54 protein-coding genes and 4 tRNA genes (1 of these 58 running past the window's edge) are annotated in these 57512 nt (G+C 43.5%); 23 read left to right on the top strand and 35 right to left on the bottom strand.

What is annotated here, in order from left to right; translation table 11 throughout:
* Positions 1-645, bottom strand: partial view of a 16S rRNA (cytidine(1402)-2'-O)-methyltransferase gene (gene rsmI, locus MUY27_RS12140; protein ID WP_245130296.1) — the 5' portion only. The gene continues 39 nt to the left of window position 1, outside the view; the window shows 645 of its 684 coding nt (coding positions 1-645); the start codon lies at positions 643-645; its stop codon lies beyond the left edge, outside the window.
* A 111-nt stretch (positions 646-756) separates the two neighbouring features.
* Between rsmI and serS the strand changes: the two genes are divergently transcribed.
* Complete coding sequence (gene serS, locus MUY27_RS12135) at positions 757-2028, top strand: serine--tRNA ligase (RefSeq protein WP_245130295.1); 1272 nt, start codon at positions 757-759, stop codon at positions 2026-2028.
* Between the two features lies 1 nt (position 2029).
* On the opposite strand, the gene MUY27_RS12130 is transcribed toward serS, so the two are convergent.
* Together MUY27_RS12130 and MUY27_RS12125 are read right to left on the bottom strand one after the other, a co-directional pair.
* A complete protein-coding gene (locus MUY27_RS12130; RefSeq protein WP_245130294.1) occupies positions 2030-2434 on the bottom strand; it encodes a hypothetical protein in 405 nt (134 codons plus the stop codon).
* A 116-nt stretch (positions 2435-2550) separates the two neighbouring features.
* Positions 2551-2835, bottom strand: a complete 285-nt coding sequence (locus MUY27_RS12125) for a hypothetical protein (protein WP_245130293.1) — start codon at positions 2833-2835, stop codon at positions 2551-2553.
* A gap of 135 nt (positions 2836-2970) precedes the next feature.
* Here MUY27_RS12125 and MUY27_RS12120 point away from each other — a divergent pair, with 135 nt between their 5' ends.
* The gene (locus MUY27_RS12120) at positions 2971-4686 is read left to right on the top strand and encodes an ArnT family glycosyltransferase (protein ID WP_245130292.1); all 1716 of its coding nucleotides are present in this window, start codon (positions 2971-2973) and stop codon (positions 4684-4686) included.
* A 3-nt stretch (positions 4687-4689) separates the two neighbouring features.
* Here the strand turns inward: MUY27_RS12120 and MUY27_RS12115 are convergent, their stop codons facing one another.
* Entirely contained in the window at positions 4690-5385 is a 696-nt protein-coding gene (locus MUY27_RS12115; protein ID WP_245130291.1) for an SIMPL domain-containing protein, read from the bottom strand.
* 103 nt (positions 5386-5488) lie between these two features.
* Complete coding sequence (gene lnt, locus MUY27_RS12110) at positions 5489-7111, bottom strand: apolipoprotein N-acyltransferase (RefSeq protein ID WP_338042671.1); 1623 nt, start codon at positions 7109-7111, stop codon at positions 5489-5491.
* Between the two features lie 324 nt (positions 7112-7435).
* Here lnt and MUY27_RS12105 point away from each other — a divergent pair, with 324 nt between their 5' ends.
* Both MUY27_RS12105 and MUY27_RS12100 read left to right on the top strand, forming a co-directional pair.
* Positions 7436-8545 carry an alginate lyase family protein gene (locus MUY27_RS12105; RefSeq protein ID WP_245130290.1) on the top strand — a complete coding sequence of 370 codons (1110 nt, stop codon included), beginning with the start codon at positions 7436-7438 and terminating at the stop codon, positions 8543-8545.
* A gap of 36 nt (positions 8546-8581) precedes the next feature.
* Positions 8582-9739 carry an alginate lyase family protein gene (locus MUY27_RS12100; RefSeq protein WP_245130289.1) on the top strand — a complete coding sequence of 386 codons (1158 nt, stop codon included), beginning with the start codon at positions 8582-8584 and terminating at the stop codon, positions 9737-9739.
* Here the strand turns inward: MUY27_RS12100 and MUY27_RS12095 are convergent.
* The 9 genes from MUY27_RS12095 to MUY27_RS12060 form a co-directional block, all read right to left on the bottom strand.
* On the bottom strand, positions 9736-11688 hold the full coding sequence (locus tag MUY27_RS12095; protein ID WP_245130288.1) for a 7TM diverse intracellular signaling domain-containing protein: 1953 nt from the start codon (positions 11686-11688) through the stop codon (positions 9736-9738). The two genes, MUY27_RS12100 and MUY27_RS12095, sit on opposite strands and share 4 nt — an antisense overlap.
* Before the next feature lie 308 nt (positions 11689-11996).
* Complete coding sequence (locus MUY27_RS20570) at positions 11997-12128, bottom strand: hypothetical protein (protein WP_262918322.1); 132 nt, start codon at positions 12126-12128, stop codon at positions 11997-11999.
* A 24-nt stretch (positions 12129-12152) separates the two neighbouring features.
* Entirely contained in the window at positions 12153-12707 is a 555-nt protein-coding gene (locus MUY27_RS12090; RefSeq protein ID WP_245130287.1) for a hypothetical protein, read from the bottom strand.
* Positions 12708-12779: 72 nt separating this feature from the next.
* Positions 12780-13226 carry an SseB family protein gene (locus MUY27_RS12085; RefSeq protein WP_245130286.1) on the bottom strand — a complete coding sequence of 149 codons (447 nt, stop codon included), beginning with the start codon at positions 13224-13226 and terminating at the stop codon, positions 12780-12782.
* Between the two features lie 304 nt (positions 13227-13530).
* Positions 13531-14181 carry a response regulator transcription factor gene (locus MUY27_RS12080; RefSeq protein ID WP_245130285.1) on the bottom strand — a complete coding sequence of 217 codons (651 nt, stop codon included), beginning with the start codon at positions 14179-14181 and terminating at the stop codon, positions 13531-13533.
* Positions 14182-14183: 2 nt separating this feature from the next.
* Positions 14184-14969 carry a sensor histidine kinase gene (locus tag MUY27_RS12075; RefSeq protein WP_245130284.1) on the bottom strand — a complete coding sequence of 262 codons (786 nt, stop codon included), beginning with the start codon at positions 14967-14969 and terminating at the stop codon, positions 14184-14186.
* Positions 14942-15619, bottom strand: a complete 678-nt coding sequence (locus MUY27_RS12070) for a hypothetical protein (RefSeq protein WP_245130283.1) — start codon at positions 15617-15619, stop codon at positions 14942-14944. The genes MUY27_RS12075 and MUY27_RS12070 overlap by 28 nt, the downstream gene beginning before the upstream one ends.
* Positions 15620-15706: 87 nt before the next feature.
* The gene (locus tag MUY27_RS12065) at positions 15707-16579 is read right to left on the bottom strand and encodes a hypothetical protein (RefSeq protein ID WP_245130282.1); all 873 of its coding nucleotides are present in this window, start codon (positions 16577-16579) and stop codon (positions 15707-15709) included.
* 213 nt (positions 16580-16792) lie between these two features.
* Complete coding sequence (locus MUY27_RS12060; RefSeq protein WP_245130281.1) at positions 16793-17227, bottom strand: VOC family protein; 435 nt, start codon at positions 17225-17227, stop codon at positions 16793-16795.
* 321 nt (positions 17228-17548) lie between these two features.
* On the opposite strand from MUY27_RS12060, the gene MUY27_RS12055 reads away from it, so the two are divergent.
* Entirely contained in the window at positions 17549-18091 is a 543-nt protein-coding gene (locus tag MUY27_RS12055) for a hypothetical protein (protein ID WP_245130280.1), read from the top strand.
* Positions 18092-18168: 77 nt separating this feature from the next.
* Here MUY27_RS12055 and MUY27_RS12050 read toward each other — a convergent pair.
* The 8 genes from MUY27_RS12050 to MUY27_RS12015 all read right to left on the bottom strand — a co-directional run bounded on the left by MUY27_RS12050 (position 18169) and on the right by MUY27_RS12015 (position 24835).
* Positions 18169-18240, bottom strand: a tRNA-Glu gene (locus MUY27_RS12050).
* A gap of 70 nt (positions 18241-18310) precedes the next feature.
* Positions 18311-18382 (bottom strand) — tRNA-Glu (locus tag MUY27_RS12045).
* 122 nt (positions 18383-18504) lie between these two features.
* Positions 18505-19491: an L-histidine N(alpha)-methyltransferase gene (gene egtD, locus MUY27_RS12040; RefSeq protein ID WP_245130279.1), complete on the bottom strand. Its 987-nt coding sequence runs from the start codon at positions 19489-19491 to the stop codon at positions 18505-18507.
* Between the two features lie 10 nt (positions 19492-19501).
* Positions 19502-20653 carry an ergothioneine biosynthesis protein EgtB gene (egtB, locus tag MUY27_RS12035; protein WP_245130278.1) on the bottom strand — a complete coding sequence of 384 codons (1152 nt, stop codon included), beginning with the start codon at positions 20651-20653 and terminating at the stop codon, positions 19502-19504.
* Between the two features lie 2 nt (positions 20654-20655).
* The gene (locus MUY27_RS12030) at positions 20656-22224 is read right to left on the bottom strand and encodes an ABC transporter permease/substrate-binding protein (RefSeq protein ID WP_245130277.1); all 1569 of its coding nucleotides are present in this window, start codon (positions 22222-22224) and stop codon (positions 20656-20658) included.
* On the bottom strand, positions 22221-23171 hold the full coding sequence (locus MUY27_RS12025) for an ABC transporter ATP-binding protein (protein ID WP_245130276.1): 951 nt from the start codon (positions 23169-23171) through the stop codon (positions 22221-22223). The genes MUY27_RS12030 and MUY27_RS12025 overlap by 4 nt, the downstream gene beginning before the upstream one ends.
* Position 23172: 1 nt before the next feature.
* Positions 23173-24552 (bottom strand): mercuric reductase, encoded by a 1380-nt coding sequence (locus MUY27_RS12020; protein WP_245130275.1) that lies wholly within the window; start codon positions 24550-24552, stop codon positions 23173-23175.
* A 1-nt stretch (position 24553) separates the two neighbouring features.
* Complete coding sequence (locus MUY27_RS12015; RefSeq protein ID WP_245130274.1) at positions 24554-24835, bottom strand: DUF427 domain-containing protein; 282 nt, start codon at positions 24833-24835, stop codon at positions 24554-24556.
* 251 nt (positions 24836-25086) lie between these two features.
* On the opposite strand from MUY27_RS12015, the gene MUY27_RS12010 reads away from it, so the two are divergent.
* Both MUY27_RS12010 and MUY27_RS12005 read left to right on the top strand, forming a co-directional pair.
* Positions 25087-26832 (top strand): M14 family zinc carboxypeptidase, encoded by a 1746-nt coding sequence (locus MUY27_RS12010; protein ID WP_245130273.1) that lies wholly within the window; start codon positions 25087-25089, stop codon positions 26830-26832.
* Positions 26833-27450 carry a rhomboid family intramembrane serine protease gene (locus MUY27_RS12005; RefSeq protein WP_245130272.1) on the top strand — a complete coding sequence of 206 codons (618 nt, stop codon included), beginning with the start codon at positions 26833-26835 and terminating at the stop codon, positions 27448-27450.
* Positions 27451-27890: 440 nt separating this feature from the next.
* On the opposite strand, the gene thiL is transcribed toward MUY27_RS12005, so the two are convergent.
* Positions 27891-28931, bottom strand: a complete 1041-nt coding sequence (gene thiL, locus MUY27_RS12000; RefSeq protein WP_245130498.1) for a thiamine-phosphate kinase — start codon at positions 28929-28931, stop codon at positions 27891-27893.
* Between the two features lie 215 nt (positions 28932-29146).
* On the opposite strand from thiL, the gene MUY27_RS11995 reads away from it, so the two are divergent.
* Complete coding sequence (locus MUY27_RS11995; protein WP_245130271.1) at positions 29147-30571, top strand: DNA/RNA non-specific endonuclease; 1425 nt, start codon at positions 29147-29149, stop codon at positions 30569-30571.
* 87 nt (positions 30572-30658) lie between these two features.
* Positions 30659-31186: a hypothetical protein gene (locus MUY27_RS11990; RefSeq protein WP_245130270.1), complete on the top strand. Its 528-nt coding sequence runs from the start codon at positions 30659-30661 to the stop codon at positions 31184-31186.
* Positions 31187-31250: 64 nt separating this feature from the next.
* Here MUY27_RS11990 and nadA read toward each other — a convergent pair whose 3' ends face one another.
* On the bottom strand, positions 31251-32243 hold the full coding sequence (nadA, locus tag MUY27_RS11985; protein WP_245130269.1) for a quinolinate synthase NadA: 993 nt from the start codon (positions 32241-32243) through the stop codon (positions 31251-31253).
* 410 nt (positions 32244-32653) lie between these two features.
* Between nadA and nadB the strand changes: the two genes are divergently transcribed.
* Positions 32654-34246, top strand: a complete 1593-nt coding sequence (nadB, locus tag MUY27_RS11980) for an L-aspartate oxidase (RefSeq protein ID WP_245130268.1) — start codon at positions 32654-32656, stop codon at positions 34244-34246.
* Between the two features lie 151 nt (positions 34247-34397).
* Here nadB and MUY27_RS11975 read toward each other — a convergent pair.
* Positions 34398-34470: transfer RNA gene (locus MUY27_RS11975), tRNA-Gly, on the bottom strand.
* A 110-nt stretch (positions 34471-34580) separates the two neighbouring features.
* Between MUY27_RS11975 and MUY27_RS11970 the strand changes: the two genes are divergently transcribed.
* The gene (locus MUY27_RS11970) at positions 34581-35093 is read left to right on the top strand and encodes a gamma carbonic anhydrase family protein (RefSeq protein ID WP_245130267.1); all 513 of its coding nucleotides are present in this window, start codon (positions 34581-34583) and stop codon (positions 35091-35093) included.
* On the opposite strand, the gene MUY27_RS11965 is transcribed toward MUY27_RS11970, so the two are convergent.
* From MUY27_RS11965 to MUY27_RS11950, 5 genes are all read right to left on the bottom strand, one after another.
* Entirely contained in the window at positions 35083-36630 is a 1548-nt protein-coding gene (locus MUY27_RS11965; protein WP_262918325.1) for an Ig-like domain-containing domain, read from the bottom strand. The genes MUY27_RS11970 and MUY27_RS11965 overlap by 11 nt on opposite strands.
* A gap of 209 nt (positions 36631-36839) precedes the next feature.
* Positions 36840-38702, bottom strand: coding sequence for a tRNA uridine-5-carboxymethylaminomethyl(34) synthesis enzyme MnmG (gene mnmG / locus MUY27_RS11960; RefSeq protein ID WP_245130265.1), 1863 nt, complete (start codon positions 38700-38702; stop codon positions 36840-36842).
* A 33-nt stretch (positions 38703-38735) separates the two neighbouring features.
* Positions 38736-38990: a CBU_0592 family membrane protein gene (locus MUY27_RS20715; protein ID WP_420846906.1), complete on the bottom strand. Its 255-nt coding sequence runs from the start codon at positions 38988-38990 to the stop codon at positions 38736-38738.
* A 3-nt stretch (positions 38991-38993) separates the two neighbouring features.
* On the bottom strand, positions 38994-40859 hold the full coding sequence (locus MUY27_RS11955) for an ABC-F family ATP-binding cassette domain-containing protein (protein ID WP_245130264.1): 1866 nt from the start codon (positions 40857-40859) through the stop codon (positions 38994-38996).
* Positions 40856-41509: an NAD-dependent epimerase/dehydratase family protein gene (locus tag MUY27_RS11950; RefSeq protein WP_245130263.1), complete on the bottom strand. Its 654-nt coding sequence runs from the start codon at positions 41507-41509 to the stop codon at positions 40856-40858. Before MUY27_RS11950 ends, MUY27_RS11955 begins: the two co-directional genes overlap by 4 nt.
* A 230-nt stretch (positions 41510-41739) precedes the next feature.
* Between MUY27_RS11950 and MUY27_RS11945 the strand changes: the two genes are divergently transcribed.
* From MUY27_RS11945 to MUY27_RS11935, 3 genes are read left to right on the top strand one after another with little or no spacing between them, the layout of a single operon-like run.
* Positions 41740-42516 carry an MlaE family ABC transporter permease gene (locus MUY27_RS11945; RefSeq protein WP_245130262.1) on the top strand — a complete coding sequence of 259 codons (777 nt, stop codon included), beginning with the start codon at positions 41740-41742 and terminating at the stop codon, positions 42514-42516.
* 1 nt (position 42517) lies between these two features.
* Entirely contained in the window at positions 42518-43303 is a 786-nt protein-coding gene (locus MUY27_RS11940) for an ABC transporter ATP-binding protein (RefSeq protein ID WP_245130261.1), read from the top strand.
* Positions 43300-44121, top strand: coding sequence for an MlaD family protein (locus MUY27_RS11935; RefSeq protein WP_245130260.1), 822 nt, complete (start codon positions 43300-43302; stop codon positions 44119-44121). The genes MUY27_RS11940 and MUY27_RS11935 overlap by 4 nt, the downstream gene beginning before the upstream one ends.
* A 35-nt stretch (positions 44122-44156) precedes the next feature.
* Here MUY27_RS11935 and MUY27_RS11930 read toward each other — a convergent pair whose 3' ends face one another.
* The 4 genes from MUY27_RS11930 to MUY27_RS11915 are packed head-to-tail and all read right to left on the bottom strand — an operon-like array spanning position 44157 to position 48882.
* The gene (locus MUY27_RS11930) at positions 44157-44669 is read right to left on the bottom strand and encodes a glutathione peroxidase (protein ID WP_245130259.1); all 513 of its coding nucleotides are present in this window, start codon (positions 44667-44669) and stop codon (positions 44157-44159) included.
* Between the two features lie 40 nt (positions 44670-44709).
* Positions 44710-45135, bottom strand: coding sequence for an rRNA maturation RNase YbeY (gene ybeY, locus MUY27_RS11925; RefSeq protein WP_245130258.1), 426 nt, complete (start codon positions 45133-45135; stop codon positions 44710-44712).
* On the bottom strand, positions 45135-45569 hold the full coding sequence (locus MUY27_RS11920; RefSeq protein WP_245130257.1) for an ATP-binding protein: 435 nt from the start codon (positions 45567-45569) through the stop codon (positions 45135-45137). Before MUY27_RS11920 ends, ybeY begins: the two co-directional genes overlap by 1 nt.
* Entirely contained in the window at positions 45559-48882 is a 3324-nt protein-coding gene (locus tag MUY27_RS11915; protein WP_245130256.1) for a DUF4175 family protein, read from the bottom strand. The genes MUY27_RS11920 and MUY27_RS11915 overlap by 11 nt, the downstream gene beginning before the upstream one ends.
* Positions 48883-49002: 120 nt before the next feature.
* Here MUY27_RS11915 and MUY27_RS11910 point away from each other — a divergent pair, with 120 nt between their 5' ends.
* The 7 genes from MUY27_RS11910 (at position 49003) to MUY27_RS11880 (ending at position 54496) form a co-directional block, all read left to right on the top strand.
* The gene (locus MUY27_RS11910) at positions 49003-49425 is read left to right on the top strand and encodes a hypothetical protein (protein ID WP_245130255.1); all 423 of its coding nucleotides are present in this window, start codon (positions 49003-49005) and stop codon (positions 49423-49425) included.
* Between the two features lie 181 nt (positions 49426-49606).
* Positions 49607-50491 (top strand): glycosyltransferase family 8 protein, encoded by an 885-nt coding sequence (locus MUY27_RS11905; RefSeq protein ID WP_245130254.1) that lies wholly within the window; start codon positions 49607-49609, stop codon positions 50489-50491.
* A gap of 11 nt (positions 50492-50502) precedes the next feature.
* On the top strand, positions 50503-51306 hold the full coding sequence (locus MUY27_RS11900; RefSeq protein WP_245130253.1) for a glycosyltransferase: 804 nt from the start codon (positions 50503-50505) through the stop codon (positions 51304-51306).
* A gap of 15 nt (positions 51307-51321) precedes the next feature.
* Positions 51322-52683, top strand: a complete 1362-nt coding sequence (locus tag MUY27_RS11895; protein ID WP_245130252.1) for a lipopolysaccharide biosynthesis protein — start codon at positions 51322-51324, stop codon at positions 52681-52683.
* Positions 52684-52755: 72 nt separating this feature from the next.
* Positions 52756-52829, top strand: a tRNA-Pro gene (locus tag MUY27_RS11890).
* Between the two features lie 204 nt (positions 52830-53033).
* Entirely contained in the window at positions 53034-53711 is a 678-nt protein-coding gene (locus tag MUY27_RS11885) for a hypothetical protein (RefSeq protein ID WP_245130251.1), read from the top strand.
* Between the two features lie 5 nt (positions 53712-53716).
* Positions 53717-54496 carry a hypothetical protein gene (locus tag MUY27_RS11880; RefSeq protein WP_245130250.1) on the top strand — a complete coding sequence of 260 codons (780 nt, stop codon included), beginning with the start codon at positions 53717-53719 and terminating at the stop codon, positions 54494-54496.
* 1 nt (position 54497) lies between these two features.
* Here the strand turns inward: MUY27_RS11880 and MUY27_RS11875 are convergent, their stop codons facing one another.
* Positions 54498-55214, bottom strand: a complete 717-nt coding sequence (locus MUY27_RS11875; protein WP_245130249.1) for a WG repeat-containing protein — start codon at positions 55212-55214, stop codon at positions 54498-54500.
* A gap of 725 nt (positions 55215-55939) precedes the next feature.
* On the opposite strand from MUY27_RS11875, the gene MUY27_RS11870 reads away from it, so the two are divergent.
* Positions 55940-56461, top strand: coding sequence for a hypothetical protein (locus MUY27_RS11870; RefSeq protein WP_245130248.1), 522 nt, complete (start codon positions 55940-55942; stop codon positions 56459-56461).
* 2 nt (positions 56462-56463) lie between these two features.
* Positions 56464-56904: a hypothetical protein gene (locus tag MUY27_RS11865; RefSeq protein ID WP_245130247.1), complete on the top strand. Its 441-nt coding sequence runs from the start codon at positions 56464-56466 to the stop codon at positions 56902-56904.
* Positions 56905-57512 lie beyond the last annotated feature (608 nt).

Below are 57512 nucleotides of genomic sequence, written 5' to 3'. Positions count from 1 at the left end.
AACAGGGTGAGTTTCAAAATAAGCCTTCACCTCGGCAACAGTACCTCTAACGGTTTCCTCGAACATTTTGGTGAGCTCGCGCGAAACAGAGATCATCCTGTCTTCACCAAAATAAGTTACCATTTCTTCCAGCGTTTTCAGCAACCTGTGCGGCGACTCATACAAGATCAGCGTACGCTCTTCTTCTGCAAGTTGTTTATAACGCGTCTGCCGTCCTTTCTTCAACGGTAAAAAACCTTCAAAACAAAAACGGTCGGTCGGGAACCCTGAATTTACCAGCGCGGGAACAAATGCTGTTGCGCCAGGAAGGCACTCCACCGGCAGTTCGTGCTTCAAGGCCTCGCGCACCAGATAAAACCCCGGGTCAGAAATGGCCGGTGTACCTGCATCAGAGATCAGCGCTACCTGCTTACCTTCTTTTAAAAAACGGATAATTTCACTGCTGGACTGGTGCTCGTTATGCTGGTGATGGGCGTAGGCTTTCTTGTCTATCCCAAAATGCTTGAGCATCGGGGCCGAAGTGCGGGTATCTTCTGCCAGGATAATATCGGCTTCCTTTAAAATTCGTATAGCCCGGTGCGTCATGTCCTCCAGGTTGCCAATGGGAGTAGGCACAAGGTATAGTTTACCTGTTTGGTTATCCATAGTTCATAGATAATAGTTCGCGGCGGTACACCGCCTATCGCTAAAAGGCGATGAACGATGAACCATAAACCATGAACTAATTATATCTTTGCTGTTCAAAAATTTAATTCAATGCTGCAAGTTAGTTATATCCGCGATAACCGTGAACAGGTTTTAGAGCGTTTGGCTGTAAAAAATTTCAAACAGACTGAATTGGTAGACAAGGTAATCAGCCTGGACGATCAGCGCCGGCAAACCCAAAACCGTTTAGACAATATTTCGGCCGAAGCCAACTCCGCAGCAAAACAGATTGGCGAGCTGATGCGCAACGGCAAAAAAGAAGAAGCTGAAGGCATCAAAGCAAAAACCGGTGCATGGAAAGAAGAGATTAAACAGTTGGGCGAGCAATTAAGCCAATTAGAGCAGGAGCTTCAACAAAAACTGGTACTATTACCTAACCTGCCCCATAGCTCTGTACCAAAAGGCCTTACGCCCGAAGATAACGAAGTAGTGCTGGAGCACGGCGAAACACCTGCGCTACCTGCTAATGCTTTGCCGCACTGGGAGCTGGCTGCCAAATACAACCTGATTGATTTTGAATTAGGCGTTAAAATAACCGGAGCGGGTTTCCCTGTCTATAAAGGTAAAGGCGCTAAACTGCAACGTGCGCTCATTAACTTCTTTTTAGCTGAAGCAGAAAAGGCAGGCTATGACGAACGGGCATTACCATTGTTGGTAAACGAGGCTTCAGGGTTCGGAACAGGCCAGTTACCGGATAAAGAAGGGCAGATGTATTACGTTGGCCTGGATAACCTTTACCTGATCCCGACTGCAGAAGTGCCGATTACCAACCTTTACCGCGATGTGATCCTGAAAGGGGAGGAACTGCCCGTGATGAACTGCGGCTATACGCCGTGTTTCCGCCGCGAGGCCGGTTCATACGGTGCGCACGTGCGCGGCCTGAACCGTTTGCACCAGTTTGATAAGGTGGAAATTGTACAGGTAGTTCATCCAGATAAATCATATGAAACGTTGGAAGAAATGAGCAAGCACGTACAGGGCCTGTTGCAGAAATTAGGCTTGCCTTACCGTGTGCTTCGTCTTTGCGGTGGTGATATGGGTTTTGCTTCAGCCCTAACCTATGATATGGAAACCTGGAGCGCCGCACAGCAGCGCTGGTTAGAGGTATCTTCTGTATCTAACTTCGAAACCTTCCAGAGCAACCGCCTGAAACTGCGTTTCCGTAATGCAGAGGGTAAAACACAACTGGCACACACGTTAAATGGCAGCGCGCTGGCCCTGCCGCGTATTGTTGCTACGTTGTTAGAGAATAACCAGACAGAGAATGGTATTAAAATACCTGAGGTATTAGTGCCTTATACCGGCTTTGATATGATCAGTTAAGTTACTGAACGGCAACGTTCAATACCGCAGAATTAAAAAGCGTACTTACACTTTTAGGAAGTGCAAAGGCGCTTTTCTTCTTTTCTGCTTGTTCGTACAGAAAGTAGTTGACACCGATTGCCGCCAGCAAGCCATCCTCTTTCACCCCTTCCTTCTGTTTATGACAGCAGATCTTAATTTTGTTGTAGAAGTTATTACTGCGAATGCGGCGAACAATACGTTCCAGGTCTGCGCCTAAAAAATCATGATCGAGAATAATCAGATCAGGCAGCAGCTCAAAAATCGCCGGAAACACTTCGGACGTCCGAGTAACGTGTCTTACTTTTTCGGAGGCATCCAACACCTGCATATCCGGAACGCCTGGTGCCACCAAAAGAATATTTTTGGCTTTGATACGGGGCATCATACTATTAATTAAGGGTAGTATAAAGATAGGCATAATCAACAGCTTGTCAAGTGCTTATCTTTAAATTAACCCTTAATTATACATTAATTAACAAAGCAGGGCGGCAAGAGTTCAAATTACCTTGGCCTATGGTTCCGGTTCTGATTGATGGTATCGTTTTCTAACCTGCCGGTCGGGTTAGCATTACCATTACTTGTAGAGTCTTTACCCCTGTTTTTATTGCCATTATTGGAGGTATCGCCACTTTCAGCGGCATTTACGCCCCCAGCATTTGATCCGGCAGTAACGTTTGAAGTATCCCGCGTACCGCCCAGGGTGGCACTATCGCGGTTATTGTTGGTACAGGCTGCAATGCTGAAACTAAGCACGGCGCCTAAAGCTGTATACTTTATCGCTTTCATAATCCTTCTCACTTTTCATTGATATAACAGGCCCTTTAATGGTAATGTTTGCGGCTGCCGACCGGGCTTCGCAATTAAATACTTAATTTTGCGATAAACGCGCGGCCAAAACCGCTGTTAACCACGTAATTTCTCATGACGCAGAACAAGATTAGCGGTACCACTTACTTCTGGCTTTTTGTATCGCTCCTTATCGCTTATATCCTTGGCTTGCTGGTTCCTTTAATGGACGAAGATGCTTCGCACCATGCCAACATTGCCTTACACATGGTGCAGCACCACGATTACGTGAACCTGGTAGATGATCTGGGGAAAGACTACCTTGATAAACCCCACCTGCACTTCTGGCTGGCCGCCCTATCTTTTAATATTTTCGGCGTTAATGACATTGCCTATAAGATACCTTCGTTCCTGATGACATTGGTAGCCATTTACGCTACCTACCGTTTAGCAAAGCTATTGTATAACCAGCAGACTGGCTTATTGGCTGCCTTGGTAGTAGCAAGCGCACAAGCAGAATTCCTGGCGAATAACGACGTTCGGATGGATGCCCTGCTGATGTCTGGAATTATCATTGCCACCTGGCAATTGGTTGAAGCCGCTTACTTTCAGAAATGGTATAACTATGTATTCGCAGCTTTAGGCTTGGCGATTGGCTTTACTACTAAGGGCATGATCGGTTTTGTAATGCCCTGTGTCTCGCTGTTCTTCCTGCTGCTGTACCAGCGCAACTGGAAACGCATGTTCGACTGGCGATGGATCATCGTACTCATCCTATGGGCTGTATTTATCTCGCCTTGTGTGTATTGCTATTACCTGCAATACGACTTACATCCCGAAAAAGTAGTTCGGGGTATGCGTAATGTATCCGGGGTGAAATTTATCCTTTGGAACCAGAATTTCGAAAGGCTGGAGGGCAAGCACTGGGGTAAAGGCCATAAAGACTATTTCTTCTTTTTCCACACCGCGTTGTGGGCCTTCCTGCCATGGTGTCTATTAACCTATTATGCCTTTTTTGATCGCATTGCGTTTCTGTTCCGCACGCGCTTTGCCTATGTTAAAAAAGCCGAGATGTTAACCGTTGGTACCATCATTATCATTTTCGCCATCATCTCGTCATCCGGTTATCAACTGCCGCACTACTTGAACGTGCTGTTCCCCATTTTTGCGGTATTAACCGCAGGGCATATCATCAACAAAGCCGAAGAACATGATGAAAAGGCGTTAAAGATCAGCTTATACATACAGTACTTTGTGGCGGGCGTTATCCTGTTTCTGCTGGTGTTGCTTAATCTGTGGTGCTTCCCGGTAAAATCAGTTGTGATGGCTATCCTGGCGCTCGTTGTGCTGGGCGTACTCATTTATGCTATTTTGACTAAAAATGCGGTACTACAAAAAATCGTGGTGGTATCTGCACTAACGGCATCACTCACCAACGTACTGCTGAACGGCAATGTGTATATGCAGTTATTAAATAACTATCAGGCCGGCATTACCATGGCAAAAACAGTTAAGGATAAACACATCCCTGTTGATGCCATTTATAACTATGGTTTCCATAGCTCATCTTTTAACTTCCATGCCCGGCATTTAGCAACAGAAATCAGTGCAGACAGCATTCAGAGCAGAATCGCCTCAAAAAAAACGGTATGGCTGTTCATGAGCGACGATACCAAGAAAGTTTTTGATAAGGGCACAATAAAGGCGGATACTGCTTATAGCGCTATTAACTATGGCATTACCCGCCTTACACCTAAATTTTTGAACCCTGCCACCCGCGAACAAACGCTGGAAAAGCAGTGGCTGGTTAAAGTTTCACCAGAAGCAGCTACGGCTTCGGCGGCGAAATAGTTCTTACTTAATTTCGAATACGGCCCTGATCTGGTAGCTCAGTTTGATCTTCTTCACATCAATATCAGACGGTGCCGGTGCAGCTTCAGCATCAGCGCTTTTCATCATCATTACATTAGCCCGGTACATGGGTTGCGGAAACTGTTCGTTATCTATTTCCTGGATGTCGAGCGCGTTACCTACCTGGTTACCCAGGGCGCTTAATAAATAGGTTGCCTTGTCTTTAGCAGCCAAAAGCGCTTTGATCTTCAGGTCGCGTTTCAGCTCTGCGATCTTAGAATAATCGTAGCTCTCTACATTGGTATATTGGATGCCTTTCGGATCCAGTTGGTCCAGTATCTGGTTATAGCGGTTCAGATCGCGAAACTTGATGCGGTATTGCTTACTGGCCAGAAAATCCGGATTTTTCTTTTTCTGTTCGGTGTAGTTATAAGCCGATACATTGTTGATGGTAAAATCTTCTTTAGCGATACCGGCGTCGGTAACTGCTTTTTGCAAACGGCGCTCCAACTGGTCTATCGTTACTTTGTTCTTGCCATCCATGTACTCGCGCAGCGAGATAGATACATAAACAATATCCGGGGTTACTTCCTGCTCTGCGGTGCCGGTAACTTCAATCTTACGGCGTAGGTCTGGGGCCTGGGCAAACGTAAATAAGGTTGCCAGGGCAAGGGTAGCGGTTAAAAATAGTCGTTTCATAAAGTTTTATTTTCAAGTTTATACGGATAACAGCAGCAATATGCAACTTGTGTTCCTAAATATTCTTTACAAAATCAGACAAACGTTACCGCGAAAGGATTAATCAGGCAGCCTGTTCCTTCGCCTTGCGCCACTTTACACCAATAAACAAAATACCTAATACGGAGAGAAAACTTGCCGTTTTTGGAATGTAATCGCCGTAGCGGGTATAAAAAGTCAAATCAGAATTCAGGTTGATATCCTGCTTAATTGCCGTCCGCACCCACCAATCGGTGTGCTTTACAATATCACCACGTTCATTAATAAACGCCGAAATACCGGTGTTGGCAGACCGGCATACCCAGCGCCGGGTTTCAATAGCCCTAAGTTTGGCATAATCCAGGTGCTGGTCTTTCCCTGATGTATTTTCCCACCAGCCATCGTTGGTAATAATGGCGATAAATTGAGCGCCTTTTAGAACCGCTTTGCCTACATATTCGCCCCAGATAGATTCATAACAGATCACCGGATCTGAACCGATGCCGCTTTGTGTATAAAAAACCGATGGCTCTGGCTGGCTGCCATAACTGCCTGTCGCGCCGCCCAGGTGTTCAAAGGCTGGTTTAAGGAATGAAAGCGAGCTGAAAGGGATCATCTCCGCACCGGGAACAAGTTTAGATTTATGGTAGAACTGCACACGGTCCGAGTTTTCGATCAGCAACGCCGCGTTAAAGGCATCCCAGTATTGATTAGTGCCCGGGATAGCCCTTGCACTCTCTGTTGCCGGACGGTTGTAGACCTGGTAGGTTTCTGCACCGGTGATCACGTTCCCGTTACTGTACTTGCCCAGGAAATCGCGCACCTGGCGGTAGTAAGCGGTAGATTGTGTTTTGTTCTCGTCGAATTGTTCCGCGATAGCGGTTTCCGGCCAAATAAAAAATTCAGTATTCTTTTGCGCAACAGAGTCTGAAAGGTGTGTGAGTATGGCGATCTGTTGCTGCACCGGGATGGAACCTTCCTTTTCGTAAGGATCGATATTCGGCTGAGCGACTACCACGTCAGATGGGTCTTGCTGCTCGCGGAAGGAATAATAGCGGATGAGCGAAAAGGCCAGCGGGACAACCAGCGCAATGGTAAATGCCGTGACCACCTTTACACGGTAAGCTTTGGTTTGAGCCTCCTTTAAACTTTGATAATAAAGAAAGATGAGGATATTGATCAGCCAGATCCAAACCGTGCCACCGTAAACGCCGGTATATTCATACCATTGCACCCATTGGTGGCTTACCGCAAAGCCGTTGCCCAGCGTCATCCACGGGAAGGCCAGCGGCCATGTTTGGTGAACATACTCATAAGCCATCCAGAAGCACACCAGGCCAAACAGACCGGTACTTCTATTCGTAGCCAGGCGCAGGCGATAGTATAACCAGCAGGCTAAAGCCATCAGCAACGGGCCGAGCGAGTAGGGGATCAGGCTAAGCGGAATGGCGATAATTGCTCCAATGGTTTTAAGCGAATTGTAAACCCAGTAGATACTCAGCGTATTCCAGATAAAGAAACCCGCGAAAGCCGTTAAGAAAATATGATACCCCTTTCTTTTAACCGGGCTTTGAATAATGTTCTCCAAAGCCAGCAACATCGGCACCAAGCCTACAAACAGCAGGAAGGTGATATAAGAGGTGGGCGGCCATCCCAGCCAAAGCAGAATGCCGGAAAACAGAGCCAACAGCAGGTTTTTTTTCATCATTGCAATTGAAGCTAAATTAGGCTTTTACAAATTATCGGGGCAATAATTTTAGTGCGGTTTCTGGCGTCTGCCAATGGCCCGCTCAAATTAATTCAACTGCTTTTTAATCGTATTGAGGGTTATGCAGCAATTTTAATTATAGCACTGATTTACTGTAAGTTACAACTGCTCATGAAGTGTATTAACATAATTAACCCACCAAAAACTAAAACTTTTTTTCGTTGAAAATAAGCGTAAAAGCACTTATGTTTACCTTAAAAGCAACCATTTCTTAAGCGATAGCAGCCTTTCCAAAGGGCCAAAACCTATAAAAATTAATCGGCAATGATGAAGTTAACCTATTTAAGAAATCTGATAGCGGCATGCCTGGCGCTAATCACAATAGCAGCAAAAGCACAATACGTAAGTTTATCTGCCGCCGAAATCAGTACGCTAAAAAAGGCGATCGCAACCGACCCGAAAGTGCAAAAGCAATTTGCACCAATCAAGTCTGCCGCCGAAAGAGCGCTGAACGAAACGCCTAACCCCATACAAAAAGTTACTTCGCAAGGATTGCTCGAAGGCAACCCGGCTAAAACTGCCAGCCTGAAAGCGGTACAGGACGGACCTAAAATTTATGCGCTGGCATTAAACTACCGGCTCTATGGCGATAAGGCCTATTTGGCTAAGGCAGAAGATTTCCTGTTAGCCTGGGCAAAGCTGAACATGGCTACGGGAGACCCTATAGATGAAACCAAGCTGGAAGATTTTTTTACCGGTTACGATCTGATTCGTGATCGCGTTAATAAAAGCTCGAAAACAGCCATAGATGCCTGGATGAAAACCATCGCCGATGCCGAGGTAAACAGTGTTTCGGCGAAGCCCGGCCGATCAACTGCGAAGAACAACTGGAACTCGCACCGGATAAAGGTAATTACCCTTGCTGCCTACGCTATACATGATGGGCAATACCGCGATACCATTCAAAAAGAGCTGGAAAAGCAGATCGCCCAAAACTTGTATCCTGATGGCTCAGGGTTTGACTTTGCCGAGCGCGACGCCCTTCACTACCATGTTTATACACTGGAACCGCTGTTAAAAGCCATGACGGTGATTATGCGAGCGGAAGGCAAAAATTACTACGATTATACCTCGCCAACCGGTGCCTCGGTTCATAAGTCGGTTGATTTCCTGGTGCCTTTTGTGACGGGAGAGAGAACGCATGGCGAATTTGTAAACAGTAAGGTGAAATTCGACCGCGACCGTGCCGCGAATGGCGAAAAAGGCTATGTTGCCGGGTCGCTTTTCGAACCGCGTAACGGTATCGTCGCGTTAGCAGCCGCTGCTTATTTTGATCCGTCAGTAATGAAAGCCATTTACCGTGCCGGAGGTAACGACTATTACGACTGGCAGCTGGTAATTAACCAGGTGCGTAAACCTATAGCAAAACAATAACATGTGAAGATGCGCGGTGCTGTTAAACTCTCACGAATGATCCTGATCGCTTTGGTGATCAGCCTAACGACGTCTTCGTTCGTCGATGAACCTGATGTAAAATCGGTAGTGATCCACACGCTCAGAGCGAATATTCTGAAAGAAGCGGCATGGGCACTGCAACAAAAGCCCGTAACCGTCACAGCAGAATTTTGCCCGCGCAGTGCTGGCGGCAAACACGATTTTTATTCGGAAGGCGACTATTGGTGGCCCGATCCCAACCATCGGGATGGCCCTTATATTCAAAAAGACGGGCTCACTAACCCCGATAACTTCACTGCCCACCGTAAGGCGATGATTCGTTTTAGCCGGATTATTGGCGCATTAGCTTCTGCTTATCAGCTTACTCACGATGCTAAATATGTGAAGCAAGCAATGGCACACCTGGATGCCTGGTTCGTCAACCAGGAAACTTTAATGAATCCCAACCTGCAATATGCACAGGCGATTGAAGGTGTCGCTACCGGCCGGGGTATCGGCATTATCGATACCATCCAGTTAATGGAAGTGGTACAAGGCATAGAGGTGATGAAAGATGCTGCGGCAATGAACAAAACAGACCTGGAAACTATCCGCTTATGGTTCGCAACTTATGTGAAATGGCTGACCACTCATAAATATGGCTTGGATGAAATGAACGCCAAGAATAACCATGGTACCTGCTGGGTAATGCAGGTGGCTTGCTTTGCCAAATTCACCCGGGATAAGGCGACGATGGACTTCTGCCGCCAGCGTTATAAAGAAGTTTTACTGCACTCACAAATGGCCGCTGACGGCAGCTTTCCGTTAGAACTGAAAAGGACCAAACCCTATAGTTATTCTATTTTTAACCTGGATGCCATGACCACCATCTGCCAGATCCTTTCAACACCAGAAGATAATCTGTTCAACTACACCACCGCGGACGGCCGATCTATCAAAAAAGGGATTGAGTTTTTATACCCGTATCTGAAAGACAAAAATATATGGCCATACGCTAAAGACGTGATGCACTGGGAAAGCTGGCCTGCTGCCCAACCGGCTTTGGTGTTTGGAGCGACTGCTTTCGGGAACCGCGAATGGCTAAAAACATGGCAAAACCTGAACCATAACCCAACGGATGATGAAGTGATCCGAAACCTGCCCGTGCGGCACCCGCTGATCTGGTTGAATTAAATATCCTGCATTTCTGCGCTTAATACCAATGCGCTCCATCCCTGTGGGGCGCCTTTTTTACGTGCCCGCTTTTGCTCCTGCATTACTTTTTTAATGCGGATGGCGTATGTCCAGCAGGTACTTTGCCGGATGCCCAGTTTTTCCGACAATTGGTGTGATGAGATGGTTCCTTTACTGGTATACATCAGGTATACCAGGTAAAACGCTTTATTGATAGATATGCGGTTGTTCTGGAAAATGGTATTGTGCATTGGCGATTCTTCATAACTGCACTTGGTACACCTGCGGCTGTAAGCTACCCGCCCGGTACAATAGGTAGTATGTTCGCAGCGGGTACATTTATAACCGTTCTTCCACTTCAGATCGGACAGGAATTTGTAACAAGCTTCCTGATCGGGATACTTCGCGCTGAACTCTTCGAAGTTCATTTCAGTAGATTCTACCCGTGCATCAATCACCTTGCTGATATTGGTTTTTAACTGGTGGTTGTCTTTTTCCAGCAGCACGTTCATCCGGGTAATCTCGGCCGCCTGTTGTTCCAGCAAACGGTTGATCTCCATCAGCTGTTCATTCTGTTCTTCTATGGTATGCGCCTGGGCCAAAATTTCCTCCGATTTTTCAACTACCTCGCGGGTGCGAACTTCTACCTGGCGCTCCAGTTCCTGGTTGATAGAATCTTTCAGCTCGCTGTTGATCTGCATCTGCCGGATCGTTTCGTCTCGGGCTTCATCCTTTTCTTTGCGCAATAACCTTACCTGGTCGCCAATGGCAAAGGATAACAGCACCATTTCAATCACAAAGCAAAAACTTAAGCTGTAGTAATTAATCGGGGCAGGTAAGAACCATAGCATCCCCAATGCAGAAAGCGCTTTTATGCTAAACCCTAAGAACAAAAAAGTGTAGGCCAGTACAAAGAACCGGGCCGGTTTAAAACCGTTACGATAGATACGGATACCGGTTAAAAATGCCAGCGAAAGCGGTATGAATTCTACAAACTTATAGATGAACAAGCCCTTGTTAAAAAACAGGCAGACCAGGAAGTAAACAGTACGCAGCACCAGGATATAATCGATCAGTTTGGCCAGGCGGCGTACCCGTTGTTTTACCTGCAGCAGCTCTTTGGTGAATACCAGCGCAAACATACTGAGCAGATATAGGGCCGTGCCATACCCGTAAGCATTAAGCCAGGGCTTATTGGGCCATAAGTACTGAAAGGCGATACCATCCACACACATTTCATAAAAGCCTACGCTGAGGATGTAGAACACATAATATAGGTACTGCCGCCTTTTAACTGCCAAAAACATCAGCAGGTTATGCAGGCAGAAGATCAGGATCATGCCATAGAACAGCCCGAACGTCAGATACTCATTCAGCGCGTAGTAAATAAAATAACTTAAGGTGCGGTAAACGATGATGACGTTAACAGGATTGGCAGATCGCAGCCTGAAATAATAAGTGTACTCGCCCGGGGAATTATTTTTAATAAGAAAATGGAAATTCTTATGCTGAAACAAACGGTTATAAAAGTTTACACCAGCGCCTGAAGTACTCGCCTGATATTTGCCCTGTGCATCCGGGATATAGGCCGTAACATGGTCGGTCGTTTGGTCAAAGAATTCGAAAAGAGAGATCTGGTTAGCGTCCAATGAATCAAACCGAAGCTTCACGCGATACCAGTAGGTCGCTTTAACGTGATGATTGGTGGGATAATGTAAATTATTCTCCCTGAATTTTTGTTGATAGTTATTACTAATAATGTCAGTAAAGCTCAGCTTACCAGTAGCATCTTCGAGCGTAGCAATTTCGCCGGCAATAAATTTGTGCTGCTCCAGCTGATTATTAACATCCAGCACCTGCTGCGCGTGTGCTGCCAGGCCCAAAAAGAGCACTACGTTTACCAGGATAGCTTTTTGAAACCAGAAATATCGACGTAGAAGTATCCTCATACACAAATCATGTTAATAACTGATGATCTCAACTGCTAACTAAAGAGTTGAAAATTGAAGTGTTCTAAAATTTCAAGTAGCTGCGCTTATATTGGTGCTTAAATATACCAAGCATGCGTGAAGATTTGCAATAACAGGCAAAAAATTATCGTACTCAGCATCAGTCATAAATCCAGAAGGACACAGTTCGAATAAATTTAACTATCTGGAAAGTTGGTGATTATTTAAGGAATTGGCTGAGTAGTTTAGCCCAAAAAGAACAGGTAATGTGTAAAAAAAGATGTCCCGGATTTTGTAAAGGCGAATTTTTAAGTAAACAAACTGATAATGATGATAGCGCCTACAATACCCACCACCATAATCACATACAGCAGTATTTCGTTAGCTGCAAACCGTTTGTATTTTGTCCAGAAAGAATAATCCTGTTTCTGTTTGCCCATTCGCAAATTTAGGCAAATAAATGCTTAAGGCAATGTTTCTATACCTTTAAGCACGTGGTAAAATGCATGGTAGATCTTGCGGAGCCTGTCGGCATCGGTTATTCCCTCATCAATATTTAACTCGAGAACCGGTCCGTCGGCATCTTCATCCCCGGCGTGAATACCGAAATCGAAATTTTCAAGCTCGGTGAAAACTGCGCGAACATCGGCATCGGCAAATATGGTTCGGACGGTGTCTTCATGATTGGTTTTAATCACGATGTGATGATCCAGGTCGGCAAAGCCCGTCTCCAAATCCTGCATACCGAAGAATTTTCCTATTTCGTCCACAAAACCTTCATCATGAATGGCAAAACGAAAAGCGCTGTCCACCTTAACTTTGGCACTCAGCTGGGTTAGCTCATAACCACCTTCAAAACCGCCTCCCGGATCGATATCGATATATAAATTGATACCTCTGCCGTCCTGAAGCAGCACTGCTTCATAACTTAAGATATCTTCGTCGGCGCGCAAATCAGCCTCAACTGTCTGCCATATTTCCTGTTCTGTTGTTCCGCTTATTGTTTTGATGTCTTCCATAGCGCTTTACAATAGTTGTAACAAGATAATACAACAGATGTTTACAAACAACTGCCAAGCCGGAAAAACTGATTAGCGACTGCGCTCTATTAGAAACATGTTTTCTTCGCCGCTGTTGATCACCACCCGGTCTATTTCATTTACCTGGCAAAATTCAAGCAGTTCGCGGGTAGGCATAGCGGTATAATCGGTGGGGTTCTTCGCCCATTTTACCATCGCTGGTTCATCGCTGAAAGCCCCGAGTACCTTCCGGCCGTTTATCTCAAAAACAGAGGTCAGCTTTAGCGTAGTTTCTTCGGCCGTGGTTTGCCAATTAGTACTTGTTTTTTCTTCGTTAATTGATGGCAGCAACAAAAAACCATTCCCTTTCAAAATCTCATCCAGCACGTCTTTATACGCCTGCTCCGATTGTTGCACACTCCAGATGTTCAGCAACCGGCATAAATGAGAATTGTCCGGTTCTGTAGAAGGTGGCGCTTGCATTGATGAAGCATTCGTCAGCTTTTTCAATAAGTTCATGTAGTTCCTTACGTAATAGGTGGATGGTTTGTTGCAATTTGACTAACGTCAGTTGATGAAAGTTAAAAATAAGTAAAAAAATACGAGTTACCAATCTGCTTTTTTAATTAGAAATCAACAAGTTAACATTTACAACACCCATCTAAAGGAACAGAAAAAGGATAATATCAGATTATTTTACCAATGTCGGCCGTATTATACACTTATGTTTATTTAAACAGCGGTTAAATTATTTATTGAAAAGAAAAAATATTTAAGCGATTCGCCAGCATCTGGTCAATGATGACTTCAATATCAACCAGACCTACATTTTGCCGATCTTGAAGATATTATTCTGGATAGCGTATAACACCAGCCCCGTACGCGATTTAATATTTAACTTCTGGAAAAGAGCATCACGGTAGTTATCAACAGTACGCGGACTAACAAACATCTTATCGGCAATTTCCTTATAAGTCAATTCCGAACAGCATAATTTAAGAAAATCTATTTCGCGTTCGGTAAGTGCTGGCGCAAAACCTTCCTGGTGAACAGAGCGTAGTAATTTGCCAGAAACCATCTCATTCAGGTAAATGCCCTTTTGATGTACCGTACGGATAGCCTCCTGCAGTTCACGCGGTTTAGATTCCTTTAGTAAATAACCCTTCGCCCCGTTTCTGATCATTTGTATCACGGCTTCATCATCCTCGAACATACTTAAGGCCAGAACTTTAATCTGCGGGTGGTTTTCAGCTACCCACCGTGCAGATTCATACCCGTTTTTCACCGGCATGTTAATATCCATCAGGATCACCTGTGGTAACAGACCGTTGGCGATCTGCTGCTGCATCTGAAGGCCATTGCCAGCTTCAAAAATTACCTTAATATCATCCAACTCATTTAGTAAGGCTGCCACACCATTACGGAAAAGGGTATGGTCGTCAACAACGGCTACTTGTATAGGCTCGGTTTCCATAGCTATTGGTAAGGTACAAAAATATTTACGTAAGAACCGCTTCCGGGTACAGAGCGGATTTCTGCACGGCCACCAGCCATCATCGCCCTTTTATAGATATTATGCAAACCCATTCCCTTGTTATTAGCGGTAATGCTGTTTACATCAAAGCCCACCCCGTTATCACTTATTTTTACTGCTACCATATCTGTCAGGAATGTAAGTTCAATAACTATTTCGCTGGCATCTGCATGTTTAACGATGTTGTTAACTGTTTCCTGAACTATCCGGAAGATGATTAGATCTTTAGCGGTATTCTTTTCCTCAGCCTCGCCATGCACATGATATTCTACTTTAAACCTGTCTGCCTTGCTTATCCATAATACCAACTGTTCTATGGATGCAGCCAATCCGTTTATAACCAGTTGGTCGCCGTGCAATAATTTTCCAAGCAGTCTTAATTCCTTGATAGATTCTAAGGTTAGACTTGCAGAAGCCTCTATTTTCTTCTGGGCTTTAGCGATGTCTTCTGTCAACTCGATGGAATTCAGGTTCAGGGAAATCAAGCTTAACAACTGCCCGATGTTATCATGCAGGTCTGCGCCGATGGTTTGCAAGGTCTGCTCCTGTACTTCTGCCTGAGCCTTGATCAATTCCGTCTCAAAGGCCTGCTTCATTTGGGCTTTTTCCTCGATATGCTTCTTCTTACGCGAGTTATAAAACAACACGTAAGCCAGCAAAAACACCGGCGCAATAAGAAATATCGCGGTAGCAATTAATACTAAGCTTCTGATATCTGCAACGCCCATTTTTTACAAATAAATGAATAGCACCAGCAACCGTACAATAAAATATTTAACCCCCTGAATATCGTTTTAGAAAGATACCTGACATCTGGTGAATGGTATGGGTACAAATAGTCGAAAAAAACATTTGTTGCTGTTGAACCGAAATAAAAGAACAAAATACCGGCGACCCACCAAAATTCAGGTGAGCGGTTCAGGTTGATATAGTTCTCGTCTTTCAGGAGTAAATAATAATAGTATAAACTGTAAAGCACAAAGGTGATTAACATCAGTGTGTTCGTGATTTCGTTATAAATAAAAATGCCATGATTATATAATTCGTATCCGTAGGAAGTTGCTAAAATCAGTAGCCCAATGATCATCACAGGCCTGATTCTGACATACCTGTTAATAAAACGCTCAAATACGTAAGTAATAAACAATGCCTGGAATATTAACAGGCCATTGTACAACCATATATTGGGGCGGGCATGCGCGCGGTCTGCCAGATACAGTAATTTAAAATGCACGCCTAACATTTCTGTGATACAGGTTAATAACAAAAACAAACTCATACCATGCCACGGCCAGCTTCTGTCTTTATTTAGGCAGACAACGGAAACAACAAAGCAAACTAATTCTACAAATACGTTAAGGGTGATCAGGCGCAGCATTAAAAAACTTATAAAATAAATCGTGTCACTAAGTTAAGATTCTAAGCTGATGACACGGTTTATTTTATAGGTACCTGAATTTAAAAATTACCATGTAGAACCCTCGCAATTGTTGGGGCATTGTTCGCCATTGTCGAAATCCTGGTCGTGAGGTAACAACCTCGCGCAAGTAGGTAACGTTACACACATTCGCTTATCCTTATGAGAACCCGATGTGCCGGCTACCGTCGTTGTAATTACAAATCTGTGTTTGCTGCTTGGTGCATCATTTTTATAACTAAAATATACTCTTATTCCATCGCCATGGTTGTTTTTTAGCGTTTGACAGAGATCACTAATCAGACAACTTTCGAACCATTCGCTATTGGTATCTATTGTATCTGTTTTAAAATCCAGCTTCATATAGTTTTGCACCCACTTAAACGAATTATTACAATCTAGATAATGTCGATGCGGTGTACCGCAAACCAGTCCGTTTGGACAATGGAAAGTTGGGTCCAATAGCGTTGCACCCAATGTATACGGCCCGGTTAATTTCTCCATTACCGCATTGCCTGCATTTATCCCGGGGTCAGTATTTAAAAAGAAATCGTCATGTTTTGGACGCTGTAAAGATGTTGTTCCATTGCCCTTGGTTGGCACCAAAACCAGTTTAAATTGATTAGCTGCTGTCTTTCCATAGTAAACCCGTACACCATCCGCATTATTATCAGTTAAAATCTTATCGATGGCTTCCAAGTCTGTAAGGCCAAAAAAAACACTGGCCGGAGCAACTGCTTTTCTATCTGACCGAAAGGCCTGCACAATAGTTGTTGCTTCTGTTTTTGTTAAACCATTTAATGTGTAGACGTCGGGTACAGCAGCCATTACAGACTTGTTAGCTGTCTGACGTGTTTTAGGATGCTGGTTACACGCCATAACGGCACATATCAGGCAAATTAGGGGCAATAGTTTTTTCATGATTTTTTAGGTTGGGGTGAAGTGAATAAAATAAACAATTATTACACCTAAAATCCTCATTTAAAGACAGATTACCAACCAGATAATACGTTTTTAAAAAACGTAAAATAACCCTTCTATAACAAAAGATTTTTGCTAAAATGGAAATGTTCAGCCTAAAAAAGAAAACCCGCAGTATTACTGCAGGTCATGATAAACATTGTATGATTATTCTTAACCCTGATGATTCTGATCAAATTCGACGATCCACTCGATGCCATATTTATCCCTGAACATGCCGGCATAGGTACCCCAGGGGGTATCGCCGATTTGGCCTTCTACCTCACCGCCGACTGATAAACCTGCGAATATTTTTTCTGCTTCTTCACGGCTTTCCGTGCTTACAAGTATTTTAGACCGGTTTTCGTTTTCATTAACAGTACCCATAAACTTGGGGACGTCATTTGCGATGAGTACATTTTGCTTACCAATTGGCAAGGCGATGTACATGATCTGATTGGCATCCTCTTCCTTCACAGGAAAGTCGTCGCTTGATAGATCACCAAACCTGATGATTTTGGTAAACTCGCCGCCAAAAACCGACTGGTAAAATTTGAATGCTTCCTCGGCGTTGCCGTTAAAATTGATCCACGGGTTAATTGCTTTCATAAACTACTGTTGTAAGGTGTTTAGCTTTGTTTATTTCACTATAAACGGTTAGTTGTTAACAACAACCATTAAGCTAAAGTTCGGGATAATGTTCAAGAATGTGGATAAGACGTTGCTGATATTTTTGCGAAATGAAAGGCTATGATAAAAATGATTATAGATTGAGGAGCAAATTTCTTCTAAGGGATTATCTAATAACAGTTTGGAACGGTTAAGATCAAACTAAACCGTAAGGTTGATTCTGAAGGTGTTCGATCTAATAGCAAATACGTAAAAATCTTATGCTTACCTTTAGGTTGCTGAGGTTAAACTATGCTAAACATGACTATCGGAAAAAAATTCAATGAATTAAACGCTAAGGAATATATTTTTTACATCAATAATCATAAAAAGTATAAGGATTTCAATACACTTGGTTTATATCGGTCACTCACAGAAAACGACAATCTATCTTTAGGGGAAAGAATAACTATTAGAGAGTATGCCCATAGCTTCTTCAAAAAGAGCTTTTACTTTCTTCAGCTAAAAGACCCGCACATCTTTGTCAAGATTTCCACATTGGGTATGGAACTTACTAAAGCTGATGAGAGAAGAATTTGGGATGATGTGATAAAAAATCAACAAATCATATTAAAAGACAAACGTATTAAACATCGAAATTTCGGTACCTATTCAAAACATAGTTGTCCCTATGAAAATTGTATTTATCGGGGCTTAATGGTCAACCCAAATTCTCATTTTGCATGGGGTAGCGTACACTTTGATAGCGATAAAAGTAAGTTTAGTCAAAAGATTAAATCAGAAAGGCGTAGATCAGAAAGAAAACAGGAACAATTGATCATCAATAAGTTAATCAATGATTAATACAAAAGCCTTTGAACTTTTATCCAAAGGCTTTTGTAAGAATTTCAAGAAATTATTTCCCAAATTGAGAATTTCAGTAGTCCATAGGGGAATCGAACCCCTGTTTCAAGAATGAAAATCTTGCGTCCTAACCCCTAGACGAATGGACCATTATTTGTAGCAAGTAGCAAGATCAAAGTATCAAGTAACTTAATCACTCAATAACCTCAACCCAACTCGTAGTCCATAGGGGAATCGAACCCCTGTTTCAAGAATGAAAATCTTGCGTCCTAACCCCTAGACGAATGGACCATTAAATGGTTATGTTTAAAGAACTTCCCTTATTTTGGGACTGCAAAGATATAAGTTTACCGTTTAAATCAATAGCCAGATTAAATTTTTTTTAAAAAGCTGATTATTTAATGATTTAACGCTTACAAAGCTTCCCAAATCGTATCTAAAAACCAGCCTTTCGTGTCGTAAAACTCGCTGGTCACTTTAAAGCCTGCCTGCTTTGCCATCGCCCTTGTTTCTGCTGCGGAATATTTTTGCGAAACTTCCATAAAAATATACTCGTCTTTTTTAAAGTTGATCGTTTCGCCGCATACATGCACCTGCTGGTCTGCAAGGCTGATCAGGTAACTTTTACAGGCACCGGTTTCGGGGTCGTAAGTAGGGTAGTGTTCAAACTGGTCGAGGTTGAAATTCCCGTCAATCTCGCGGTTTATCCGCTCCAATAAATTCAGGTTGAACTGGCGGGTAACGCCTGCGGCATCGTTATAGGCGGCTAAAACAATTTTCGGGTGTTTCTTCAGGTCAAACCCCATCAGCACCATATCTCCCGGCGACAGATGTTCGCGCAACTGCCTGCAAAAAGCCTCTGCGGCAGGCACGGGCATGTTGCCGATGTTCGAACCCAGGAATAAAACCACTTTGCGCTGGTCCGAGTATTTTTCGGCTTTTTCCAGTGCGTCGAAATAATCTCCCTCCAATCCTTCCACCTTCAGACCGGGCAATTGCAGCGGCAGTGTTTGGTGGAGAAGATCAATCACATGGCCGGATATATCTATTGGCAGGTAGGTAAACTCTGCTTTGTCTTCTAAAAGCTTACGCAGCAGGTGGATAGATTTGGTCGCATCACCGGCACCAAGCTCTATCAGGTTAAACGGACTACCGTCCCGGATCACCTTGCTTAAGCCACCCGTCTGTTCGCGAAAAATTTCCATTTCGCAGTCAGTAGGATAATACTCCGGCGATGCCATGATCTGCTGGAAAAGCTCGTCGCCTTTGGCGTCATAGAAATACTTCGACTCGAGATACTTCGGCTCGAATTTAAGTCCTTTTAACACGTCGTCGCAAAACTGCGTGCGGTGTAACTCGGGGTTTTCTATGGTTTGAGAAAGTGGTCTGGCAGAATGCATATGAATGTTTTTATCTGGCTAAGCGTATCCCGCTAAATAACCAGCGTAGGTTCGGATGAAAAAAGTTTCTGTATGTTGCACGGCTATGGCCGGGCGGGGTTACTTCAGAACCGCCCCGAAGCACCTTTTGGTTCACCATAAATTTGCCGTTGTACTCGCCGATAGCACCGGGTGCTTTGGCAAAACCAGGGTAAGGTAAGTACGCGCTTTCTGTCCACTCCCAGCGCAGGCCCCAGTTAAATTTATTAGATGCTGCTTCCCATTCAAATTCTGTGGGCAAGCGCAGGCCTTTCCATGAGGCATAAGCGTACGCTTCGTAATAGCTGATGTGGCATAATGGTTCATCTAACTTTACTGGTTCCAGGCCCCGGTAGGTGTAATGTTGCCATTGCTCGTCTACCCTGTGCCAATAAAGCGGGCATTCTATGTGATTATTTTTAACCCAATCTAACCCTTCTGAATGCCAGTAACGAAAATCGTGGTAACCACCATCTTCAATAAACTTTAGGTATTCGCCGTTAGTCACCAGGTTAGGGCTGATCTCATACGCGTTCAGATACACCTTATGGCGATTCAGTTCGTTATCGAAGCAGAAACCTTGGCCCGAAAAGCCAATCTCGTAAACGCCTTCAGGTATAGGGATGAAATTTGCTGTAGGCGATTTTTCGTGTGCTGGCGAATGGTAGGCATGGTCGTAAGCCGGGAAAAGCGGATTGTGGCCAAGAATATACTTGATGTCGTAATATAATAGTTCCTGGTGCTGTTCCTCGTGGTTAAACCCAAGGATCAGTAGTTCCTTAATTTCTGGCGAGGTTTCGTGGCACAAGAAGTTCATCATTGCTTCGTCTACATAAGCACGATAGCGGTAAACTTCCAGCACAGTAGGGCGGCTCAGGTTACCACGGTCTGTCCGGATCACTCTTGCGCCGACAGTCTCGTAATAACTGTTGAACACATAGTTGTATTCGGGATTATACTCCTGGTAGCCAGTTACGTATGGTTTAAGAATAAAGGTTTCGAAAAACCAGGTGGTGTGACCCAGGTGCCACTTCGGCGGACTAACATCCACTATCGGCTGCACCACATAATCTTCTGTTTGCAATTTGCTGCAAATAGTTTCACTACGTTGGCGGATCTGGTGATAAGTTTCGGAAAGCGTCATTGTTACTTATTATCCAAAAAGCGTTTTAAGTCTGAAATTGTTTTAATGTGTAGCGCTGCAGCCTGCTGCTGCCGCATCATTAACGCGTACGAGTTATTAAACCCTATCGGTTTTAACCAATGCAGGCGGTATTTCTCGTAAAACTCGCTCTTCACATAGTTGTAGGTTTTATCACGATTACTGCCCAAGCTGTTCAGGGTTTGTTGATCAGGCTGAAGCATCACCAACAGGCCTGTACCTGTATATTCGGGGTAGAAATCTATCTGGTTATTAGTTAAGGCATCGAAGCAGATTTTTGTACCGCCGAGCCCGGTTTTGGTGGAAACTGCATAATTGGTATTCCCTTCTATCAGCATGCGGTACATTTCTGCCAGGATGTACTGCTCCCCGAAAATCTTTGAGCCGATGCGTACGGTGCCATCGTTACCCTGCCTGGACGGCCTAAATAAGCCTTCTTTTACCAGGAAGTCCCTGGCTACTTTTTCCGGGGTTTCGTGCAGATAATCAGTCCGGTAGTTCAACTCAGTCATCACGCTATCGTTAATATGCCCCGACAACAGATTCAAGGTTTGCTCCAGCAAGGGAAATTTCTTCAGCGCATTATCACTGACTAAGGGTGCTGCATAATAGGGCGGAAAAATAGCGCGGTCGTCCTGTAGTGTAACCAGGTTAAAAGCCTTCAACCGTCCATCGGTAGAATAGCCGCTGATTACGTCCAGCCGTTTTTGATAAGCCGCTTTATACATCACGGCGTCGCTGATCACCAGCGTACGTATCTTTAAGCCATATTTTTCTTTCAAACCCAAGTCTCCATCCTGGCGGCCCATAAACTCAGGCGTGAACCCGGCAAGCAATTTACTGCCGTAAGCGGCCGGGGCCAGATAGAAGCCTGCTAAAAGAATAAAAATCACCACCAGCGCTTTTGATGCAGCGGCCAACTTTTTAACATTTAGTTTTTGTACCCTTGCCAAAGAAACATCGAACAAAATGGCCAGTAAGGCCGCGGGTATTGCGCCCGCCAAAATCATGTTACTGTTATTCAAAGAAATACCGCCGAAGATAAATTCGCCCAAACCACCTGCGGCAATAAATGAGGCAAGGGTAGCTACCCCTACGTTAATTACCGCAGCTGTGCGGATACCTGCCAGTATCACCGGCATTGCCAAGGGCAATTCTACCTTGCGCAGGATATCACTTTTGCTCATGCCCATTGCCTGGGCGGCTTCTTTTATGGATGGGTCCACACCGGTAATACCTGTATAGGTGTTCCTGATGACGGGCAGCAAGGCATAAATAAGCAGTGCTGCGATAGCTGGTTTTGCTCCGATGCCTAACATGGGGATCATAAAACCCAGCAAGGCAATACTTGGAATGGTTTGCAAAACACCCGCAACCCCTAAAATGCTCCCGGCAAAACTTCTACGGCGCGAAATAAATATGCCTAATGGCACGCCAACAGCAATGGCGAGCAGGAGCGAGATAAACGTAAGCCCGATATGCTCCAGCGTTTGCGTCAGCAATTTATCAGATTGCTGCTGCATAAACTGCCATAAGGTTTGCTGCTGGTTCATGCTGTTTGCTGTTCCTGGTATTGTTGAAAAGCGAGCATCAACGCGCTAAAATCAATTTTCTTTCGCTCGTTTGCTCTGCTGAAGGTAACACTGGTACGGCCGTTCGTAAATAATCGGAAGGCCTCCCAAATGGTTATATCTGCTGTTTCGCTTTCAGCATCCTCTCCGGGTTGATCTGAAAAGTTATCCCACAGGTCAGTTACTTTAACAGACGCCAATTCTAACTGCAGGCGCTGCCCTTCTAAAAACTGCTTTACAAAATCAATTGCCGGGTGGAACAATAGCTGCTGTGGCGTACCGATCTGGACAATCTTACCTTTATGCATCAGGCAGATCCTGTCTGCGAGGGTGAAGGCTTCCTGCACATCATGCGTTACCATGATAATGGTTTTGCGCTTCAGCTCGTCCAGTTGCTTAAACTCTTCCTGGATTTTAGTCCGCGTAATGTTATCCAGCGCGCCGAATGGCTCGTCCATTAATAGCACCGGCGCATCAGCCACCAGCGCACGCGCCAGACCGACGCGCTGCTGCTGCCCACCGCTCAATTGAGAAGGGTATTGCTTAAGCACATCTTGCGGCAAATGCAATTTCTCCAGTAACTCTAATGTTCTTTGCCTGGTTTTCTGTTTATCCCATTTCAACAATGAGGGCACCACGCCAATGTTTTCTTCGATGGTATAGTGAGGGAAAAGACCTGTGTTCTGCAATACGTAACCTATAGAGCGCCGTAGCAATTCTGCAGGCTGATCTTTAACGTTTTTACCGTCGATGAATAGCTCGCCTGCGGTTGGCTCAATCAACCGGTTAATCATCTTAAGGGTAGTAGTCTTACCGCATCCGCTGGTACCCAGCAGTGCCACGGTTTCCCCTTCGGCAACTTCAAAAGATACGCCGTCTACTGCCTTTACCGGGCCGTAATGCTTGCTGATATTTTGTACAGAGATCAAATTAATCCAACTGCATGAACAGGTTATTGAGCGATTCTGAATACGTCGGGTGCGCAAACACACAATACCTGATCTCGTCATACGTAATCCCGCCCATCATGGCCATTTGCAATACCGAAACTACTTCGCCGCCTTCTTCACCCAATATTGCCGCACCCAGTATTTTACGGGTATCCAAATCTACAATTGCTTTCATCATGCCGCGGGTATCACCCAACTCCACCGCGCGAGCCACATGTTTCATGCTCAGCTTTACCGCTTTGTAGTTATAGCCCTGCTCACGTGCCTGTTTTTCTGTAATGCCGATCCGGCCTAGCTGCGGGTCCGTAAACATACAGTAGGGAACAGGCCGGCCGGTGGTAGTTAAGTTGGCCCCTTCAAATAAGTTGCGGTAAACGATGGTGTAATCGTTGTACGAGATATGCGTAAAAGCCGGACCACCGTTTACATCGCCCAAAGCATATATTCCCGGCACTACTGTTTCCAGCTTATTATTCACGGGGATGAAGCACTTTTCTGTAAGGGTAACACCGGTTTTATCCATCCCGAGTTTTTCCGTCTGCGGCTTGCGGCCGGTAGCTACCAGTACATGCGTAGCATTGAGTGTTCCGTGCTGATCTTGGGTTTTAAAATCTATCGTAATCCCTTCACTATCCTTTGAGAAACGGGTTGCGTGTGTGTCTGTCAGGATCGAGATCTCCTCTTCGCGTAGTATCCGCGCTATTTCGTCGGCAATATCATCGTCTTCATGCGACATGATCCGTGGCCCTCTTTCCAGTATGGTTACCTTACTGCCAAAGCGCCTGAACATCTGCGCAAATTCCAGCGCGATATAACTTCCGCCGAGGATAGCCAGATGCCCGGGGATTTCTTCAAGCTCCAGGATACCGGTAGAGGTAAGATAATCTATGTCCTTAAGCCCTTCTATATCAGGAATAGCCGGTGCAGCGCCTACATTAATGAATATCAGGTCTGCGGACAGCTCCTCTTCTCCACCGTTATTCAATTTTAGTTTCAACGTCTTATGCCCTGTAAAGGAAGCTTCGGCAAAGTATATATCCAGGTTAGGCGTTTGCTCCATCGACTTCAAACTGCCGTTACGCGATTTCAGGACGATTTCCTCTTTGCGGTGTTTGATCTTTTTCAGATCGACATGGTACCCATCCACATGCACACCCACATGCTTTGCATGCTGGGCATTATAAGCAGCCTTGGCCGACCCAAGCCATGTTTTTGTAGGCGTACAACCATCATTGACACAAGTGCCGCCGATGTAACGCCGCTCTATCAGCGCGGTTTTCTTGCCCTGTTTTGCCAGCTTCTTGCAAAGCGGAGAACCCGCCTGCCCCGAGCCAATCACAATTGCGTCGTAGTGTTTCATATTATTCCGTCACCTGTACGCCTTTCCAAAAGGCAATCCTGCCTTTTATTTGTTCTGCTGCAGGTTTTGGTTCGGGGTAATACCAGGCTGCATCCAGGTTTTCCTTACCATTCACTTCAACGGTGTAATAAGAAGCACGGCCCTTCCACACACAACTCGTATGGCTGTCTGTTGGCTTAAAGTACTCCTGTTTAATGCTATCGGCAGGGAAATAGTGGTTATTTTCTACTACAATGGTATCGTTGCTTTCGGCGATGATTTCGTTATTCCAGATCGCTTTCATAAGGTATTAGAATCGGGTTTTTATTCAATTGTTGTAATAAAGATACAACTCCTTTATAAAGTTGCAAGAGTCTTGCCCCTGCGTTTAACCCATAGTGGCACTATAAGTTTTCCGGAACAACCAGCCGATGTAAACTACAGCACAAGGCTATTCTAATAACAGGAATCTAAAACATTTGAAAGGCAGCACGATGCAGAATATTTTTGATTTACTTTTGAATACAACAAGCCTTCAGTTATAATTAAACGCTAATGAAAAAAACTTTCCTGTATATATCCTGCCTGCTGCTCTTTTCGACCCGGCTTTTTGCCCAGCTTACACCATTCGAACTAAGTAAAGACAAAAACTACACCGCCAACTATCACGAGATCATTACCTACTACCAGCAACTGGCGAAGAAGTATAACCAATTGAAATTATTAAATATCGGTTCGACCGATGTGGGCAAGCCACTTACGTTGATCGTACTATCTAAAAACCGCGTATTTGATCCGGCGCTGATCCATAAACAGAACAAGCGCATCATCCTGATCAATAATGGCATCCACCCCGGCGAGCCGGAAGGGATCGATGCGACCATGATGCTCACCCGTGATCTGCTAAAAAACAATAAGCTGCCTAACGATGTCGTGTTGTGCTTTATCGCTGTGTACAATATCGATGGTTGCTTAAACCGTGGGGTATCCAGGATCAGCCAGAATGGGCCCAGGGCTTACGGGTTTAGGGGCAACGCCAGGAACCTCGACCTGAACCGCGACTTTATTAAGGCTGACAGCCGGAATGCTTTAGCCTTTATGCAAATCCTGAACACCTGGCAACCGGAAGTTTTTGTGGATAACCACACCAGCGACGGTGCAGACTATCAATACGTGATGACGCTGATTGAAACACAGAAGGATAAGCAAAACCCAATCCTGGCCAAATACACTGCTGAAACCCTCTCGCCGGAGTTATATAAACGGATGAAGCGGACCGGATACGAAATGATCCCCTATGTGGAGAGCGAAAAAACGACGCCCGATTCCGGCATCGTCGCCTTCCTGGAAACGCCACGATTTTCTACCGGCTACACCGTACTGCGCAACATCATCAGCTACGTAACAGAAACACACATGCTGAAACCTTTCGACAAACGGGTTTATGCCACCTATGATTTTATGCAGCACCTGATAGACATTTGCCAGCGTGACCATGAGCTGATCGGTAAGCTGAAACAGCAGGCCGATACGCAGGTAAAGCAGCAAAAAACTTTTGCACTGAACTGGGAACTGGATGAACAGCACCATGATACCATCACTTTTAAAGGTTATGAAGCCGGGTGGAAGCCGAGCGAGATCAGCGGTCTGAACCGGTTGTATTATGATAGAAACAAGCCCTACACCAAAACCATTAATTATTATAATACCTACAAACCAACGATAAGTGTTGATAAACCGGTTGCTTATGTGATACCCCAAGCCTGGGGCAAGGTGATCGAGTTGTTTAAACTGAACGAGGTAGAAATGCACCAATTAGCACATGACACTACGCTCGACCTGCAAATGTATTACATTGCCGATTATAAAACCTCGACACGGCCATACGAAGGCCATTACCTGCACAGCAACGTAAAACTAAATGCAATGACCACTAAAGTAAAATTCTTGCAGGGAGATTATGTGGTATATACCAACCAGGCGATTAACCGATACATTGTGGAAACCTTAGAGCCGCAAGGTGTAGATTCTTTCTTTGCCTGGAACTTTTTTGATTCCATACTGGGCCAAAAAGAACATTATTCAGATTATGTGTTTGAAGATATAGCGGCAGACTTGTTAAAACGCGACCCTGAACTTCGCAAGAAACTGGATAATGAAAAGGCAAATAATCTTAAATTGGCAGCGAGTGCTTCGCAGCAGCTGGAATTTGTTTACCGTAATTCGCCCTGGTTTGAAAAAACTTATTTGCGATACCCTATCGGACGGTTACTTTCTGATACTAAATTAGATTTAAAATAAATGATCGAATACCTAACATACGCCCCGGTGGCCTCCGCTATTTTCGCGCTGACCATCCTTACCTCACTAATTGCTTTTTATAATGAAGAAATTTACAGCAGGTTTATGCTGCAACCTTACGATGTATCACGGGGATCGAGGATTTACACGCTGATTACCAGCGGCCTGATCCACCGCGATTGGGGGCACCTGTTTTTCAACATGCTGTCGTATTTCTTTTTCGCTTTCACTTTAGAAGCCAATTATTTAGGGCACTGGCAGTTTGCTTTGCTTTATGTAGCCAGCCTTGTGCTAAGCGATATGCCTTCTGTAGTGAAACATAAGAATGATATTTGGTACAGAAGCCTTGGTGCTTCCGGCGCTATCAGTGCAGTGGTGTTTAGTTATATCCTGTACAATCCGCTTACCCGCATGATGGTATTTCCGTTGCCGATTCCCATCCCGGCAATTTTATATGGTGTGCTTTACCTCATTTATTGTGCCTATGCGTCGCGCAGGTCTAATGACTCTATTAATCACGATGCGCACTTTTTTGGCGCGCTTGCCGGTGTAATGATCACCATTATCCTGAACCATGAAGTCATCGGTAATTTTTTACGGCAATTAGGTGTAGGGTAAAAGGTATTGACTTCGAATTGTTTTAAGTCATCCTGAACTTGCATATCAAATAAAACTATCCTATATCGTCATTGCGATTCGCCGAAAGGCGAGAAGCAATCCCAAAAGGATTTATCGCTTCTGAGATTGCTTCGTTCCTCGCAATGATGCGATCAGAAGTGTAGCTAATTAGACAGGATTCAAGGCCGCCTATCAAACGAAGATACGAGGTTTCGTGTATCTACAAGCGACTATTTCAACGTCGGGTTCTAAGGGAAATTTTTGAAAGATAGATGTAGATACACAATACCTTGTGTCTCCATAAAACACCATCTAAGACACGATGTATCGTGTCTCTACAATGCTGAGAGATGAATGAATAATCTCCGATATCGCACGCGTTGCAAACGCGCGCGATGAAGATAAGTCTTGCTTCTTGTATCTTGCTTCTTGTATCTCTTCTATCCTTTAAAGGCGTTCCAGCCCTGGGCGGTAATGGTATGCACCTGTCCGCTTTTAGAAACTAAGTTGTAACCCGCAGCAGGCTCGGTAATATAGCCAATGATGCTCACGTCCACATCATGCTTGATCTTGTCGTAATCGGCTTGTTTAATAGTAAACAGCAACTCATAATCTTCACCACCGCTTAGTGCACAAACCGTTGGATCAATCCCAAATTCCCGTGCAGTTTCGTAAGTCATCGGGTCGATCGGGATTTTCTCCTCGTACAGATTACATCCTTTATCGCTTTGCTTGCAGATATGTAAAACTTCGGAAGCCAGGCCGTCTGACACATCGATCATGGAGGTTGGTTTAATATCGCGCGATTTTAACAGGTCGATCACATCGCGGCGTGCTTCGGGTTTTAGCTGCCGTTCTACAATATAATCTTTCCCTTCCAGGTCTGGCTGGATCTGCGGGTTCTCAAGGAAAACAATTTTCTCGCGTTCCAGCAATTGCAGGCCCATATAGGCTCCGCCCAGGTCGCCGCTAACGCAGATCAGGTCGCCTTCTTCTGCCGTATTGCGATAGGTAACGTCTTTTTCATCCGCGTAACCTAAAACCGTCACGCTGATCACCAGTCCTTGTTTTGACGAAGTGGTGTCGCCGCCTACCAGGTCGACGTTATATTTTTCACATGCAACGTAAATGCCTTCGTAAAGCTCCTCAATCGCCTCCAGAGGGAACTTGCTGGAAAGACCGATAGAAACGGTCACCTGTTCCGGTATTCCGTTCATGGCGTAAATATCGCTTAGGTTCACCTGGATGGCTTTATAGCCCAAATGCTTCAATGGGGTATAAGCCAGATCGAAATGGATACCTTCCAGCAGCATATCGGTTGATACCAAAATCTTCTTACCACCGGCATCCAACACTGCCGCATCATCACCAATACCCTTATTAGTACTTTCCCGCTTTAGTGGAAAATTTTTTGTAAGGTGACTAATCAGGCCAAATTCGCCTAATTCCTGCAGGTTTGTTTTCTCGGTATTCTCGAACAGATCCATTTTGCAAATATAGGTACTTCCAGTCAGATGGTGTGTTATCTGAAATAAGGGCTCGATTTAAAAGATTTTGTTAAGCAAACATCCTTATAATCACCTTTAAAATTACTTAAATGATTTATCTACAGTAAAATAAGTTATATCCCGTCTATTTTTTATTAACATTAAGTTAATATTATTATTGGAACTTAGCAGACTCAAAATGTTCTCATATGAAAATTAAATCTCTACTCGTAATTACAAGCCTCTCCTTTGCGTTTATCAGCTGTAAAAAAGATCACAACGATAATATAACGCCGATAGATCCACCTGTGCCCGTAAAAACTTACGCGATCACTGAAAATTTCGATAACGGCTCTAAAACGTCATACGCAAAAGCAGATGTAAACCTAAGTACGGGTTCCTGGAATTTTGATAATGCGCTTATCGGTAGCCTTGCTGCTGATCTTAAAAACGGAACCCAGTCTGTCCGGTTGAAACAAGGTGCTATCACCATGAATTTCGATATCAGCAATTTAGCAACCGTTTATATTAAACACGGTAAATACGGAACAGATGCTACTTCTACCTGGCAGTTGTTTAAATCTGTAGATGGTGGCGCCACCTATACCCAAATTGGTACAGATATTACCGAAACCAATACCACATTGGTTACCGACTCCTTTAAGGTAAATGCAACCGGTAAGGTACGTCTGATGATTAAAGACATTACTACCAGCACCACGCCACGCATTAACATTGATGATATCATGTTTAAGGGCACAGGCGACCCTGGCATAACCGTAGGCACGCCGGATACCAACCCAACAGATACCACCGGGACAAGCAAACCAGCGTCAGCACGCGATGTTAAAGTTGGGACCGATGCGCCACCTGCAACAGGCGACAACAGCAACCTGCTGATGGGTAACCCATCCGGCGCTTTGGCAACATCGGCCAGCGGCAATAACTATCTGCTGGATCTGGGTTATTATACAGAATCATACAACAGCAGTACCAGTACGCCAAACTGGGTGAGCTGGCACCTCGACGCAACGAATACCACTAACGCGACAGGAAGATTAGATAACTTTGCTGCTTATTCAGGCTTACCGGTAGGCTTTTTCGCGGTACAAAGCAACAGTTATTCGGGTTCCGGGTTCGACCGCGGACATAACTGCCCGTCAGCAGACCGTACCAGTTCTTCAGATGCCAACTCTGCTACCTTCCTGATGGTGAACATGATTCCACAAGCACCTAACAACAACCAGAAAACCTGGGCAAACCTGGAAAATTACCTGCGCACACAGGTAGTTGAAGGTAACGAAGTATACATTATCATGGGAAGTTACGGAAGCGGTGGCACAGGTAGTAACGGCGCAGCAACTACTTTAGCTGGCGGCAAAATTACCGTACCAAGTAATGTGTGGAAAGTCGCGGTAATTATCCCTGCCGGTAACAGTGATATTCTCCGGGTATCAAGCTCTACCCGCGTTATTGCGGTAAATACACCAAATGTTAACAGCATAGACAGCGACTGGACTAAATACATTACCACCGTGCGTTCTATTGAACAGGTAACCGGTTACAACCTACTTTCGGCATTACCTCAATCTGTACAAGATGCTGTCGAAGTAAAGAAAGATAGCGGGATATAACTTATCTGTAGATTATAAAACTAATTTTGATCACCATCGGGCAGTTAACCCGATGGTGATTTTATATCAGACTAAACCTTACAAATCATGAAAATAAAACACCTTACCTGTTACATCCTGCTACAATTAGTGGTATCTTTTGCCTTTGCTCAGCGCGACTATGATCTGATCAATGGCTCAAATATTTACCTTAACACAGGCACCAAAATGGTCCCCGTTTACAGCCTTAAAAAAGCCAATATCAATAAGCTTTTAGGCAAACCGCTGAAAATAAAAAAGGTAGATAACGAAATTTCCGAGTCTATAGTTAAAGAATATGTTTATCCTTCGGCAAGTATCTTATTTGAGGATGCAAACTTCAATTCAGTGGATATGCGTAAGACCGGATGGTTATTTGTGTTCAAAACGGCTAAAGGTTTTGGAAAGCCGATAGGAATAGGTAGCCCAATCACGCTTCTTAAAGACTATTTCCCCAATTCATGGAGAACCAGGCATAAAGATGGTATGAGTGTTTTCCTCGCAGCACCCGAAGGTGAACCAGTAGACGTATTCATTAGTTTCTCGTTTAAAAACGGTAAAATTAGTTGGATCCTGCTCACCCCCAACGAGTCTTAAGCATACACATAAAAAGCCACCTGACGGTGGCTTTTTGCTATACCGGCGAAGCCGGAAAATTTTTTTAAAGTCCGAGTTGTGCAGAAATCTCCAGCATACGCTCTATCGGTTTTACAGCCTTTTCAATAATATCTGCTGGCAAGGTAATTTCCGGCATTTCATTTTTTAAACACAGATAAAGTTTTTCCAGGGTGTTCCGTTTCATGTGCGGGCAGTCGTTACAGGCACAGGTGTTATTCGGCGGAGCCGGAAAAAATTTTTTATCCGGATTGTCCTTTTCCATCTGGTGCAGTATTCCCGCTTCTGTAGCCACAATAAATTCCTTTGCAGGGCTATTTGTCGCATATTTCAGGATACCGGTGGTAGAACCGATATAATCCGCCAGTTCAAGGATGTGTTCTTCACATTCGGGGTGGGCTAAGATCTTCGCTTCAGGATGGCGTTCTTTCAGCTTGGTAATCTTCTCGCGCGAAAAGATCTCGTGCACCATACAAGCACCGTTCCACAACACCAGGTCGCGGCCGGTTTTCTCTGCCACATAACGTCCAAGGTTACGGTCTGGTCCAAAGATGATCTTCTGGTCTTCAGGTAAGCTTTCCACAATCTGCACCGCATTACTGGAGGTACATACAATATCGCTTAACGCTTTTAGTTCGGCCGTACAGTTTACATAGGTAATTACCAGGTGATCCGGGTAGTTTTCCTTAAACTTTTTAAAAAGGTGCGGCGGGCAGCTGTCGGCAAGGGAACATCCGGCTTTCAGATCTGGCAGCAGTACCTTTTTTGTTGGTGAAAGTATCTTAGCTGTTTCAGCCATAAAATGCACACCGGCAAAAACAATAATATCGGCATCGGTTTTTGCAGCCTGTTGTGACAGGCCCAGGCTATCGCCAATATAATCGGCAATATCCTGTATATCTCCTTCCTGGTAATAATGTGCCAGTATAACTGCATTTTTTTCACGCTTCAGTTTTTCTATTTCGTCGAAAAGATCAAGCGTCGGATCGATGTATTCCTCGGCATATCCCTTCACATTTATTTCTTCGAAGATATCCATTTGTTGACAGTACAATAAATACAAAAAATATTATTAATAGAATTCTTATTGTTTATTAGGGTGTTGGTAATGTTGGAAACTGGACTTTAAATTTTTTTGAAAAATCAGTTTTTAGCATGTTATCAACATTTAACCTTACTTTTTAGTTCTTTAATGTGCTCATTTTAAAACCTTTTTATTACGCAACAATTTTTATCAAAACCTATTTTGTTAATTGTTTATAAAGGTTAAAAATGTTGAATTACTGACAAAAGTACCTGAAAAATTCCTGATAAATTACCTCTTTTGGAAGCTCGAACGCGAGTTATTAACGCTCAAAGAATTTATTAGAATTTTACTTACGCAAAAGTAACACGTTTTAAAGGGCTTATTAACACAAGTACTATTTTTACACATCTATTTATTGATTTATGACAAAAAATGTGGATTTCCTGGTGGTGGGTTCTGGTATCGCCGGATTAAGTTTCGCGCTGAAAGCGGCAAAACATGGTAAGGTTCTGATAGTTACGAAAGCCAGCGCCGATGAATCTAACACAAAATATGCCCAGGGAGGTGTTGCTGTAGTTGTGGATAAAAAAGAGGATTCTTTTGAAAAACACATAGAAGACACCCTGATTGCCGGCGATGGCCTTTGTGACCGCACTGTTGTGGAGAACGTGGTGAAAGAAGGACCGGCAAGGATTCGTGAGATTATTGATTACGGAACCAATTTCGATAAGACCAATGATGGGCTGTTCGACCTGGCTAAAGAGGGTGGACATTCAGAGTTCAGGGTACTCCATTATAAGGATATTACCGGTTTTGAGATCGAGCGGGCGTTGTTGGAACAGATTCAGAACCATCCAAATATTGAAATGCTGACGCATTATTTTGCGGTAGACCTGATTACTCAACACCATTTAGGTGAATTTGTGGATAAGTCTACCACTGACATTACTTGCTACGGTATTTATGCTTTAAACAGTGAGACCGGTATTGTGGATAAGATTTTATCTAAGGTTACGGTAATGGCCTCAGGGGGTGCAGGGCATATTTATTCTATTACTACTAACCCAACCATTGCTACCGGCGATGGCGTGGCCATGGTTTACCGTGCGAAAGGCAAGGTGCGGAATATGGAGTTCATCCAGTTCCACCCGACAGCTTTATATAATCCGGGTGAATATCCTTCTTTCCTGATCTCTGAAGCGGTACGTGGTTTCGGCGGAATTTTAAAACGGCACGATGGAACGGAATTTATGCAGGATTATGATCCAAGGAAGTCTTTGGCACCGCGTGATATTGTTGCCCGGGCTATCGACTCGGAAATGAAGAAGTCTGGTGAAGATTTTGTTTATCTCGACGTTCGTCACAGGAAGAAGGCTGATATTTTAAGTCATTTCCCTAACATTTATGCCAAGTGCCTGGATATCGGTTTAGACATGACGAAAGACATGATCCCGGTTTCACCGGCTTGTCATTACATGTGCGGTGGTATTATGGTAGATCATGTTGGCCGTTCCAGTATTATGCGGTTATATGCCTGCGGCGAATGTGCATCAACAGGCTTACATGGTGCTAACCGTTTGGCTTCTAACTCTTTATTGGAAGCTTTGGTTTATGCACATCGTATTTACAAAGATGCCGTGAAAGACTTTGAACAAAATACAATCCCCGAAGGTATCCCCGACTGGGATGAAAAAGGTGTGCAGCTTTCTAACGAAGATATCCTGGTGACGCACAATATCCGCGAGATGCAAAAGATCATGAGTGATTACGTTGGTATCGTCCGTTCTGATTTTCGTTTAGACAGGGCCATGCGCCGTTTAGGTTTGCTATATGAAGAAACGGAATCTTTCTATAAACAAACCAAGTTATCAGTGAAACTTTGTGAACTGCGCAACCTGATCCAGGTATCTTATATTGTAGTAAAATCTGCTATGCTGCGTAAAGAAAGCCGGGGACTACATTATACCACGGATTACCCGGAACATGCTAAAGTATTGGAGGATACGGTTTTTTAAATTAACGTTATCCCTTAACAGTGTCACCCTGAGCTTGTCGAAGGGTTATTCAGGATATTTGGTTTTAAATTGTCCTTTAAGGTGCCGAAAAAATCCTTCGACAAGCTCAGGATGACATTCTTCGAAATGACTTAAATTTATATATGGAATGAGCGGAAAACGGGATTCGAACCCGCGGCCTTCAGTTTGGGAAACTGATGCTCTACCGACTGAGCTATTTCCGCTTAGATTTAGTTTCGGGTGGCCAGTTACCGGTTCCCCTGTTTTTTATAAAAGTAAAAACTATTTTTGGTAATTGCGAAACTCGCAACTCAAAACACGTAACTTAAAATATATGCCTGTCATCCTGCCCGTAAAAGATAAAAGCCCTGTTTGGGGTAAAGATTGCTTTATCGCCGAAAACTGTACCATTGTAGGTGATGTAGAGATGGGTGATAATTGTTCGGTTTGGTTTAATGCCATAGTCCGCGGAGATGTAGATTACATTAAAGTTGGCAACAATACCAACATCCAGGATGGCGCTGTTATTCATGCTACTTATCAGCGCGCACCAACCAATATAGGTAACTATGTTTCTATCGGGCATAATGCCATTGTACATGGCTGCACCCTTCAGGATCATACGTTAATAGGTATGGGTGCTATCGTGATGGACCATGCAGTAGTAGAAGAATACGTAATTATTGGTGCAGGATCGGTTGTGTTGGAAAATACACGGTGCGAATCCGGTTACCTATATGCCGGTACGCCGGCAAAAAAAATAAAGCCCCTTACTGATGAGCAAAGGGCTTTGTTAGATAAATTGCCGGATAATTATATCATGTACTCCAGCTGGTTTAAGGTGTAACCGGTTCTCTCGGGATATCTACCGTTTCTTCTGTATCCCAGTTTGCTCGCAGGCTGATATCTTTATTATATAACCAGATATTTTCTGGCTGTAAGGCTTTTTTAACGTTACCGCTATCCCATATCCCGTTCCGGTTAGCATCATAAATAATACGTATCCGGTACTTTCCGGTCGGGAAGTCTTTCATGATAAGCGTGGAGTTTTTACTAAATAGTTGCGTTTTAACAATGCTCTTAGATTGGTTGATCACCTCTGCAATATAAGCCTTACTGGTATCAGGTACATTCAACTTAATACTCAACGTACCGTAGTTTTCCGGTTTGTTTAGCTGAAATTTCTTGATCGTTTTCTTGCTCTTATCGCCGTAAATATCGGTGAAGGCGTTATCATTGATTGTCAATGTGTAAATGGCATCCTGTTTCCAGCGCGACTTTAGCTTGAATAGTTTCGGATTATTCGGATCTTTCTGAATAATGAAAGTAGCCTGGGTGGAATCTTCTGCCAATACTATTAAGGACTGCTCAAAAGTTTCAATCGGCAGGTTAGAAGTTAGCTGTAAATCGTTGCCGGGTTTTAACCTGTTGTCCTGGTCTAAATTGTACCGGAAAGCAATGGCCCTGGTAAAGGTTTCTTTTCGTCCTTTTCTTAAATAAGTAGTATCTAAAGGTTTTTGCTGTTCGGCGAAAGCCACACGGATAGAATCAAAATCCATGTTGCGCATGTAGACCAAAGCAGTATCTTTATTTTTTGAGAAGTCTACAATTTTTTGATCATCCAGGTTAGGGGGGTAGGTGATCTTAACGGATGGATCTTTCAGTGGCCGGTTGAAAACAAATAACAGCTTACCATCCTGGTCGAAACGCTTCTCAGCAATCCGGAATTTATCAGGTACCTGTTTAAATAATCTTAAACTTATACCAGACGTATCTTTTGTTAAGTGTATCGGATCCTTTGAAAAAGCGATCAGTTCTTTATCACTGTTATAGATTCGGTCCGGAGAAGGCTCTTTCAAAGCATAGATGCGATAGTCGCCATCGTGAAGGTTTCCTAAGCTAAAATTACCAGATGAATCTGTCGTGGTAAAGATCATCGGTTTCTTTTTCCCAAAGAAGGCTGTATCCTGTTTTAGGGGGAACAGCATAACGGTTGCATCTTTTTCCTTTTCCTGGGTTTCTGTGTTGGTGACGGAACCGCTTACAGAAAGTGAATCGATATGCGGGCCGGTGGAAAATACGTAAGTAAAATTTTTGAGAATGTTACTCTCGTTTACGTCCTGTATTGATTTACCGAAGTTGATCACATATGTAGTGTTCTTCTGCAGGCTGTCTTTAAAATCGATGATCAGTTTTTTACTGCTGATCTTAAATTCAGGTAAACGTTCCTGGGTCGGGCTGATGCTGATCTCCTGGTATTGGTTATTCAGTTTAAAATATTCGTCAAACTGCATCTCCACTTTTTTCGCATTAAAGTTCCGAGTCATGTTTGGCGGGGTCGCCGACAATAACTTTGGTGGCGTGTGATCGCGCGGACCTCCCATCGGTCTTCTGATACTTGCACAGCCAAAAACGATCAACATCGTAAAAAATGCGATGAACGAAATGGCAAAAAAGCGTGATTTTTTATTTGAGGGCATTTTTAGGCTGTATAAGCTATTTTACTCTTTTTATGATTCAGGATATTAAATTTTTAAAATAATGTCTTAAATCGGATATTTTATAAGTTATTAATTTTCAGCTATTTAGATTATTATCTCGATAAATGGACCATTAGAACAGAAATATCAGAAGGGGACACCCCCGAAATACGTGATGCTTGCCCTAACGTACGGGGTTTTACCTTCATCAATTTTTCTCGCGCTTCTTTTGATAGTGATACCAGGTTGTGATAATTGAAGTCGGGATTAATTTCGTTGTTTTCCATCTTCTTCATTTTCTCTACAATCTCAAGCTCCTTTTCAAAATAGCTTTCGTATTTAATTTTTATCTCTGCCTGCTCAATAGTTTCTTTATCGTATTCAGAAAGTAAGCTGCCTAAGTTGCTATCTGCTTTAATCAAATCATTAATGCTCACTTGCGGGCGTGAGATCAGGCTAAACAATTTCACATTTTGATTTAAGGCACTTGTACCAAGCTCTTCTAATAAGCCATTCACTGCAGCAGGCTCTATAGATTTGCTTTTGGTGAATGCCACAATCTTATCAGAATTCTCTATCTTATCTTTTACCTTTTGCAAACGCTCTTCGCTGATCAAACCTAACTCGTGACCAAGCGGACTTAGCCTTACATCGGCATTATCCTGGCGTAATAACAAGCGGTGTTCTGCCCGTGAAGTAAACATCCGGTAAGGTTCTTCGGTACCTTTTGTTACCAGGTCGTCTATCAAAACTCCAATGTAAGACTCAGATCTTTTCAGTATTACTTCGTGCTGATCATGTACTTTTTGGTGCGCGTTGATACCTGCGATTAGCCCTTGTGATGCGGCTTCCTCGTAACCTGTAGTTCCATTGATCTGTCCGGCGAAGAATAAGTTTTTGATCAACTTCGTTTCCAGGGTAGAATCTAACTGCATAGGGGGGAAGTAATCATACTCTATGGCATACCCGGGCCTGAACATTTTAGCCTTTTCGAAACCTGGTATTTTAGTTAGCGCCCGGTACTGAACATCCTCTGGTAAAGAAGTGGAGAAGCCATTTACGTAGATTTCTACTGTATCAAAACCTTCGGGTTCCACGAATATCTGATGGCGTTCACGTTCGGCAAAACGGTTGATTTTGTCTTCTATAGACGGGCAATAACGCGGACCTAAACCTTTAATCCTGCCGGTAAACATTGGCGATTTTTCAAAACCTTCTTTCAAGGTTTCATGTACTTCAGCGTTGGTATAGGTGATCCAGCAGCAGCGTTGGCGCGTAGGGCGCTCTATATCTGTATAAGAAAAACGGCCAGGGTTTTCATCTCCCCATTGTTCTTCCATTACTCCGTAATTCAAGCTACGGCCGTCCACCCTGGGTGGAGTACCGGTTTTCATTCGGCCAGCTTCAAAACCTAATTCTACTAATTGTTCGGTTAAACCGGTTGCGGCTTTCTCGCCGGTACGGCCACCACCGAAGCGCTTTTCGCCAATATGGATGGTTCCGTTTAAGAAAGTACCGTTGGTTAACACAACAGCCTCAGCTTCTATTTCAACACCTATAGATGTTTTAACGCCACAAACTTTATCACCTTTTACAATCAGGCCGCTAACCATATCCTGCCAAAAGTCTACATTAGGCGTGCTTTCTAACATCAAGCGCCACTCTTCTGCAAAACGCAACCGGTCGTTTTGTGCGCGGGGGCTCCACATAGCAGGCCCTTTAGAAAGGTTAAGCATGCGGAACTGGATAGTTGTTTTATCAGCAATAATACCAGAGTATCCACCCAAAGCATCTATCTCTCGCACAATTTGGCCTTTGGCCACACCGCCCATAGCAGGATTACAGCTCATCTGCGCAATAGTTCCCATGTTCATGGTAACCAATAAAACAGACGAACCCATATTAGCCGCTGCTGCTGCTGCTTCGCAACCTGCATGGCCTGCGCCTACTACAATTACATCGTATTTCTTAAACATAGTATTGATGTTCCACGTGGAACAATTACAAAATTACTTTTTATCAGAAGATGTTCCACGTGGAACTTTGAATAATGACACTAATGCGAACGAAGCCCAAACCGCTTCCAGAATAATGAAAGGGTAGAACCTGATGAGTATAGAAGATATACAACATAAAGCTGCCCCAAAGAAATTCATAAAGGTATAAGCTCTGCTATTTGCGTCCAGTTTTTTATATAAATTAAGCAGGAAGGCGATTAAGAGGATAATAACGCCTAAAGAGGCTAAAATATCAGATAACTTCATGGTTTATTGCTTTTCAGATAGTTCTAACCAGCGGAATGATTTCTCATCCAATAACGCTGTTAAATCCTCTATTTTCTTTGATGTTTCCGCTAATTGAATATGATCCAAGCTTCCCGAATTTAACGTTATAGCAAGCGCTTTTATTTCATTTTCGATATTAGCGATTTCTTTTTCCAGGTCTTGCAGTTCTTTAGTCTCCTTAAAGGATAACTTGGATTTTACTTCTGGTTTTTTAACAGGGGTAGCGGTAGGTTGTATTGCTTGCGCTTTACTCTGCGTTTTCGCTTCATCTTGTTCTAAGCGGAAAGATGAATAGTTGCCATTATAAATATTTACCGAACCACTGCCATCTAAAATAAATAACTGTTCTACTAATTTATCCAATAAATAACGGTCGTGAGATACTAATAGTAGTACGCCTGTATAATTCATCAGGAAGTCTTCAAGAACATTCAACGTATCGATGTCCAAATCGTTAGTAGGCTCATCCAGGATTAAGAAGTTTGGGTTCTTCATCAGGATGCGCATTAATTGTAAACGTTTCTTCTCGCCACCGCTCAAATTGGTAACAAAGCCATGCTGTTTATTAGGAGGAAACAAGAATTGGGTTAAAAGCTGAGAGGCGGTGATGGTTTTTCCATCTGCCATTGGGATATAATCTGCCACGCTTTTAACAATATCAATTACCCTTTCGTCTTCTTTAAAAGTAATTCCCTGCTGGTGATAGTACCCTATTACCGTAGTTTCACCTTTAATTACTTCACCGGTATCTGGATTAATATTTTGGGTGATCAGGTTCAATAGGGTAGACTTGCCACTGCCGTTTTTACCGGCAATACCAATACGGTCACCTTTTTTGAAAACGTAATCAAACTCATCAATCACTTTACGTCCCTGGAATACTTTTCCCAGGTGATGCAATTCCATAATCTTGTTCCCCTGGCGGGAAGTCTTCATACTTAGCTGAACCTTATCTTTTGGTCCGCCGTTCTTGGTTTTTTCTTCCAGGTCATAAAAGGCATCAATCCGTGCTTTAGATTTTGTACCACGGGCTTGCGGCTGCCTGCGCATCCATTCCAGCTCTTTCTTCAACAGGTTACTATTCTTAGCGAATTGAGCCGCATCGGTTGCTTCGCGCTCAGCTTTCTTTTCTAAGAAATATTGGTAGTTACCCTGGTACGAGAATATCTTACCATTATCTAACTCGATAATTTCGTTGCATACATTATCCAGAAAATAACGGTCGTGCGTTACCATCACTATGGTTTTGCCACCTTCGGTCAAAAGTTTTTCAAGCCATTCAATGGTGTCAATATCTAAGTGGTTGGTAGGCTCGTCAATCACGTACACATCCGGTTCGGCAATTAATAGCGCAGCCAAAGCCAGTCGTTTTTTCTGTCCGCCGGATAAGGTATCTATCCGCTGGCTTAAGTGATGAATATCCAGTCGGCCAAGGATGGTCTTGATTTGGTATTCATAAGCCCACGCATCAGCGTTGCTCAGTTCTTCGGCCAGTTTATTAATGGCGTCCTCGTTATCGGGGTCGGTATCCATTAACTCTTCATACTGACGGATGAGTTGCTGCTGCTGGTTATCTGCATTAAAGATAAAGTCGCTGATGGTGTAATCTTTTTCAAACTTCGGGTCCTGGTCAAGATAGCCAATCCTTACGTCACGTGCATGCACTACCTTACCTTCTGTAGGCGCCAACTGCTCTGATAAAATCTTTAATAAGGTAGACTTGCCAGCCCCGTTTACACCTACTAATGCAACGCGTCTGCCTTTATTAATTCCTATGGTAAGGTTGCGGAATAACCAACGGTCATGATAGGAGTGACCTAAACTTTCTCCTGATAAATAAGTACTCACGCTAATTTTTTGATGTGATCTGATGGATGGATATATAAGCCTGTTTCCTGCTTCATAGATTGGTTGTACATTGCCTTTGCTACAGCGGCGGCTTTTATGCTCCTGTATTTTTTTAATCCCCCGATTAACAGCGGATCAACTATTTTTAAAACGGCTCCGGCTATCTTTTCGCCCAGCCTCGATTCGCTGCGATTACCAACTAAAAACGATGGTTGGTATATGTGTAAACATTGCAGGTGCAGGTGTACCAGCGCATCTTCTGTTTCTCCTTTAGTTTTTAGGTAGAAGTTAGAAGAATGCATATCGGCCCCAACAGACGATATAAAATGATACTGCTTTATCCCATTGCGCTTTGCTATCTGCGCTAAGTTCAACGGGTATTCATAGTCTATTTTTTTATACTGTTTACGGTCTGGTGTCTTCTTTTGTGTAGTGCCCAGGCAGCAAAACAGCGCATCCGCGGTTAGGGTATGCTGGTGTTGGTCAAGCTCATCAAAATTGACAATCAGCTGAACTAACTTAGGGTTCTGTATACCTAAATCACGTCTGGTTATTACCAAAACTTCCTGATAGTCAGAATTTTGCAAAATAATTTGCAATAACTCTCCACCAACCAGTCCGGTTGCGCCTGCTATGATTGCCTTTTTCATATAAAGTATACAAAAGTAGGAAAAATAGGTGTGTAAAGTTTGGGCTGATTTTTGGTAAAGATGAAACATCTAAATACCTGATAAACAAAACTGAAGATATTGATGTTATAACAGCAGTTCTTGGAATCAAAAGTAACAGGCGCGTTCGCGTTTATATCAATACCAGTTAACCAGGTCTTATAAAGGCAGGGTGTTTGAACCCAAAGAATTTCAAATATAATTTATACATAATGGAAGATCAGGCAGCGCTAAGCGGATGGAAAAAATGGGCCATTTCCGTAGGAGACCAAAGTGTTTTCCTGTCGCGTTTTATTAGAAATATTTTCTCTGGCGGTTTTGAATGGTCAGAGTTTGTACGGCAGTGTTACGAAATAGGGTATAAATCGTTCTCTCTTGTCGGGTTAACTTCATTCATCATGGGACTGGTGCTTATCCTGCAATTGCGGCCTACGCTGGTTGAATTTGGCGCGGAAAGTATGTTGCCGCATACCCTGGCGGTATCTATCGTAAGGGAGATAGGGCCTGTGATAACGGCCATTATTTGCGCAGGAAAAATCGCATCCAGTATCGGTGCAGAACTGGGCAGTATGAAGGTGACGGAGCAGATTGATGCGATGGAAGTTGCCGGTGCAAACCCTATACAGTACCTGGTGGTTACCCGCATTCTGGCAACCAGCCTGATGGTACCATTATTAACCATGATCGGCGATGCTATTGGCCTTTTCGGTGGTTACGTGGCGCTAAACATCAGCGATAAGATCAGCTTCTTCTTATACTTTAACAAGTGTATCTCCTCGCTCGACTTTACTGACTTTTTCCCGGCGCTGATCAAGACTGTTTTCTTCGGTTTTGCAATCGGCTATGTAGGTTGTTACAAGGGCTTTAATTCTAATAAGGGTACCGAAAGCGTAGGTGTCGCCGCTAACTCGGCTGTAGTTACGGCTTCGTTGTGGATATTCTTTATAGATATGATTGTTGTTCAGATCACTAACCTTTTGTATTACTAATATGGAAGCAGTTAAAGAACACCGGTCTACAAAAAGCGGCGTCAGCAGCGACGAAGCTATTATCGAGATCAAAGGCTTGAAGAAAAGCTTTGGAAGTAAAGAAGTACTGCGGAACATCAACCTGACGGTAACCAAGGGTGAGAATATCGTCGTGCTTGGGAAATCCGGCCAGGGGAAGTCTGTTACCATTCAATGTATTGTGGGGATGCTGACACCAGATGCCGGCTCTGTTAAGGTTTTTGGTAAGGAAGTATCCGAACTGAACGACGAGGAACTAAAAGATCTGCGTACGCATATCGGTTTCCTGTTCCAGAGCGGCGCTTTATTCGATTCTATGACCGTGCGCGAAAACCTGGAATTTCCACTTACCCGCGTATTAAAGTTAAAAGACCAGAACGAGATAGACCAGCGCGTGAACGAAATACTGGAAGGAGTAGGGCTGCCGGAAGCGGCTGAAAAGATGCCCTCAGACCTTTCTGGTGGTATGCGTAAACGGATAGGGTTAGCACGTACGCTGATTGTAAAGCCAGAGATTATGTTGTACGACGAACCGACCACCGGGCTCGATCCAATTACCTCAAGAGAGATCAGTCAACTGATCCTTGAGATGCAGAAGAAATATAAAACCACTTCGATCATTATTACCCACGATATGGAATGCGCACGCATAACGGCAGACCGTGTAGTGGTGATGAATGACGGTGAATATATAGCGGAAGGTTCTTTTGATGACCTTCAGCATAGTGATAATCAATTTGTAAAATCTTATTTCAGCGACAGTATATGAGAACTACTTCCTCACAAAAATTAAAGATCGGCCTGTTTGTTATAGTAGGCCTCGCGATATTATTTCTGGGTATCTTCCTGATCGGAAACCAGAAAAGCATGTTCAATTCTACCTTTTCCGTTAGCGGTACCTTTAAGAACGTGAACGGTTTGATGGTAGGTAATAACGTCCGTTTTGCAGGTATAAACGTGGGTGTGGTAGAAGACATCAACATCGTAACGGATAGCACAGTTAAAGTAGACTTAACCATTAACGAAAACGTACGGAAGTTTATCAAAAAGGATGCGAAAGTGAGCATCGGTAGCGACGGGTTAATGGGCGATAAACTGATTGTCATCACCCCGGGTAAAACCAATGCCGAAGTGGTGAACAGCGGCGACCAGTTAGCAGCCGTTAACCCGGTAGATGTAGATAAGATCATCGGTAAGTTGACACGCGTTGCTGATAATGCAGAGAAAATTACAACCAGCTTAAGCGGAATTTTTGAGGACGTGAACAATGGAAAGGGCACTTTAGGCCGCTTGTTACATAATGACCGTATGGCGAAGGATTTGGAGACCACCGTAGCCTCGGCAAAATCAACGGTGAAAAATGTAAATGCGGCAACGACTACCTTGCATGAAGACCTGAAGGCGGCGCAGCATAACTTCTTGTTAAGAGGTTTTTTTAAGAAAAAACAAAAGGCAGCACAAGAGCGCCAGGATTCGATAAAGAAGGCGCAGGAAAAACTGCAAAAGCAACAAGAGAAAGAGCAAAAACGCCTGGCTAAAGAAGAAAAGAAGCGCCAGGATTCGATCCGGAAAGCACAAAAGCAATAACATCAAAAAGGCGCCTCATCGGGCGCCTTTTCTGCTTATTCTAATTCTTTAGTGATCTCTGGTGAAAGTGGTGTTACTTTAGAGCGGTAACGGTGGATCAGTTTACCATTTTCATCGATCAGGAATTTCTCAAAGTTCCATTTGATCTCGCCGGTAAAATCAGGGTTTGGTGCGCTGGTAAGGTAAGCGAACAGCGGTGAGATATCGTCGCCTTTCACGCTTACTTTTTCACTCAGCGGGAAAGTAACGCCATAATTCTTCTGGCAAAACTCTTTAATTTCAGTAGAAGAACCCGGTTCCTGCTGCGCAAAGTTGTTGGCAGGGAAACCAATTACTACCACTTTATCTTTATACTGGTCTGCAAGCTTCTGCAGTTCTGCATACTGCGGGGTAAAGCCACATTTAGAAGCGGTATTAACGATCAGTAATTTTTTGCCGCGGTATTTTTTTAACGAGAATGCGTTCCCGTCAATATTCTTCAGTTTAAAATCATAAACCGACGAAGGTGCCACAAATAACATGGCGAATAAGAATGCTAATATTTTCATTGTTGTATCTTGGTTAGTTATCAACGTAAAATTAGTGTAATTAAACACTAATTTTAGTCAGATAAAAGTCTTCTTTTTCTGTCATCAAAGCTTTCTCGGCAGGCTTTTTATCCTTGTAACCAAGCAAATGCAATGCACCATGTATTACAACGCGTTGCAGTTCGCGGATTTCCGGCACGGCAAATTTTACCGCATTTTCCTTAATTCGTTCAATGGATATAAAAATATCGCCTGTGATTACTTTATCCTTTTCAGAATTATCAAAGGTGATGATATCTGTATAGGTATCATGGTTTAGGTATTGCTGGTTGATCTGCAACAGATACTCGTCAGAGCATAGGATGTAGTTCAACTCGTCCAGCTTGTAACCTTCTGCTATAATCGTTTCCTTTATCCACTTTTTAAGCGCAAGCTTACCGGTGAGCTTGTAGGATATATCTTCTAAGAAAAAATTAATTACGGGCATCAGAATTTAAAATGAAGCTCTACTTCATTACCTCTATCATTAAAAATACATTGATCTGCCAGGTGTTTAACGATAAAAACGCCCCGGCCGGTCAAACTTTCCAGATTTTCTTCAGCAGTAGGGTCAGGCAGGTTATTATAGTCGAAACCAGGGCCTTCATCTGCTATTGTCCAGATAATGCGGCGGTTATCTACCTCTGCGTTAACAATTACCTTTTTCTCCGGGTCTAATTTATTACCATGGGTGATAGCATTCATCACTATCTCGTTAAGGCAGGTCATCATATTGGCAAAGGTGTCTTCGCCCACCTGGTAGGTATCAGCTATTTCTTCGATAAGATTTTCGAGATCAATAATACTTTCCGGGCTTGAAGGAAGCTGTAGTGTATATAATTTTGCCGCTTGAATGTTAGGCCCTTGCATACTACTTACCATTTAGTTGGTTAAAATATTGTTTAACTTTTTGTTTATAGTACAAATTCAGTTCCGGTGAAACGGTTTTCAGCTGTTCGGTTTGTTTTACCTTTTGCTGCTGATACTGCTGAAGTGCCTTGATATAACCGGGCGGAAAATCCTTCCCGGATTGGCTTAGGCGTTCTTTATCCTGTTCACGTTCCTGCTGTGCCTTTTCTGCTTCAAGTAACCGGGTCTGTATCTGTTGTTGTCTTTTTATGGTCTCGTCTGTAATTCGTCTGTTTACGATATCGTTCTCTGTTTGTTCCATTTGTTTTGCAATTTTGTCCAGATTACCGCCATTACCTTTTCCATCTTTTAACTGTTCGCGGTTAAATTGCTCTATTGCCCGTCTGATATCCTGTTGCTGACGGGCCATACGCGCCAGCTGTTCGCTTGTACTCTGATGCTGGCTTTGGCCCTGGTTGCCCTGCTGTTGTAGTTGGTCGCGCATTTTTTGCATGTTATTGTTCAGCTGTTGCTGCATGCGGCTTAATTGCGACATGCTTTGCTGCTGTTTGCCCTTACCCCCCTTTGCGTTCTTCATGCTGTTTTGCAGTTGGCTCAACACCTCATTCAACATCAGTGCCAAATTATTCATGGATGTCATGGCGTACTGCTGGCTGCGGTTAGCTTCCATTGTACGCCTGTCGCCCAGGTAATCAATTGCTTTGCTAATTTGCGTATTTATTGCGTTTATTTCGTCATTAACGGTAGATTGTATTTGCGGCACCTTTTTACTCAGGGCATATAAAGAGTCTTCAGCGGTTTTAAGATTGTCTTTTATATCTTTCTGTTTTTGCGAAAGCCGCGTATAATTTGGGTCAGACGGGCTGGTATTTCTAAATGTCTGCATCAGTTTTTCCTGATCGAACGAGCTGTTCACCAGGTTTTTTATCAGTTCCCTCAATTGTTGCGCATTTAAAGACAACTGCTGGCCTTCCTGTTCCTGGTTGTCCTGCTGTAGCTTACGACCGAGTTGCTGCATCGCCTCGGCGGCCTGTTGCTGAGACTGGGCTGCTTTTTTATTATTGTTCTTACTGAGCTGTTCGGCGCTTTCATTCATTTTCTGTTCAATCTGCTGCTCTTCCTGCTGCGGATTACTGAACTGAGATTGCTCATTCTCTTTCGCCAGTTTTTCCAGGTCGTTCAATCCTTTTTTTACCTCCTGAAAATCTTTATTTAGCTGTTGCTGCTGCTGGTTCAGTTGCTGCCGGTTGGCAGCATCACTCTGTTTGGATTTTTCGGCCAACTGCTGTTGCTTTTCAGCCAGTTCGTTCAGCTTATTTACGTTTTGATTTAGTTTTTGCTCAAAATCCAGCTTTTTATATAGTTCTGCCATCCGCTCCAGTTCTTTTTTCATCGAGCGGTTTTCGTTTTGCATCTGGTTTAATTCTTCACGGGTACCGGTTTTTTGTTCGGTTTGCAGCAGCTCTTTCAGGCGTTCCAGCATTTCGCGTGTTTTTGGGTCTAAAAGGTTCTTCAACAGCTCATCCATTTGTTTCTGAAGCTGGGTAACCTGTTCGTCCTGTTGCTGCGTTTGCTGACGGTTGTAAATATTCTTCTGATTTTCATCCCGGATGTTTTTTAACATTTCTTCCAGGTCTTTCCGTTTCTGCAGCAGGTCTTCCACCTGTTTTTTCTCGTCGAAGCTAAGCTCGCGTTTGTTCAATAAATTCTGGTTCAGTTGCTGCGTTTCTTTTTCGAGTTTGGCAGCCATTTTGGCTGCCGACTGCATTTTTTGCTGAACTTCTTTTGTACCTGCGTTTAACTCGTTCGCTATCTGCTGATTGGTGGGGATATCCAGCGATTTCTCGTTTGTCCGGGCGGTTTTAGGCCCTTTAACAGCATCGTTATCTACCACCTCGAAATAATAACTGATACGGTTACCTGGTTTTGCTTTCAGGTCTTTCAGGTTCCAGAAATAGAAGAAATCTGCGGCGGTGCTGGTCAGATCAGCCTTAACGGGCATGCTATAACTGCCCGCTTTCTTATCGCCATCATAAACCGTATAGTGAAAACGAAGGGAACTGAAGCCATGGTCGTCCTGGATCTTCCCGTTGAAATATAAAGCCTTCATGCTTACCGAATCCTGCTTTTCCTCGGCAACAATAGCAGGGCTTTCATCGGCAATTATATGAATTGCATAAGCGGCCGAATCGCTGTTGATCACCTGTTTATTCAGCGGTTTTAACAAATACGTTCCGCTGTTTAAAATGCGCTCGGTATTGGTAAACACATCTTGCTGAGAAGGTTTCAGCAGCTTTTGCTGCTGGTTTAGTTTAAAAATTACCTGGTCGGCATGTTCTGTATGCAACTGCCATTGCACAAGCGTACCTACAGGTATGGTTAAATCGCCGGCATTGGTGATCACCTCATTCTTTTTATGTAGATATGCCGGATAGGTAAGTGCCGCATTAAAATGAAGCAGCGATGGTTTTGCATTTACCACTAACTTATATGTGGAAGAACTATAACCGCCGCCGCTCAGTTTGAAGGCAAGCGTATGCTGGACGTTTGTAAACAGGTAAGTAAATCTGCTGAGCGAAAGCTTATCCAGTTTAAAGGTATGCCCCTCGGTTTCGATATATAGGGCATCCGGAAAATTATTCCCTTGCAGCTTCAGGTCCAGTTTAAAATCCTGGCCTTGTGTGGCTTGTAAAGAAGGATTGGTAATAATAAACTGAAACGGCGCAGCAGGGGCAAAATACTGATTATGCTTTACCAGCCTTACGGTACCATCGGTCAATATTTTAGGAGCTGCAAACGCGATGATTAAAATAAGCAGGGCAGGGGGGATAACCCATTTTAGGTATTTAACGTTCTGGCGGATATCTACCGCGGTCGGAAAACGTACCGGACGAAGTACTTCGATTTTTTGATCGATACTGGCCTGGATCAGTTGCGCGTGCCGCGGATCGCGGTCTGCTATTTCCTTCAACTGTAGTGTATTCAGCAGCTTGTCCTGGATTTCGCCAAAATGCTGCCCGATAATTTCTGCCGCCTGGTGGTGAGAGATGGTTTCTTTTAACCTTAACAACGCAAAGACCGAGGGCAGGATGTACCTGCTAATGATGGCCAGGTTAAGTGCGATAAATGAATAAAAGATTACCGTGCGCGAGAAGGTAGTAAAATGGCCAAAGTACTCGCTCAGCGTTGCAACGATATAGCCGGTTAGCAGCACTGCCGCCCAAAGGATAACACCCCGTAACAGCTTGTTAAGATAGTACCTGCGGATGAACAGATCTATCTTTTCAATCAGTAATTGGTAGTTATTACCTGGCTGCATAACCATAAAAGTAATGATTTTAACTAAAACGCGCTTTTGCGCGGTGTAATTGTATGAATTAAGAAAGTCTTAATGCGATTCATAAAAGTATCTTTGCAAATTATAATCCATGCTAACAGTAGCCCTATGAAAATATCAGTACCTGTGCTTCTAAGTACTTTAATGCTTTTTTGTGCTTGCAACAACAAAGGTAAACCAGCGGAAGATAAAATAGATACCGCAAAAAAGGTAAACGCGGTAAAGCCGAACACGCACCTGGAAGGTGTTTGGTTTGATGAAGAGATCAAGACAGATAAAGGCGAGCAGATTGCCTATGAAATTGTTACACGCGGCGAGCAGACCTTTATACAGGTAGTTGCTTTTAAAGGGAAAAAGCTGAACGTGCCCGATAGTCCAGACCTTTCTCCGGATGCTACCGAACTAAAGAAGCAAGGCGAGAAGTTTGTAAGCAAACAAAACGCTAACGAGCGATACGAGATAGATAAATCTGGCGATTTGTTGATCTATGACGAAAGCGGACTGGTTGTGCGTTGTAAGAAACTGCTGTAATTTTAAAACACAAAAGCGCTGTTCATTTACCTAAAAGGAAATGAATAGCAATAACCTTAGACCAGATTTTTACGTTAAATAGATTATTGTCGCAAAATTGGCTGGGGAACATTATCTTAGCGAGATAGAAGGCGATGAAGCAGAACTTTTAAACCGTTTAAATCCCTGCTTAATTTAAGATATGACTGGTACCGATAAGCGCTTGAGCGTTGTATACGCTTGTGATAATAACTTCGCCCCATTGCTGGCGGCTTCCATAAAATCACTCGAGATAAACTCCGCCGGTTCTTTAATTGATGTTTATATCATTGATGACGGGATCAGTTCTTCAGGTATTCAAAAACTAAAACAATCTGTTACCTCATCAGATGTTGCGCTGAAGTTCTACCCGGTAAAAGAGGTGGTAGGCAAAATTAAACTTCCTTATTTTAATAATGCCCGTTTGCCGGTAACAACTTTCTTCAGGCTGTTTGTACATACTTTTATCCCCGAAGGTACGGAGCGGGTATTATACCTTGATTCGGACATGATCGTGCTGGGAAATATCCGGGAGCTTTGGGATATTGATCTTGGAGATCATATTGTAGCCGCTGTTCAGGATCCTGGCATTAAAACGTTGGGATGTTCATGGGGTGGTGGTGTGCGTAACTGGGAAGAATTGGGTTACCACTCTGAAGACTTATACCTTAACGCAGGCTTGCTGCTGATCAATTACAAGAAATGGGTAGAGTTTGATGTTTGCAATAAGGCGCTGGACGCAGCAGTAAAATATCAGAAATACATTGTTTATGGCGACCAGTACTGTTTGAACGTCGTATTGGCCAACCGCTGGCTGCCGCTCGACCCGGAATGGAACCATTTAGTAGATAATGATCAACCCGGCGCCAAACTGCTGCATTATATAGGTAACAAACCTATCTATACTAATTATAGTTATAGTGAAAAATACCGGGATATCTTTTTTGATTACCTGAAGAAAACTGCTTACCGCGATTTTAAAATGGTGAGCGGCTTTACCCGGCAGGTAAGGATGGTTAAACGTTTCTTCCGAAAAATTTTCGGTTAGCCGCTGCTGGTATGGAATCTCATCACTTTGATCGGGTAACGCTGCTGATTACACACTATAATCGCAGTAAATCACTGGAGCACTTGTTGGCTAAATGTGCGGAATTCGGTTTGTCTTTCCAGGAAACAATTGTTTCTGACGATGGAAGTAAGCCGGAGCACCTGGAGCATGTGAAGCAACTGCAACCAAATTATGGGTTCAGGCTCGTCAGCACGCCTGTAAATAAAGGGCTTGGCAACAATATTAACAAAGGGCAGGATGCCGTAACTACACCCTATACACTTTACGTTCAGGAAGATTTTGAACCTACGGCGAACTTCGCCCCCAACTTTACAAACGCAGTGCGTTTGATGGACGAAGAAAAGCAATGGGACCTGATACGTTTTTACACCTTCCCCTGGGCGCCTTTCCCGTATCTGCGCGATTATAAGTACGGATTTTCCGAAATGCTGTATCGCCCGCAGGTATGGTTTCTTAACCACCTGAAATTCAGGATTTACAGTGACCACCCACATCTGCGCCGGTCTGACTTCTTACACAAGTTCTGCCGTTACCGTGAAGGTGAACGGGGCGACCCGACGGAATATGCCATGTGCCTTTGCTTTATTAAGAAAGGCGGTAAAGCGCTAATGTTTAAAGGACCGGATCTTTTCCTGCATGAGGCCGGTGGCATTGAGCCGAACACGATGGTACGCAGTACCTGGAAATTAAAACAGTCTGTTTTTGTGAACTCGTTAAGGTTTGTATACCTGAAGGGGAAAGTGTTAAACAGCAGTGTGAAGCTGATGTTCACCGATGTTAAAGATTTGAAATAACCTGCCGTCATCTTCATGTTTTTTAAACAGATCATTGATAAACTCCGCAACCCGCATATTGTAAACCTGATTGGTAACGCAGTAATGTCGGTACTGAACATGGTGCTGATCGCCATATTTTTCCGCTACCTGTCAATGGACGAGATGGGGATCTGGTTTTTCTTTCAGGGTACCATCGGGCTGATCGATACCTTCAGGGCGGGGTTGATCACTACGGCTTTCATCACCTCTTATGCCGGTAATACAGAAGAACGCTCGCGCGAGATAGCCGGATCTGCCTGGTACCTTGGTTCTGGTATTACCGTGGTGTTTATCGTGATCAATCTGGTTTACCTATTGCTGCCATACCGGATCCCCGACGGCGGTACTGATCTGTTTATCAAATGGTTTGGATTGGTGTATGTGATCACCTTGCCATCATTCATCGCAAGCTGTATTGCCCAGGCAGAGCAGCGGTTTGATCGTCTGCTGTATATCCGTGCCGTGAGCCAGATCCTGTCCATCGTTTTTGCATTGGTGATGATCCTGACAAATCATGTTACACTGATGATGGCCGTTTACACCGGTTTTCTGGCAGGTGGTATAGCCAGCTTAATGACCATTATGTTAGGATGGGCGCGGATAGATACGTTTAAAAATTACTCGAAAAAGACCATCCGGCATTTGTTTGATTTTGGTAAGTATAGCGTGGGCACCAGCCTGGGGAGCAGTATGTTCCGTAACTCGGACACCTATATTATCAATTTTATGCTGGGGCCTGGCAGTCTGGCTGTATACAATTTGGGCTTAAGGCTGATGGAGTTTGTGGAAACCCCTTTGCGCAGTTTTGCCGCTACGATTATGCCGCCCCTGTCTGCAGCACATAACCAGGACAACAAACCGCACGTCATCTATATATTGAAAAAGTATGCAGGGATGGTGACTATTGTGATTTTGCCTATTGTAATTGGCTCGTTGCTGTTTTCTGAATTTGCCGTGTGGATTGTAGATAAGAAGTACGTTGCTACCGCGGCCCCGAACGTGTTCCGCATATTCATGACCTTTGCCCTGCTTTACCCGGTAGAGCGTTTTATGGCCCTTACGCTTGATGCCACCAACCAGCCACAAGTGAATGCTGTAAAGTTAATCTTTATGCTGGCCGCAAATATCATTGGCGATGTACTTGGTGTACTGATCTTCCATAATGTATATGGTGTGGCATTGGCAACCCTGCTGCCGGTAGTAGTTGGCTTACTCATCAGCTATTTCCGGTTGCAGAAATATTCGAAGTTTAACCTGCTGGATGTTTACCGCATAGGTTACCTGGAAACGTTCTGGCTGATCCGCGACAGCATTAAAGCGTTTAAAAACCGCAATAAGAAAGTAGCGGACGGCTAAAGCTTCTTTAAAAAACAGGAAATTCCTCTTCCGGCATTTTATCAAAATTGTATATTTGCCATCCATCATTTTCGGGATGTAGCGTAGCCCGGTATCGCGCCAGCATGGGGTGCTGGAGGTCGTAGGTTCAAATCCTGCCATCCCGACTTAAGAAAAAGGACTTATGATTAAGAATCTAAGTCCTTTTTTTATTTTAGTCTAACACACTTTGCACGTTTAGATAGTGCCGTTCATGAATTGCTAAATAAACAGATGATGTAAGTTCTATAGTTTTTAAAAATGACCTTTTTATATTCATATATTTTTTTTGAAATAATATATAGTTAACTTAGCCAAACAACCTGAACATCATGAAAAAAAATATTCTTGCCTTGTTTTTTCTGTTAATCCTTGCAGGTACGGCAAATGCCCAATTTGGCGGCCTATCAAGATGGTTTAACAAAGAAGTAATACCTACCCTGAAAGGCAAGCGACCATTAAACATTGATCCTACCCGCATCCGGATCAGTGAAAACGGAAAAGATATTTTGCGGGCTTCAACTACTGGTAACGGTAGTTTATATGTCAACCTCGGCGGCGTCAAAGTCCAAACCAATGATTTGCGAAAAGAGATATTAAGGACAACCGCAGTATTAAGTGGCAACACGGCGGTAATGTCCCAGGTAGCATTTGAGCAATTTCAAAGAGCACATCAAAACATGCTGAGGAAGGCAGTCGAGCAGGACGGTGTGGTGGTTTCTACTAATGCCCCCTCAAATTCGGCGACGCCTGAACTAACGAGTGGTCGGGAAGTGATTGTATATAATAACACTGATAACGAATTAAGCTACGCGATGAACGGCAAGTTTTACAAGCTGGAACCAGACAAGGGCTTTCGTCATTTTGCTACCGACGGACAATTCTTTCTGCAGTTTGACGAGGACCCGACAGAACAAGCGCAAATCGGCCGTTATTATCTTACCGGAAACAGTTATAGTTTATATTACACCCAGCAAAGCGATAAAATCGGTATTGCTAAAATGGATTAAAACTTATGAAACGAAGAGCATTTGTTCAGGCCCTGGCCTGCACCTCCACTTTGGCGGTAATCAACCCGCTGGAAATCATGAATTATTTTGAACCGGCGAGAGATGTGGTGTTGCCCTTCATTGATGGCAAAAAAACGGTTACGATTTTAGCACCGAAACGCATTTTGGTTAATCAGGCACAGGCCCAATACCAGGTACCTTACGGTTATCAGGGAGCTTATGCATATGGTAATATGGCGCCATACCAAAATTGGGTCGCGCAGCAACAGGCTATCGCGCAGTGGCAGCAGCAAATGCTATATTGGCAGCAACAGCAATATGCGGCCTGGCTGAATCAACAACATATTATGGCCGTGCAAAATATGATGTACCAATATCAGGGGCAACAGATTGCTCCACCGCAGGTTTGGCCTGGTGTCCGCTCCATTTACGGTTTTGCAAAAGACTATTCCAATACGCCAACCATGATCGGGGTTAACGAATATGCACAGCCGGTTGCCTCGAAAGAAACCCTTCGGGGTGCTGCGAAAATATTCGCAAGCGTGAATCAATATTATGACGAGCAGGAAGCTGAACGAACAACAGGACCGCAAACAGTCGAACAACCTGTGCAAATATCCATTCCGAATAACAGCATGACGCTTAGGGGTAAGGCATATGGCACCAAGAACGGCTTTGTCGCTGTTTCAAATCCTGATCAGCCGGTACAGTCAAATGACGGGAGGGTTGGCCGCCTGGGCAAGTACGTTACCGGCCCGGACGGAGAACAATATACAGTAGTTTAAACTACTGGGCCAACTTTTTTGTACTGGTTTGAGAGGTACCGTATTCCCGGACGATCTTTCCGTTGCGGTTGATGATATACTCACGGGTAAGTTCGTAGTACGAGTCGGTACCTACCAATATTCGTTCTGGAGCGGTTTCGATCCTGGCCTCACCATTTTTATAGCCTTGGCTGATGTTATAAAACTTGTAACTGATTACAAGTTCGCCTGTTTTATCGATGAATCCCCATTTACCTTGTTCGTTGCAAACTGGAGCCAGGCCTTCTTCGAAAGTCTTCCCGTCCTTGAATGACTTGGCAAAAGCTTGTTTGCCTGTTTTGTCAATATAGGTAGCTCGGAAATTATCACCTTTGACACATGCCAGGCCATTGTTAAAGAAATTGCCGTGTTTGTAGCCCAGGGGTATAACGACTTTGCCGGTAACATCTGCATAGCCGTAACGGTCGTTTAGCTCTAACAAGCCCATACCATCATTAAAGTACAAAGCGCGGTCGTAAATCAAGGGCGTGATCACTTTACCGCTCTTATCTATGTATCCCCATTTACCTTTAGAATTGGAGACAGCCGCAACACCATTGTAAAAGTCGCTGGTAAGAGTGTAAATCGGTGGCACAACTTCCTGATACGCTTCATTGACGAAGCCAAATTTGCCATTAAACTTCACCTGTGCCATACCTTCGCTAAACTCATAGTTGTCGTTGTCATAATTTCGTTTCATCGTCACAGTGCGGACCTTGCCATTTTCGGAGATTTTGACTTGCGGCGCTTGTGCGTTGCAAAGGATGCTACCTAACATTAGGGTTATGCCAATCAATTGTATTTTCATGTGATTTAAGGATATTGTTTTCTGGTTGAAAAGCGTTTGTTTAGACATCTTAATATATACAATTAGCAACAATTATCAACAACAGATAACTGACATTGTCAAATGATTGCCGCCATTTCCACCGATTCGTCTCATCAGCAGATAGTTTAAGTTGTTATTATTTCAGTTGAAAATATTCGATGATCTCGCTGTTACTTGAACAAATTTATTACCTATCTAAAGCGTATGATACGGAAGCAAAAAAGAGAACGTCTGCTTTTAATTCAGGTGTTATACATACTAAAGGACTAATTACATCGATTCACTTTTACAAAGGTCAACAGTTGATATCAACTACACTGTTAATGGTAAACTTTACCAGTATTCGGGAGGTTGGGATGATAATCCTAAACGGTTTTCAATAAGCGACTCAATCAATTTGAAGTACGCTGTTATTGATCCCTCTATAGCAACGTCAGAACTGGAAGATAAATATGATAAGTAACGTCGATATATTTCAGATTTCTTGGCATATTCGTATCAAACCGTTAAAATCATTAAGCTTAAACCGATCATGAAAGCCTATCGCTCTAACGGTTATGAGAGATAAGGTATAAGTTGGCAGTCAATAAACGTCTATGAATGTATTGAAAGAGTTTTTGAAATATATGGGTGCTTTGTGCTTGAATAAAGAGAAGCTTTCTAATATTCCTCGCTATATGAGTTTATTAAAAAATTGGTTGGTGTTCACTATAGCAAGTACAACATTGTGCTATTCCCAGGCAAATACGCATACGGACAGTCTTTTTGCTACAAAAAACTATTTACAGGCGATCACCTCAACAATCAACCAGGTGAAAGATCCCAAACAAAGGGTGGGAAAGCTTGATAGTCTGATACGATTGGGCACTGAGCAAAAAGCCATTTTTGAACGCAATATGAAGGTATTGCTAAAAGAAAATGATCAGGAATACAAGATGGTGTCACGCTCGTTCAATTTTATATTACAGTCAGTCATATTATACAAGACCGACATGAAGGAGAATAACTATAGGTCCAACCAAAGTACAAAAACCGAACTTGTTTACCTGAACAAAAATATACCACCATTGATTGATAAAATATACCGGTATTGTTCAGTTGCCCAAAAACGTCATTAACAATGAGTATTAGCCGTTTTCGAGATGAAAATAAGCGCCTAAGTCATTTTCAAACGCAGGTTTTGGTGCATTGCCTTCAGTGTGACCTGCGGGCACTGGCCACTGTTGATTATGCAGAAAAGCGGGCCCGTCTATTTTGCATTAATTGCGGGCATAACCGCAATGTAGCTACGACTGATGCTTCGTTCGGACAGCTTATCATGGCGGCACACGCATACTTTAATGCCAGGCTATGGTTGCAGGCTCCTTTCAAAAACGATACCTTTTGGGCTTATAACCATGAACATCTGCTTTACCTCGAGAATTATATATCGGCGAAATTGCGCGAAAGTAATGATCGTACCCATTTTACCCTTCTTGAAAAACTCCCGAAATTTTACCATGAAGCCAAAAATAGAGAGGCCCTTTTGAAACTTATCGAAAAATTAAAAAAGACTTTGTGAGGCTGCGAATTTATGGATGAACATAGCTGATTCTAACCATTGCCGTTACATCAAGAGTTATTTTGAAAGGTTTCCGAGTAGATATTTGGGATAACTAACTCCGTAGCTCTATTCTAAGTTATTTGTTAAGATTCAAACAGCCGCGTAGTCGGCCAGAGAAGGCTTTGTCACAAATTCTATAAATAGTATTCGTGACAATTAAGTTTTGAGTTTGATGAACCTGTTAAGGTAGTGCTAAGCAGGAAACCATTGTAACCCAAAATCCGGTATCACCTATTACGATACGTGGTTTTAAGATCTGGCTTTTTTATTACGAATAGGTTTTAGCTAAAAAGACACGACTAGCAAGATTTACGATGGATCAATTATAATTAGCTATCAATCAATGCTATAGTTGAAATAAATTTTTGTGAAGATTATCAATATTTCTTTTTTCTGAAGAAATTGTTAAAAAATTATCAGCAGAAGGGTGGAAATGTAAAAGCTTTTCTTACCTTTGCACTCGCAAAAAGGACGAGGGAAACCTGTTCCGGGAGCTAAAGAGACTGAAGAAATAAAAATAAAATTTATTTTGGGAATGTCAAAAAGCTTCTTACCTTTGCAGCCCC

Source organism: Mucilaginibacter straminoryzae (assembly GCF_022953055.1).
Taxonomy (GTDB): Bacteria; Bacteroidota; Bacteroidia; order Sphingobacteriales; family Sphingobacteriaceae; genus Mucilaginibacter; species Mucilaginibacter straminoryzae.
This window is presented reverse-complemented; position numbering and strand designations above follow the sequence as displayed.

Bases quoted from the DNA above. Each gene is read 5' to 3' on its own strand.
- serS (WP_245130295.1), top strand. From the start codon at position 757: ATGCTGCAAGTTAGTTATATCCGCGATAACCGTGAACAGGTTTTAGAG.
- MUY27_RS12130 (WP_245130294.1), bottom strand. From the start codon at position 2,434: ATGATGCCCCGTATCAAAGCCAAAAATATTCTTTTGGTGGCACCAGGC.
- MUY27_RS12125 (WP_245130293.1), bottom strand. From the start codon at position 2,835: ATGAAAGCGATAAAGTATACAGCTTTAGGCGCCGTGCTTAGTTTCAGC.
- MUY27_RS12120 (WP_245130292.1), top strand. From the start codon at position 2,971: ATGACGCAGAACAAGATTAGCGGTACCACTTACTTCTGGCTTTTTGTA.
- MUY27_RS12115 (WP_245130291.1), bottom strand. From the start codon at position 5,385: ATGAAACGACTATTTTTAACCGCTACCCTTGCCCTGGCAACCTTATTT.
- lnt (WP_338042671.1), bottom strand. From the start codon at position 7,111: ATGATGAAAAAAAACCTGCTGTTGGCTCTGTTTTCCGGCATTCTGCTT.
- MUY27_RS12105 (WP_245130290.1), top strand. From the start codon at position 7,436: ATGATGAAGTTAACCTATTTAAGAAATCTGATAGCGGCATGCCTGGCG.
- MUY27_RS12100 (WP_245130289.1), top strand. From the start codon at position 8,582: ATGATCCTGATCGCTTTGGTGATCAGCCTAACGACGTCTTCGTTCGTC.
- MUY27_RS12095 (WP_245130288.1), bottom strand. From the start codon at position 11,688: ATGAGGATACTTCTACGTCGATATTTCTGGTTTCAAAAAGCTATCCTG.
- MUY27_RS20570 (WP_262918322.1), bottom strand. From the start codon at position 12,128: ATGGGCAAACAGAAACAGGATTATTCTTTCTGGACAAAATACAAACGG.
- MUY27_RS12090 (WP_245130287.1), bottom strand. From the start codon at position 12,707: ATGGAAGACATCAAAACAATAAGCGGAACAACAGAACAGGAAATATGG.
- MUY27_RS12085 (WP_245130286.1), bottom strand. From the start codon at position 13,226: ATGAACTTATTGAAAAAGCTGACGAATGCTTCATCAATGCAAGCGCCA.
- MUY27_RS12080 (WP_245130285.1), bottom strand. From the start codon at position 14,181: ATGGAAACCGAGCCTATACAAGTAGCCGTTGTTGACGACCATACCCTT.
- MUY27_RS12075 (WP_245130284.1), bottom strand. From the start codon at position 14,969: ATGGGCGTTGCAGATATCAGAAGCTTAGTATTAATTGCTACCGCGATA.
- MUY27_RS12070 (WP_245130283.1), bottom strand. From the start codon at position 15,619: ATGCTGCGCCTGATCACCCTTAACGTATTTGTAGAATTAGTTTGCTTT.
- MUY27_RS12065 (WP_245130282.1), bottom strand. From the start codon at position 16,579: ATGAAAAAACTATTGCCCCTAATTTGCCTGATATGTGCCGTTATGGCG.
- MUY27_RS12060 (WP_245130281.1), bottom strand. From the start codon at position 17,227: ATGAAAGCAATTAACCCGTGGATCAATTTTAACGGCAACGCCGAGGAA.
- MUY27_RS12055 (WP_245130280.1), top strand. From the start codon at position 17,549: ATGACTATCGGAAAAAAATTCAATGAATTAAACGCTAAGGAATATATT.
- egtD (WP_245130279.1), bottom strand. From the start codon at position 19,491: ATGCATTCTGCCAGACCACTTTCTCAAACCATAGAAAACCCCGAGTTA.
- egtB (WP_245130278.1), bottom strand. From the start codon at position 20,653: ATGACGCTTTCCGAAACTTATCACCAGATCCGCCAACGTAGTGAAACT.
- MUY27_RS12030 (WP_245130277.1), bottom strand. From the start codon at position 22,224: ATGAACCAGCAGCAAACCTTATGGCAGTTTATGCAGCAGCAATCTGAT.
- MUY27_RS12020 (WP_245130275.1), bottom strand. From the start codon at position 24,552: ATGAAACACTACGACGCAATTGTGATTGGCTCGGGGCAGGCGGGTTCT.
- MUY27_RS12015 (WP_245130274.1), bottom strand. From the start codon at position 24,835: ATGAAAGCGATCTGGAATAACGAAATCATCGCCGAAAGCAACGATACC.
- MUY27_RS12010 (WP_245130273.1), top strand. From the start codon at position 25,087: ATGAAAAAAACTTTCCTGTATATATCCTGCCTGCTGCTCTTTTCGACC.
- MUY27_RS12005 (WP_245130272.1), top strand. From the start codon at position 26,833: ATGATCGAATACCTAACATACGCCCCGGTGGCCTCCGCTATTTTCGCG.
- MUY27_RS11995 (WP_245130271.1), top strand. From the start codon at position 29,147: ATGAAAATTAAATCTCTACTCGTAATTACAAGCCTCTCCTTTGCGTTT.
- MUY27_RS11990 (WP_245130270.1), top strand. From the start codon at position 30,659: ATGAAAATAAAACACCTTACCTGTTACATCCTGCTACAATTAGTGGTA.
- nadA (WP_245130269.1), bottom strand. From the start codon at position 32,243: ATGGATATCTTCGAAGAAATAAATGTGAAGGGATATGCCGAGGAATAC.
- nadB (WP_245130268.1), top strand. From the start codon at position 32,654: ATGACAAAAAATGTGGATTTCCTGGTGGTGGGTTCTGGTATCGCCGGA.
- MUY27_RS11970 (WP_245130267.1), top strand. From the start codon at position 34,581: ATGCCTGTCATCCTGCCCGTAAAAGATAAAAGCCCTGTTTGGGGTAAA.
- MUY27_RS11965 (WP_262918325.1), bottom strand. From the start codon at position 36,630: ATGGGAGGTCCGCGCGATCACACGCCACCAAAGTTATTGTCGGCGACC.
- mnmG (WP_245130265.1), bottom strand. From the start codon at position 38,702: ATGTTTAAGAAATACGATGTAATTGTAGTAGGCGCAGGCCATGCAGGT.
- MUY27_RS20715 (WP_420846906.1), bottom strand. From the start codon at position 38,990: ATGAAGTTATCTGATATTTTAGCCTCTTTAGGCGTTATTATCCTCTTA.
- MUY27_RS11950 (WP_245130263.1), bottom strand. From the start codon at position 41,509: ATGAAAAAGGCAATCATAGCAGGCGCAACCGGACTGGTTGGTGGAGAG.
- MUY27_RS11945 (WP_245130262.1), top strand. From the start codon at position 41,740: ATGGAAGATCAGGCAGCGCTAAGCGGATGGAAAAAATGGGCCATTTCC.
- MUY27_RS11940 (WP_245130261.1), top strand. From the start codon at position 42,518: ATGGAAGCAGTTAAAGAACACCGGTCTACAAAAAGCGGCGTCAGCAGC.
- MUY27_RS11935 (WP_245130260.1), top strand. From the start codon at position 43,300: ATGAGAACTACTTCCTCACAAAAATTAAAGATCGGCCTGTTTGTTATA.
- MUY27_RS11930 (WP_245130259.1), bottom strand. From the start codon at position 44,669: ATGAAAATATTAGCATTCTTATTCGCCATGTTATTTGTGGCACCTTCG.
- ybeY (WP_245130258.1), bottom strand. From the start codon at position 45,135: ATGCCCGTAATTAATTTTTTCTTAGAAGATATATCCTACAAGCTCACC.
- MUY27_RS11920 (WP_245130257.1), bottom strand. From the start codon at position 45,569: ATGGTAAGTAGTATGCAAGGGCCTAACATTCAAGCGGCAAAATTATAT.
- MUY27_RS11915 (WP_245130256.1), bottom strand. From the start codon at position 48,882: ATGGTTATGCAGCCAGGTAATAACTACCAATTACTGATTGAAAAGATA.
- MUY27_RS11910 (WP_245130255.1), top strand. From the start codon at position 49,003: ATGAAAATATCAGTACCTGTGCTTCTAAGTACTTTAATGCTTTTTTGT.
- MUY27_RS11905 (WP_245130254.1), top strand. From the start codon at position 49,607: ATGACTGGTACCGATAAGCGCTTGAGCGTTGTATACGCTTGTGATAAT.
- MUY27_RS11900 (WP_245130253.1), top strand. From the start codon at position 50,503: ATGGAATCTCATCACTTTGATCGGGTAACGCTGCTGATTACACACTAT.
- MUY27_RS11895 (WP_245130252.1), top strand. From the start codon at position 51,322: ATGTTTTTTAAACAGATCATTGATAAACTCCGCAACCCGCATATTGTA.
- MUY27_RS11885 (WP_245130251.1), top strand. From the start codon at position 53,034: ATGAAAAAAAATATTCTTGCCTTGTTTTTTCTGTTAATCCTTGCAGGT.
- MUY27_RS11880 (WP_245130250.1), top strand. From the start codon at position 53,717: ATGAAACGAAGAGCATTTGTTCAGGCCCTGGCCTGCACCTCCACTTTG.
- MUY27_RS11875 (WP_245130249.1), bottom strand. From the start codon at position 55,214: ATGAAACGAAATTATGACAACGACAACTATGAGTTTAGCGAAGGTATG.
- MUY27_RS11870 (WP_245130248.1), top strand. From the start codon at position 55,940: ATGAATGTATTGAAAGAGTTTTTGAAATATATGGGTGCTTTGTGCTTG.
- MUY27_RS11865 (WP_245130247.1), top strand. From the start codon at position 56,464: ATGAGTATTAGCCGTTTTCGAGATGAAAATAAGCGCCTAAGTCATTTT.